The organism is Agrobacterium sp. DKPNP3 (assembly GCF_052686535.1).
This window is the reverse complement of sequence record NZ_JBQYSN010000023.1, coordinates 1-56,512: the sequence shown is the minus strand read 5'-3', so window position 1 is coordinate 56,512 and position 56,512 is coordinate 1. Positions and strand designations below refer to the sequence as shown.

Below are 56,512 nucleotides of genomic sequence, written 5' to 3'. Positions count from 1 at the left end.
GCGAGGCGGCCAATCGCAATGGCGATGGCGAGCGCAAGCGTGATGGTGGTCGGCCGGACCGTGGCAACAACCGCAACAACGACCGTCACGATCGTGGCGAGCGTAAGGATCGTCCGGAGCGCAATGACCGTGGCGGAAAGCCTCAGGGTCAGCAGCGTTTCGAAGCCAAGCCGCCGCGCAAGGAAAAGCCGCTCGATCCGGACTCACCTTTTGCAAAGCTCGCTGCTCTCAAGGAGCAGCTGAAGAAGTAAGCCCATGGGTAGCAACGAACAGCCACTGGAAAGCGCGCGTCAGCGTCTCGACAAGTGGCTGTTCTTTGCCCGCATGGCGAAATCTCGGTCACTGGCCCAGAACTACATCCAGTCTGGGCATGTGAAGGTCAACGGCTCCCCCATTCGCCAGCCGAGCCACATGCTGAAGGCCGGCGACAGGTTGGAAATCAGCTTCGAGCGGATGGACAGGGTGCTGATCGTCAAAGCCGGCGGAACGCGCCGCGGCCCTTACGAAGAAGCAAGGCTCCTCTACGATGACCAGACACCGGCGCGGCCGCCTTCCGACAGGCTGACGCCGCTTGAACAGGCGATGCGCCTGCCGGGCAGCGGACGCCCCACCAAAAAGGAGCGCCGTGCGCTCGACAGGTTTCTGTCGGACAGTGACGGCAGCGAAGATTAGAATAAACCTCCAAGCCGCCCCCGTTTTTCAGAATTGTTTATCCTTGCTATCTGCAAGCAAAGGCATTACGTCACTTGCGAAATTGCCCTGTCTGAATTCCGGGCGACGGCTTGTGTTCCGAAGCCCAAAGACCCGGCCTGCATATTCTGGAGTTCATCATGACATATGTCGTGACCGACAATTGCATCCGCTGCAAATACACCGATTGCGTTGAGGTCTGCCCTGTCGACTGCTTTTACGAGGGCGAAAATTTTCTCGCCATCAATCCCGATGAGTGCATCGATTGCGGTGTGTGCGAACCGGAATGTCCTGCCGAGGCTATCAAGCCCGATACGGAGCCGGGTCTCGACAAGTGGCTGAAGCTCAATGCCGAATATGCGGCCATCTGGCCAAATATCACGGTGAAGCGTGATCCGATGCCCGAAGCCAAGGAAATGGACGGTGTCGAAGGCAAGCTGGAGCTCTATTTCTCCGCCGAGCCTGGCAAAGGCGACTGATCCGAGATCGCATCATCCTCTTTCACAAATTCAAAAGCCCTCGTTGTACCTTCACGAGGGCTTTCGTTTATCCGCCGCGGCCGGATTGCAGCGTGGTGGACAGCAGGGTCAGGAGCGCCACGCTTTCCTCCAGGCTTTGCCGCTGACGGCTTTGCAGGATGGCTGCCTGCAACCGGTTCATCTCGCGGGCGATCGCCGCTGGCTGCCATGTGCGCAGCGCTCTTTCGATGACCGGTTTCCGGCGGAAATGGATATGACGCCCGAGGGTCTGCATGACCTGCCCGGCCTGCTGCTTTTTCTCATCCATCTCTGCACGCATCTGATCGAGCAGCTGAAATTGCTTGAGGCACCCCTGCAGCACGAGGAAGATCGGCGTTTTTGAGGAAATGATCTTCTGGGTGGCGTGGAAAAAGGCGTTCCTGTCGCCCTTGAGGATGGCATCCACGGCGTCGTCGGCGGAAACCGTGCTGGCATCGCCGATAATGGCCATCACGTCATCCTCTTCGATCACCTCGGCGCCACGGCAATAGAGGGCAAGCTTGCGGATTTCATTTCGCGACGCGATACGGTCGCCGCCGAGTTGCTCGATCAGCCTCTGTCGGGCAGCGGGTGCGATGCGCAGATGATCTGCGGACAGTTCCTGATCGATCAGCGCATTCAGCGAGCGGGCGTCATCGGCGTAACAGGGGATCGCGGCAATCGAGCGTGCCGGCTCGGCGATCTTGCGCAGGCCGGTACCTTTTTTCACGTCACCTGCTTCGATGATCAGGAAGCTCGATTCCGGTGGCGTCTCCGCCAGGATCTGGAGGGCATCCACGAGCGCCTTTTCGGCTGATGCGCCCTTGACCCAGACGAGTTTTTCGCCGCCGAAAAGACCAATGGCGTTCACCTCATCCAGCAGACGCCCCGGGTCGCCCTGCAGATCGGATGCAGTCAGTTTCAGTGACGCAAAAGCATCGTCGGGATCGATACCCGTCTTTTTGGCGATGACGCCTGCCCGCTCCGAAACAAGACCGCGATCCGGCCCGTAGAGGACGAAAACGCGAAAGCGCTCCGCCGGATTCTCGGCGAAGCGCTCGAATTCATGGGACTTTATCTCCGCCACGGCCGCCGCTCTCAGCGGCCGAGCGTGGCGGCGACATCGGTGCGGATGATCTCGGCCAGCTCGCGGGCCGCACGGTTCTCAGCGTCGCGGATCGCCCTGATCTTGGCGAATTCCTGCTGTGGCAGATCCACCTGCGCGGTGACGCTGCGGCGCGCTGAACGCAGAATTTGACCGTCGGATACGCGCGTCAGCACATATTGACCCGCCATCACGACACGACCGGGGTACGGCCCTTCGTAATTGTTGTTTGTGCGTGTCGTCAGGTCGTAATTCTGCACTTCGGTCGAGCTGGCGCTCGAGCTGACGCCGATCTTGAGGGTGTATTGAGCCGTCGCAGGCTCGCCTGCACCTCCAGCCATCAGGAAGATCAACTGGTTACGGACTTCCTGCCCGGCACGTCCGCCTATCTGCGCAATGCTGACTGCTGCCAGCCTTTCTTTTGTTCCGGAAGCTTCGCCATAAAGGGGGCGTACCTGGCAGCCCGCCAGAAGACCAGCCATCATCACGACGGAAATTGCTGCCGCGACGCGGCTCCATCTCGAAAAAACGTCAGACAACAATGTTCACAATCCTCTGCGGAACCACGATGACTTTCTTGGGCTCGCCGCCGGCAAGAAGAGATTTGACGGCATCCAGAGCAAGGGCAGCCGCGCGGACCGCATCTTGATCCGCATCGCGCGCGATTGTCAATTCGCCGCGCTTCTTGCCATTGACCTGCACGGGCATGACCACGTCGTTTTCTTCCACCAGCGACGGCACGAAGGTCGGCCATGGCGTCTCAGCCACCAGACCCTCGTTGCCCAGTGCCGCCCAGCATTCTTCCGCGAGGTGTGGCGTCATCGGGGCGATGATGCGGATCAGGATTTCAACGGCGTCACGCGCTGCCGCCTTTGCGTCGTTAGACTTGCCGCCCGAAGCAACGTCGGCCAGAGGGCCGGCCAGCGCGTTGACGAGTTCGTAAATGCGCGCAATTGCCTTGTTGAAGGCGAGCTTGTCCAGATCCTCCTGAACCGCCTTCAGCGTCTTGTGAGCGGCCTTTGAGGCAGCCAGACCTTCACCGTCGGTCGCGGGCTTCGGCTCGACCGTCTTCAGCTCGTCGGCAGCTTCACCGATGATGCGCCAGACGCGCTGGACGAAGCGGTTTGCGCCCTCGACGCCCGATTCGGACCAGATGACGTCGCGATCCGGCGGCGAGTCCGACAGCACGAAGAAGCGTGCGGTATCCGCGCCATAGGAGGCGATGATATCGTCGGGATCGACCACGTTCTTCTTCGACTTCGACATCTTCTCGATGGAGCCGATCTTCACCTCTTCGCCGGAGGAAAGCAGGAAGGCGCGGCGCGTGCCGTCCGTTTCCTCAATCCGCAGGTCCGCCGGCGGCACCCATTCTCGCGCCGTGCCTTCACCGCGGCTGTAGGTCTCGTGGACTACCATGCCCTGGGTGAACAGGCCCTTGAAGGGTTCTTTCACATCCACATGACCGGTCTCGCGCATGGCGCGGGTGAAGAAGCGCGAATAGAGCAGGTGCAGGATCGCGTGCTCGATGCCGCCGATATACTGATCCACCGGCAGCCAGTGATTGGCAACCTTCGGATCGGTCGGTGCATCTTCCCAGGGTGCCGTGAAGCGCGTGTAATACCAGCTGGAGTCGACGAAGGTGTCCATCGTGTCGGTTTCGCGACGCGCGTCATGGCCGCATTGCGGGCAGGAGACGTGACGCCAGGTCGGGTGCCGATCCAGCGGGTTGCCTGGCACGTCGAACGTCACGTCGTCGGGCAGCTTCACGGGCAGGTCCTTTTTCGGAACCGGCACGACGCCGCAGACTTCGCAATGAATAACCGGGATCGGGCACCCCCAGTAACGCTGGCGGGAAATGCCCCAGTCGCGCAGGCGGAAGTTGACCTTGCGCTCGGCCTGGGGTGCGTTGCCGAGCGTTTGCGCCGACAGCTTCTGCACGACCGCCTCGAAGGCATCCGTCGTCTTCATGCCATTCAGGAAGCCGGAGTTGATCATGACGCCGTCGTCGGTGTAGGCGGTGTCATCGACCGTGAAGCTTTCCGCATCCGGGCCTTCGGGGGCGACGACCGCCACGACCGGCAGGCCGTATTTGCGCGCAAAGTCGAGGTCGCGCTGGTCGCCGGAGGGGCAACCGAAAATCGCGCCGGTACCATAATCCATCAACACGAAGTTGGCGACATAAACCGGCAGTTCCCACGTCGGATCCAGCGGATGCACGACCTTGACGCCGGTATCGATGCCCTTCTTTTCAGCTGTTTCCAGCGCGGCCAGAGACGTGCCATGGCGGCGGCATTCATCGCAGAATTCGGCGATGGCGGAATTTTTTTCCGACAGTTCTTTCGCCAGCGGGTGGTCGGCGGCAATGGCCAGGAAGGAAGCGCCGAACAGTGTGTCGGGGCGCGTGGTGTAAACCGTGATGTCAGAAAAGCCTTCCGGTGCCGTGTCGGCAACGGTCTGCCAGCGCAGCGACAGGCCTTCGGAACGGCCGATCCAGTTCTTCTGCATCAGGCGCACTTTTTCCGGCCACTGATCCAGCGTGTCCAGCTCATCCAGCAGGTCCTGGCTGAAATCGGTGATGCGGAAGAACCATTGCGTCAGTTCGCGCTGTTCGACCAGCGCGCCGGAGCGCCAGCCGCGGCCATCGATGACCTGCTCATTGGCCAGAACGGTATGATCGACCGGGTCCCAGTTGACCTTTGATTGCTTGCGGTAGACCAGCCCCTTTTCCATGAAGTCGACGAACAGCGCCTGCTGGCGATGATAATATTCCACATCGCATGTGGCGAATTCGCGGGTCCAGTCCAAGGACAGGCCCATGGATTTCAGCTGTCCGCGCATGGTGGCGATGTTCTGGTAGGTCCAGTCCTTGGGATGGACCTTATTCTGCATGGCCGCATTTTCGGCGGGCATGCCGAAAGCGTCCCAGCCCATCGGGTGCAGCACGTTGAAGCCGCGGGCGCGCTTGTAACGGGCGACGACGTCACCCATGGCATAGTTGCGGACATGGCCCATGTGGATGCGACCCGACGGATAGGGAAACATCTCTAGAACGTAATATTTCTCACGCGGATCGCTGTTGTCTGTCACGAAGACCTTGTCTTCGTTCCATTTCTGCTGCCAGCGCGGCTCGGCGTCGCGAGGATTGTAACGTTCGATGGCCATTGTCTAAAATTCCGGGTATCGAGGGGAAAAATGTGCGCTGACCTTCACCATGAAACGACCGGGGCGTCAAGTTTGGCGGGGCGTTCGGTGGTGCAATCTTGGCCAGCGTGCCTCAAATGGTGCTAAAGCCGCTTGGCATCAAGGGATTCGGCGTCTAGTTAGCGGTTCGAACGTTTAAAAAGGTCCTGTGATGGAAATCGAAGCTCGTCTTGAGGATGTCAGGCAGCGTATCGCGCGTGCGGCGGAAAAATCGGGTCGCAGGCCTGGGGATGTCGCCCTGGTCGCCGTCTCCAAAACATTTGATGCAGAAGCGATCCAGCCGGTCATCGATGCGGGTCAGCGTGTCTTCGGCGAAAACCGTGTTCAGGAAGCGCAGGGCAAATGGCCGGCGCTGAAAGAAAAGACGCCCGGCATCGAGCTGCACCTGATCGGGCCGCTGCAATCCAACAAGGCTGCCGACGCCGTGGCGCTCTTCGATGTCGTGCAAAGCGTCGATCGTGAGAAGATAGCGCGTGTGCTTGCTGAAGAATGCGAAAAGCAGGCTCGCAGTCTTCGGTTTTACGTTCAGGTCAACACCGGGCTGGAACCGCAGAAAGCGGGCATCGATCCACGCGAAACCCTTGCCTTCGTGACACTCTGCCGGGATGAACTTAAGCTGCCGATCGAGGGGCTGATGTGTATCCCTCCGGCGGAGGAAAACCCGGGCCCGCATTTTGCGCTCCTCGCAAAGCTTGCAAGGGAATGCGGCCTCAAGAAGCTTTCGATGGGCATGTCCGGCGATTTTGAAACGGCCGTGGAATTCGGTGCTACCAGTGTTCGCGTGGGCTCGGCGATCTTTGGCGCGCGATAAGCTTAAACAAAAAACCCGGCACTGAGCCGGGTTTTTCAAGCATTCGACAACGTCGATCAGTACTGATCGTCCTCGTCTTCATCCTTCTGCGTGGACTTCAGCGACGACAGCTTCTTGAAGACGGCATCGGCGTCGATCTGGTCGTCTTCCTCACGCTGGAAGTTGTAATCGAGACCTTCCGTCGCGGTCGCCGGCTGAAGCGTGTTATCCAGTTCTTCCGCAGTCGGCAGCGGACGGCCGCGGGAGGCGCGCTCGACTTCGAGGTCGAGATCGATCTGGCTGCAGAGGCCGAGGGTGACCGGGTCCATTGGCGTCAGGTTGGCCGAGTTCCAGTGCGTGCGGTCGCGGATCTGCTCGATGGTCGACTTCGTGGTGCCGACGAGACGCGAAATCTGCGCATCCTTCAGTTCCGGGTGGTTGCGAACGAGCCAGAGAATGGCGTTCGGACGATCCTGACGCTTGGAAACCGGCGTATAACGCGGGCCGCGACGCTTGGATTCCGGAACGCGAACCTTCGGCTCGGAAAGCTTCAGCTTATGGTTCGGGTTGCCTTCGGCGCGGGCGATCTCATCGCGGGAAAGCTGTCCGGTGGCGATCGGGTCGAGGCCCTTGATGCCCTGCGCGGCTTCACCGTCGGCAATTGCCTTCACTTCAAGCGGATGCAGTTTGCAGAACGTGGCGATCTGATCGAACGACAGCGCGGTGTTGTCAACCAGCCATACAGCCGTTGCCTTTGGCATGAGCAATTGTTGAGCCATAGATACAGTCCTTCTGTCCGTCCGCGCCGGTGTCGCGGGCGTGGTATCAACCACTGATTTCCGGGATATTGCCGCTCTATAACCGGATTGCATCATAATTGCAATTCTTTGCGAAACAAATGACCTTTGTCTAATTGCCGTGCGCAATTGACCTGCTATGAATTCAACACATGCCTGAGGTGGGAGTCTCGGGCCGCGTCAGAAGCCATACCCGGTTCCAGGAGGAGTTCATGTCTGCCAAAATCTACCCGGTGCTCAAGTCGGCGAAAGCCCGCACGCTCATCGACAATGAGCGTTACCAGAAATGGTACCAGGAGAGCGTCGAGGATCCGGAAAAATTCTGGGACAAGCACGGTCGTCGGATCGACTGGTTCAAGCCCTATACAAAGGTCAAGAACACGTCCTTCAGGGGGCGGGTGCCGATCAAGTGGTTCGAGGATGGCCTGACCAACGTCTCCTACAACTGTATCGACAGGCATCTGAAGACCCATGGCGAGCGCACGGCGATCATCTGGGAAGGCGACAATCCCTATATCGACAAGAAGATCACCTATAACCAGCTTTACGACTATGTCTGCCGTCTGGCGAACGTGCTGAAGAAGCACGGCGTGAAGAAGGGCGACCGCGTCACCATCTATATGCCGATGATCCCCGAAGCGGCTTACGCGATGCTTGCCTGCGCGCGCATCGGCGCCGTGCATTCCGTCGTCTTTGGCGGCTTCTCGCCCGAAGCGCTGGCCGGCCGTATCGTTGACTGCGAATCGACCTTCGTCATCACCTGCGATGAAGGCGTGCGCGGAGGCAAGCCGATCCCGCTCAAGGAAAACACCGACAAGGCGATCGATATCGCCGCCAAGCAATATGTCATCGTCAACAAGGTTCTCGTTGTGCGGCGTACCGGCGGCAAGACCGGCTGGGCGCCTGGCCGCGACATCTGGTACCATCAGGAAATCGCGACCGTGAAGCCGGATTGCCCGCCAGTGAAGATGCGCGCGGAAGACCCGCTGTTCATCCTCTACACGTCGGGTTCCACCGGCAAGCCAAAGGGCGTGCTGCACACCACGGGCGGCTATCTCGTCTATACGTCGATGACGCATGAATATGTCTTCGATTACAAGGACGGTGAGGTCTACTGGTGTACCGCCGATGTCGGCTGGGTCACCGGCCATTCCTATATCGTTTACGGGCCGCTTGCGAACTGCGCGACGACACTGATGTTCGAAGGTGTTCCGAACTTCCCGGATCAGGGCCGCTTCTGGGAAGTCATCGACAAGCACAAGGTCAACATCTTCTATACGGCGCCGACAGCGCTGAGATCGCTGATGGGCGCAGGCGACCAGTTCGTCACGCGTTCCTCGCGCAGCAGCCTGCGGCTGCTCGGCACCGTGGGTGAGCCCATCAATCCGGAAGCATGGGAGTGGTATTACCATGTGGTCGGCGAGGATAAGAGCCCGATCGTCGACACCTGGTGGCAGACGGAAACCGGCGGTATTCTCATCTCGCCGCTGCCGGGCGCGACCGATCTGAAACCCGGCTCGGCGACGCGGCCGTTCTTTGGTGTGCAGCCGCAACTGGTCGATGCCGAAGGCAATGTGCTGGAAGGGCCGGCGGACGGCAATCTCTGCATCATCGACAGCTGGCCGGGCCAGTCGCGCTCCGTCTATGGCGATCATCAGCGCTTCATCGACACCTACTTCTCCACCTATAAGGGCAAATATTTCACCGGTGACGGCTGCCGGCGCGATGAGGACGGTTATTACTGGATCACCGGCCGCGTGGATGACGTTCTGAACGTTTCCGGTCATCGCCTCGGTACGGCCGAGGTGGAATCGGCGCTGGTGTCGCATCATCAGGTTTCGGAAGCGGCGGTTGTCGGTTATCCGCATCCGATCAAGGGGCAGGGCATTTATTGTTACGTCACGCTGATGGCGGGCCAGAACGGCGACTATGCCTTGCGTGAAGAGCTGGTAAAGCACGTGCGCAACGAGATCGGGCCGGTTGCGACGCCCGACAAGATCCAGTTCGCGCCCGGCCTGCCGAAGACCCGTTCCGGCAAGATCATGCGGCGTATCCTGCGCAAGATCGCCGAAGATGATTTCGGGGCGCTCGGAGATACGTCGACGCTCGCCGATCCGGCCGTTGTCGATGACCTCATCGCCAACCGACAGAACCGCACAGCGTGATTTTGAGAAAAGGCTGCTTCGGCAGCCTTTTTTGATCGGCTTTCGACAAACAAAAACACCCGGAGGCGGAACTTCCGGGTGTCTTTAACGTATGCGGTTGGGATTACTGACCGCGGATCTTCTTCAGGTCCGCCAGAACGGCGTCAACGACGTCGGCGCCGATTTCAGCCTTATGCTTTTCATAGACGACCATGGATTTTTCGCGGATACGCGCCTGCTCTTCGGGAGACAGCGTGTTCACTTCGAGGCCGGCAGCCTTGATCTTCTCCAGCGACTTCTGGTTCAGTTCGCGGATGACCTTGCGCTCTTCGTCACGACCGACAACTGCGCATTCACGCAGGGCTGCCTGTTCTTCCGGCGTGTAGCTGTCGAAGATCGGCTTGGAGAAGAGGAAGAGGAACGGCGTGTAAGCGTGGTTCGTCTCGGTGACGTATTTCTGCACTTCGTAGAACTTCGACGTGTCGATCGTCACATAGGGGTTTTCCTGGGCATCGATCGCGTTGGTCTCAAGCGCCGAGAAGACTTCGCCGAAAGCCATCGGAGTTGCGTTTGCACCGAGGTTCTGGAAGGTGTCGAGGAAGATGTTGTTCTGCATCACGCGGACCTTGAGGCCCGAGAAATCTTCCCACTTGTTCACGGCATGCTTGGAGTTCGACAGGTTGCGGAAACCGTTTTCCCAGTAAGCCAGGTTGACGAGGCCCTGCTCTTCCAGCTTCTTGTTCATCATGTCGCCGAACGCGCCGTCCATGACAGCGTCTGCTTCCTTGGCGTTGGAGAACAGGAACGGCAGGTCGAAGACGCCGAGGGCCGGAATAAGACCGACGAGCGGCGAAGAGGACGTTACGACGGCTTCCTGAACGCCGGAGCGCAGTGCCTGGGTTGCCTGAAGGTCTCCACCGAGTGCGCCGCCCCAGAACGCTGTCAGCTTCAGCTTGCCGCCCGACTTGTCGTCGAGGCAGGCCTGCATCGCCTTGATGCCGTTGCCAACCGGATGGTCCTGATTGATGCCGTTCGAAACGCGGATGTTGCGGCTGTTGAATTCGGCCATTGCCGGCGCTGCGGCGCCCACCGCGAAAGCGATTGCCGTGGTGGTCAGAAGAAGCTTTCTCATAATATCCTCCCTTGGATTGTGGTCGAGAAAAAGTTTCGATTAACGAAGGTACTGCAGAGGCACGAGGACGATGTCCGGGAAAATCACGAGCAGCGCCAGCACGATGGTTTCGGCAACGAGGAACGGCCAGACACCGATCGTCACCTTGCCGAGCGGGATTCGGCCAACGCCGCTGACGACGTTGAGCACCACGCCAACCGGCGGGGTAATCAGGCCGATGGCGTTGTTGATGATGAAGAGGACACCGAAATAGACCGGGTCGATACCCGCCTGCTTCACGATCGGCATCAGAACTGGCGTCAGGATCAGGATGGTCGGCGTCAGGTCGAGCGCGGTGCCGACGACGAAGACCAGCACCATGATGACGGCCATCAGCAGCATCGGACGGTCGATCAGCGGTTCGATGTAACCGGCGACTTCATTCGGAATATTCGCGGCGGTAATGAGCCACGCGGAAACGAGTGCCGCGCAGACGAGGAACATGATGATCGAGGTGCTCTTGGCGGCGCGCAGGAGCACGTGGAATAGGTCCGCCGGCTTCAATTCGCGGTAGATCACCATCCCGACGAAAAGCGCATAGGCGGCGGCAACCACGGCGGCTTCCGTCGGCGTCATGATGCCGGCCTTGATGCCGCCGAGGATGATGACGGGCATGCCGAGAGCCCAGCCGGCGCGAGCCGTGGCTGTCACGCGTTCCTTCGCCGTGGTTTTCGGCAGCGGCTTGACGTCATCCTTGCGTACAACGATCAGCCAGGCGATGATAAGCGATGCGCCCATCAGGATGCCGGGAACGATACCAGCGAGGAAGAGCTGGGTGATAGAGACGTTGGCGGCGACACCGAAAACGATGAAGGCCATGGATGGCGGGATGACCGGGGCGATGATACCGCCAGCGGCAATCAGACCGCCGGAGCGCGGAATGTTGTAGCCGGCCTTCGCCATCATCGGGATGAGGATTGCAGCAAGGGCTGCGGTATCGGCTGCCGCCGAACCGGAGATGCTGGCCATGATGATGGCGGCGACAATGGCCACGATGCCGAGGCCGCCTCTGATATGGCCGACCAGCGCGATCGCAAAGTCGATGATGCGGCGGGAGAGACCACCGGAATTCATCAGTTCGCCGGCCAGAATGAAGAAGGGAATGGCAAGCAGGGTGAAGGTGTCTGCGCCCGAGATCATGTTCTGCGCGATGATCGCGGTGTTGAACATGCCCATGTACCACATGAGCACGACGCCGCAGAACATTAGCGAGAAAGCGACGGGAACGCCAATCGCCATGGCTCCGAGCAGAGAGCCGACAAAAACGAAAAGTGTCATGGTGTCAGCGCTCCGAAAGCTGTTCGATCGTCAGGTTCTCGCCCGCAAACTGGGCGATTTCGTCTTCCGTGACGCGGCCGGTCAATTGCCTGTAGAGACGCTCCAGCGCGATGACGAACATGAGACCACCCGTGAACATGCCAATACCATAGACCCAGATCATGGAGAGTTTGGTGACCGGTGCGTGCATGCTGGCGTTGATGCCGGATTGTTTCCAGGTGCCCCAGAAGAAGATGGCGGAACAGGCCAGGATGATGATGTTGGAGATGATCATGCAGACGATGCGGGCGCGGCGCGACAGAAACATCACGAGCGTTTCGATGCCCATATGGCTGTTCTCGCGGAAGGTCAGCACGGCGCCAAGGAAGGTCAGCCATACGAAGAAGTAGCGGGACAGCTCTTCCGAGACGTTGATGCCGGAATTCATCGTGTAACGCATGACGACGTTGACGAAGACCATGATCGACATGCCAGCGAGCAGCGCGACGAGAATGATTTCGAGAATCCGGTAAAAGAGATTGATGGTCTTTTGCATTTTCCCCTCCCGAAGAAATGTTTAGAGCAATCCTCGTTTTGCGAGGTTGCGCATCAGGGCCGCGGTGCCGAACGTCCATTCCGGGCATTCGTCCGTCGTCGTGACCCAGTTTATCAGCTTGCCGAGCTTGGGTGTGGAAATCTCGACCCGGTCGCCTTTGGAATGTGTGAAGCCGAGGCCGGGGCCGTGACGGTCCTTGACCGGCGCGAACATTGTGCCGAGGAAAAAGACCGCCCCGTCAGGATATTGATGATTGCGGTTCAAGAGCTGCGAGGCAAGGTTTTCCGGCGTGCGGCTGATTGCTTCCATGGGGCTGACGCCGGTCATGGTGAAGCCGTCTTCGCCCTCGACCAGAAGCGAGATCTGCGACTTCTTCACATCCTCAATGGTAAAGTTGCCGTCGAACAGGCGGATGAAGGGACCGATCGCGCAGGATGCATTATTGTCCTTCGCCTTGCTGAGCAGCAGGGCGGAACGGCCTTCGAAATCGCGCAGGTTGACGTCGTTGCCGAGCGTCGCACCAACGATACGGCCGTCGGAGGTGATGGCCAGCACCACTTCCGGCTCGGGATTGTTCCATTGCGATTTCGGGTGAACGCCGATCAGCGCGCCACAGCCAACCGAGGCCATGGCCTGCGCCTTGGAGAAGATTTCCGCATCCGGGCCGATGCCGACTTCCAGATATTGCGACCAGAGGCCCATTTCCTGGAGCAGTTTCTTCACTTCGGCCGCTTTTTCGGAGCCGGCTTCCAGGCCCTTGAGGTTGTTGCCGAGAACCGGGGCCAGCCGGCCGCGAATTTCCTGCGCGCGCAGCGGATCGCCCTTGGCCTGCTCTTCGATCACCCGTTCCAGCATGCTGTCGGCGAAGGTGACGCCGGCGGCCTTGACGGCCTGAATGTCGTTGGGTGCAAGGAGTTCGCCGGCGGAACCGTCCAGAAACGCGTCCAGTGCGCCAAGCGCAACAAAAGCGGCGGTGTCGGCAAGTTGCGTCACCAGATCCGTCTTCTCCAGAAGCTCCGACATGGTGGGGGCAAGCGAGGTAAGGTCATAAAGCACGCCACCCTTGAGCAGCACAGGGCACGGGCCGTCCTCGCTCTTCGACCAGACGCGGCCGACGAGCAGCGCGTTTTCGAAATCGTCAGGCAAAATTGTGGTAGCGTCGATAGACCTTGTGCCGGCCATGTAGTCCTCCCCTTCACACCCGACAGGCCGCCTCCTGCGGTCTTATTGTCTGGATGTCTGACAACCTAATCTCTTTCTTCTTAGTATGACTTTTACAGCGAGTCTAGCGGTCCGTTAGACAAAAATTCGCCTTGATTGACACCGGCCATACAACACATGCGGTGAAGCTGTCCTATAACTTCGGCGTCAACGACGCCCAAAATTCAAAATATATCGAGATCGATGTTCAGGCGCCGGGCAGCGCCTAAAATGTGCTGACGCATCGCATCCCGCGCCACCGCAACGTCCCGGGACGCGATCGCCTCCCGTAGCACCACGTGCTCGTTGATGGTGATTTCGAGAATTTCGCCGTAAACAGCGCGCGAAAACGCCGTGTTGATGGCGGAACTGATGCGCTGGGCGATGAAGCCCAGAAAAATCAGGAAATATTCGTTGCCGGTCGCTTCGGCCATGGTGCGGTGGAAATCGAGATCGGCTTCGACACCGTCCTTCGACCACTCGACGGCATTGCGCATGCCATAAATCGCCTTGTCAAACCTTTCGAGATGTTCGGGTTTGTGATGCAACGCGGCGAGGCCGGCAGCATCGATTTCCAGCGACATACGAAGCTGCATCAGGTCGCGAAAGTTTTCGGGATCGTTGAGGGTGGATTGCTCGATCCGGATCGACAATCGCTGTCGAGGGTCGGTCACAAAAGCTCCGACGCCCTGCCTTGTCTCAACGAAGCCTTCATTGCGTAGTTGCGCGATCGCCTCGCGAATGACCGAGCGGCTGACACCAAAGGTCTTGGCGAGAACGTGTTCGGTCGGCAGCCTGTCGCCCGGCCCGAGTTTCGAATCGTTGATTTCGCGCGCCATCTCCGCGGCAATCCGGCCCGGCAAATGGTCGTTGCGATGTATCTGATTGAACTCCAGCGTCATGATTGCTCCCGTTCGACCGAAACGATGATTGCCCGTTCACGCGGCAGGCGACTTCCTCCTTCGCCGTCCACGCTATCTCAAGGGGCGGTGTTCTCCGCCCCGTCGTCTGTCGATTAGCTATCCGGTCGCAGGGTTATCTGGCAACCGGGATTCATGCGTAGATCCGGATCAAAGGCGTTTTTCAGACCCATGATCATCCGCCGCTGCACGTCGGACAGCCGGCTTTCGAAATCGGAGCGCTTCAGGCGGCCGATGCCGTGTTCGGCACTGATGCTGCCGACATAACGGTCGAGCACCTCGTTCACCAATGTCTTCGACTTGTAGATAAAGGCCTCGCGCTCGTCCGGCGTCGAACCGTTGGGCGGCAATACGTTGAGGTGCACGTTGCCATCGCCGACATGGCCGTAGGAAACCGCCAGGCACGCCGGCAGCTTTTCCGCGAGTTCCGCTTCTGCCTCTGCGACAAATGCGGCCAGTTTTGACAACGGCACGGAAATATCGGTGCGCATGTGGCTGCCGCGCAGCGCCTGTCCTTCATTCATCCCTTCCCGGAACAGCCAGAGCGATTGCGCCTGCGCGCGGGAAGAGGCGATGACGCCATCCAGCACCAGCCCGTCTTCCATGACGCCTTCGAGGAAGCGCCCCATCAGGTCGGCCGTGTCTACCAGGCCGGAGCCTGAAATTTCCATCAGTACATAGGCCGGGTAATCGCCGGCGATCGGCATTTTGAGGTCGGGAATTGCCTCGATCGCCAGCGTGAAGGCGATCGGGGGCATGAATTCGAAGGCGGACATCAGGTCGCAGCATTCGCGGCGGGCGCGGCGGTAAAGCTTGATGGCTTCATCGAGCGAATTCAGGCCGAGCAGCGCCGTTTCGACATGTTCTGGATTGGGATAGAGTTTAACCGCAACGGCAGTAATGATGCCAAGCGTTCCTTCCGCGCCGATCAAAAGCTGCTTCAGGTCGATGCCACGATTATCCTTGCGCAGGGTCGAGAGGCCGTTCCAGATGGTGCCATCCGGCAGGACCACTTCGAGGCCAAGCACCAGTTCGCGGGTCATGCCATAACGCAGCACATTGATGCCGCCGGCATTGGTGGAAACATTGCCGCCAATGCGGCAGCTGCCCTGCGCACCGAGCGAAAGGGGAAAGAACATGCCCTTGTCCTGCACCGCATCCTTGAACTCCGAGAGGATGCAGCCGGCTTCGACCACGGCAGAAAAATCGTCGCTGTCGATGGTGCGGATGGCATTCATGCGCTCAAGGCTCAGTACGACCTGATGGTCGGGCGCATCGGGAATGCTACCAAGTACCAGACCGGTATTGCCGCCCTGGGGAATGATGGCGAGGCCGAGTTCCGCGCAGACGCGGACGGTGTCGGATACTTCCTGCGTGGAGCGCGGGCGGATGACCGCAACCGCCGAACTGGTAACGTCGCCGTGCCAGTCCCGACAATATCGCAGCATGTCTTCCTGCGATGTCAGCAGCAGAGCTTCACCCAGCCTATCCTTCAGCGACACCCGCAACTTTTCGATATCGTGTTCGCCCCCGATCGTCATTCCACCCTCTCCGTTCAATCCGCCCTGACAATTGGCGAGAGCCGTACCATTGTGTTTGATGGTGCCCTTGCTTTTGCCGGTTTGCGAAAAAATACTATTTTCAACCGGAGCATATAAGGTTATCAGACAACCTTACAAGCTAATTTATCGGTCTGTCGGCCGGTGAGGTATTTTTCGGTCTCGGGAGAACGACCGGGGCAAAGAGGAGGAAGACATGCATATCGCAATCATCGGCGCCGCAGGGATGGTTGGCCGCAAGCTGACACAGCGCCTCGTGAAAGACGGAGCGCTCGGCGGCAAACCGATCGAGAAATTCACGCTCATCGACGTGTTCCAGCCTGAGGCGCCGGCTGGTTTTTCCGGGGCGGTTGACGCGCGCGCGGCCGATTTGTCGGCGCCGGGAGAAGCTGAACAGCTGGTCGAAGCCCGCCCGGACGTCATCTTCCACCTTGCCGCCATCGTATCAGGTGAAGCCGAGCTTGATTTCGACAAGGGCTACCGCATCAATCTCGACGGCACGCGTTATCTCTTCGATGCCATCCGCCTTGCCCATGGCAAGGATGGTTACAAGCCGCGCGTGGTCTTTACCTCCTCGATTGCCGTCTTCGGTGCGCCGCTTCCTTATCCGATCCCGGATGAATTCCACACCACGCCGCTCACCAGCTACGGCACACAGAAGGCGATCTGCGAGCTGCTGCTGTCCGACTACAGCCGTCGCGGTTTCTTCGACGGGATCGGCATCCGCCTGCCGACCATCTGCATTCGCCCCGGCAAGCCCAATGCGGCCGCCTCCGGCTTCTTCTCCAACATTCTTCGCGAGCCGCTGGTTGGTCAGGAAGCAGTTCTGCCAGTGCCGGAAAGCATTCGCCACTGGCACGCTTCGCCCCGTTCCGCCGTTGGTTTCCTTATCCATGGTGCGACTATCGACGTGGAAAAGGTCGGTCCGCGCCGTAACCTGTCGATGCCGGGCCTCAGTGCTACCGTTGGCGAACAGATCGAAGCACTGCGCAAGGTCGCTGGCGAAACGGCCGTCGCCCTCATTCGTCGCGAGCCGAACGAGATGATCATGCGCATGTGCGAGGGTTGGGCCCCCGGTTTCGAAGCCAAGCGCGCCCGCGAACTGGGCTTTACGGCCGAAAGCTCCTTCGAAGAAATCATTCAGGTTCACATCGAAGACGAGCTGGGAGGTTCCCTGAAATGAGTGTCAGCGGGGAGGAGAAGAAGCGCTCAATCGCCTTTATCGGCACCGGCCTGATGGGGGGGCCGATGGCGCGGCGTTTGCTCAGCGCCGGCTTTTTGGTGACGGTCTGGAACCGTAGCGCCGATAAGGCCGAAGCCCTTGTCGCTGACGGTGCGGTTGCCGCCGCATCTCCGGCAGAGGCCGCGAAGAACGCCGATATCGTCATCACCATGCTAAGCGACGGCGCTGCCGTCGGCGAGGTGCTGTTTGAAGCGGGGGTGGCCGAGGCGCTGACCAAGGGTGCCGTCGTGATCGATAGCAGTTCGATTGCGCCGCCGATCGCGCGGGAGCATTCGTCGCGTCTCCAGGCGCTCGGCATTCATCACGTCGACGCACCGGTTTCGGGTGGTGTGCCGGGCGCGACGGCGGGGACGCTCGCCATCATGGCCGGTGGGGACGAGGCGTTGATCTCAGGTCTTGCGGATGTCTTCGCCCCGATGGGCCGGCTCACCTATGTCGGTCCGTCGGGCGCCGGCCAGCTCTGCAAGCTCGCCAACCAGCAGATCGTCGCCATCACGATTGGCGCAGTTGCCGAGGCGATGATGCTGGTGGAAGCCGGCGGAGCATCGCGTGAAGGTTTCCGCAACGCCATTCGTGGTGGGTTTGCCGAAAGCCGGATTCTTGAACTCCATGGCGAGCGCATGGTGAAGCGCAATTTCGTGCCGGGTGGTCCGTCCAAATTCCAGCTCAAGGACCTGAACGGCGTTCTGGCAACGGCGAAGGATCTGTCGCTCAACCTTCCGCTCACCCAGCAGGTCACGCGGGAATTCGATGACTTCGTTGGCGACGGCGGGGCCGATATCGATCATAGCGGTATCCTTCTCTATCTCGAAAAACTCAACAACCGCGAACGGGGCTGAAGCGATCTCATGAGCGATAAGACACCCATGCGCCGGCTGCGATCGCAGGACTGGTTCGACAACCCTGATCACCTCGACATGACGGCGCTCTATCTGGAGCGCTTCATGAATTATGGCGTAACGCCGGAAGAGCTTCGCTCCGGCAAGCCCGTCATCGGTATCGCCCAGAGCGGCAGCGACCTCACGCCCTGCAACCGGGTGCATGTGGAACTGGTCAAGCGGGTGCGCGATGGCATCCGCGATGCGGGCGGCATTCCGATCGAGTTTCCGACACATCCGATGTTTGAAAACTGCAAGCGCCCAACGGCCGCCCTCGATCGCAATCTGGCCTATTTAAGCCTGGTTGAAGTGCTTTATGGCTATCCGCTTGACGGCGTCGTTCTGACCACCGGTTGCGACAAGACTACGCCTTCAGCGCTGATGGCGGCAAGCACAGTCGATATTCCGGCCATCGTTCTATCTGGTGGTCCGATGCTCGACGGCTATCATGATGGCGATCTTGTGGGTTCCGGCACCGTCATCTGGCGCATGCGCCGCAAGTATGGCGCCGGCGAAATCACCCGCGAGGAGTTTTTGCAGGCGGCGCTCGAATCGGCGCCCTCGGTAGGGCATTGCAACACCATGGGCACGGCCTCCACCATGAACGCCCTTGCGGAAGCGCTCGGGATGTCGCTCACCGGCTGCGGCGCCATTCCTGCCGCCTACCGCGAGCGAGGGCAGATGGCCTATCGGACCGGCCGTCGTGCCGTTGAACTAGTTGTCGAGAACATCAAGCCCTCTGACATCATGACGCGCGAAGCCTTCTTGAATGCGATCCGCGTCAATTCGGCCATTGGCGGTTCCACCAATGCGCAGCCGCATCTGGCGGCCATGGCAAAACATGCGGGCGTCGAGCTCCGCGAAGAGGACTGGCAGGTCCACGGCTACGATATCCCGTTGCTGGCGAACGTTCAGCCAGCCGGCAAATGGCTGGGGGAGAAATATCATCGCGCCGGCGGCACACCTGCCATCATGTGGGAGCTTCTGAAGGCTGGTAAACTCGACGGCAACTGTCCGACGGTGACCGGCAAAACCGTGGCGGAGAATCTGGAAGGCCGTGAATCGACCGACCGCGATGTGATCCTGCCCTACGACCAGCCGCTGAAGGAGCGCGCCGGTTTCCTCGTGCTCAAGGGCAATCTCTTCGACTTCGCCATCATGAAAACCAGCGTGATCTCGGCGGAGTTTCGCCAGCGTTATCTCAGCGAGCCGGGCCGCGAAGGCATTTTCGAAGGCAAATGTGTGGTCTTCGATGGTTCGGAAGACTATCACGCGCGCATCAACGATCCGTCGCTTGACATCGATGAGCGCACGATTCTCGTCATTCGCGGCGCAGGGCCGCTTGGATGGCCGGGATCGGCCGAAGTCGTCAACATGCAGCCGCCGGATGCCCTGTTGCGAAAAGGAATTACCAGCCTGCCCACGATCGGCGACGGCCGGCAGTCTGGAACGGCGGACAGCCCGTCCATCCTCAACGCATCGCCGGAAAGTGCGGCCGGCGGTGGGCTGGCATGGCTGCGCACCGGTGACGTGATCCGCATTGACTTCAACAAGGGTGAGTGCAACGCGCTGGTGCCGGATGAGGAGCTCAACGCCCGCAAGGCCGATGGCATTCCCGTCGTGCCTGCGGATGCGACGCCCTGGCAACGCATCTATCGCCGATCCGTCACGCAGCTTTCGGATGGGGCGGTGTTGGAAGGCGCTGCGGATTTCCGCCGGATTGCCGAGAAAATGCCCCGGCACAATCACTGACGACGATGACAAGTCCCCGGCCAAGACCGGGGATTTCTTTTCGAGGTGGTTTCGCGATTTGTTTTGACCTCCTAATGTACCGGCGAATCCACACGACATTCGCGCACTGGGGCAGGGCATGACAGATATTTCGATGATTGAGGCAGCGCGTCAGCGCATTGGCAACGAGGCGGTGCGGACCCCGCTGCTCACATCACCCTTTCTGGACGAAATTGCAGGACGAAAGCTTTTCGTGAAGGCGGAATGCCTGCAAAGGACCGGATCTTTCAAGTTTCGTGGTGGCTGGTCGGCGGTGTCAGGCCTGCCGGCCGAGAAGCGCGCCAGGGGCGTGATCGCCTTTTCCTCCGGCAACCATGCGCAGGGCGTGGCGCTTGCGGCGAAACTGCACGGCGTTCCCGCCGTCATCATCATGCCGTCGGATGCGCCGAAGATCAAAATCGACAATACGCGCGCTTATGGCGCGGAGGTGGTGCTCTATGACCGGGCGCATGAAGACCGTGACGCCATTGGCGACCGCTTGTCGAGCGAGCGCGGGTTGACGCTGATAAGGCCTTATGACGAGCCGCTGGTGATTGCAGGGCAGGGGACTGTCGGGCTTGAAATTGCTGAACAGGGCGGCGAACTCGGCATCGATGCCGCCGAGGTTCTGGTTCCGTGCGGCGGCGGCGGCTTGACCTCGGGCATCTCTCTTGCGCTTGCCGTGAATGCCGCGAAGTACAAGGTGAGAACGGCAGAACCGGAGCGATTTGATGACGTGGCCCGTTCGCTGGCCGCAGGCAATATTGAGCGGAATGCAACGACATCCGGTTCGATCTGCGATGCGATCGTTACGCCGCAACCCGGTAACATCACCTTTCCCATCATGGTAGGGCATTGCGGCAAGGGCTTGGCCGTCACCGAGGAGGAGGCGCTGCGGGCAATGGTTCTTGCCTTCAACCGACTGAAGATCGTCGTTGAACCGGGTGGCGCGGTTGCACTTGCTGCGGCGCTGTTTCATGGCGATGAGCTGGAAAGCGAGACGGTGATTGCCGTTGCCTCAGGCGGTAACGTCGATCCGGGGATCATGGCTGACGCCCTCTCCCGCTTCGGCTGATTGACGGCGCGATCAGGTTTCAAGCCGTCTTGCGACTTCCGCGGCGATTGCCATCGAAGCGGTCAGGCCGGGGCTCTCGATCCCGAACAGATTGACCAGGCCGGGCATGCCATGGGTTTCCGCTCCGTCGATGCGAAAGTCCATGGCGGGATCGTCCGGCCCGGAAATCTTCGGCCTTATGCCCGCATAGGCAGGCGCAAGAGCATCCTGCGGCAAGCCTGGCCAATAACGCTTTATCGCATCGCCGAAACCCTCCATGCGACGGGCATCGACGGCGTAGTCTATGGCGTCGACCCATTCCACATCAGGCCCGAACCGGGCCTGCCCGGCAAGGTCCAGCGTCAGGTGCACGCCAAGCCCGTGTGCGTGAGGCGCGGGATAGATCAACCGCGAAAAAGGCGATTTGCCTGCCAGCGAAAAATAGCTGCCTTTGGCAAAACGCGCCTGCGGGATCGCCTCCGCCGGCAGTCCCTTTATCGCCCTTGCCATCATGGGCGCAACAAGCCCGGCGGAATTGACGAGCAGCCGGCATGTGAGGCTGGCGGGCTCCCTGCCACCCACGAAAACGCGATAATGACCGCCCCTCGCTTCCGCTCTCTCGAACGGCGCGTTGAGAGCAAGGGCCGCCCCATGGTCTTCCGCCTCACCGAGCAGCGCCAGCATATAGCCGTGGCTGTCAATGATACCGGTGGAAGGGGACAGCAGTGCGGAGACGCAGGCAAGGGCTGGTTCGAGTGCACGGGCGTGTGTTGCCTCGATCAGTCGCAGATCGTCGCAGCCATTGGCTCTTCCTTTCTCGCGCAGCGCGGTAAGCAGCGGCGTTTCGTCATCGGTTGTAGCGACGATGAGCTTACCGCAACGGCGATGCGCGACGCCGTGCGTTCGGCAGAAATCATAAAGCCGTTCTTTTCCCTCGACACAGAGTTTCGCTTTGAGGCTGCCGGGTGGGTAATAAAGACCTGCGTGGATGACCTCACTGTTGCGCGATGAGGTTGCCGAGCCAAATTCATTCGCGCTTTCGAGAATGATGACCGAACGACCACGCATCGACAGTTCACGGGCGATTGCAAGGCCAATGACCCCCGCTCCGATGATGATGGCGTCGATGTCAGTCATATCGTCCTGCCAAGCAAATTGCGTTTGAACAAACGTCCTGCCGCCGCGTTAATATTTGACGTTGGGTAGATTGATGCTTGTTGGGAGGCAAGTGGCGACCCCTATTTTTCCCGACAGGCGCTTCTTATAGAATTCTATCTCTCCTTAAACGGCGGGGAAGAGAGATATTGTTGATCCAAGATGAGCGATGCCCGCTTCAGACGGGCAAGCAGGAAGGGAGTGTACAATGTCTTATTCCAAGGCAGGAAAAGTAAAAGACTTTGTCTCGCAGCCCCAGTCGCCGCGTAGCTGGAGAGATTCGGTTCATGCGGCCCTCGTTGGCGTCTGCATGGCCTTCGTCGCCGCCGTCATTCTTGGTCTCGTTCCCTGATCCTTCCGATTTTGCCATCAGGGCTGAAAAACCGGTCGCTCCTCCGACCGGCTTTTTTTATATCATCGGGACTTTAGATAATCCTCCGCCAGTTCCACCCAGAAAGCGGTTCCGAGCGGCAGGATTTCGTCGTTGAAATCGAACTTCGGGTGGTGCAAGGGCGGATCGTTTTCGGTGCGCGCGGTGCCGAGGAAGAAATAGCAGCCGGGCCGCTTTTCCAGCATATAGGCGAAGTCTTCCGCGCCCATCGACGGGCGCTTCATCTCTGCCACGTTTTCGGCACCCGCGAACCGGCGGGCGAGGTCGGCGACATAATCAGTTTCCGCCTTGTGATTGACGGTGGCGTTATAGCCGCGCTCGTAATCGACGGTGACGCTCATGCCATAGCTGGCCGCCTGGCCCTCGGCGATCGCACGAATACGCTTTTCCAGCTCGTCACGCACGTCCGGATCGAAAGAGCGGATGGTCAGCAGCATTTCCGACGTTTCGGGAATGACGTTGCTGGCAGCACCAGCATGGAATGCACCCACGGTGACCACCGCCGATGATTGCGGATGGATGTTGCGGGATACCACCGTCTGCAGCGCCATGATGATGCTCGCGCCGGCAACGATTGGATCGGCCGTGTCCTGTGGTTCGGCACCGTGGCCGCCATAACCCCTGACGGTGATCTTGCATTCATCGACGGCCGCAAGGATCGGGCCGTCGCGCAGCACGAACTGGCCGAAGGGCAGGCCTGGATCATTATGCAACGCGAACACTGCATCGCAGGGGAAGCGCTCGAACAGGCCGTCCTCGATCATGATGCGGGCGCCACCGAAGTTTTCTTCCGCCGGCTGGAAGATGAGGTGCAGCGTTCCGTCGAAATTCTTTCTTTCGGCGATGATCTTCGCCGCACCCAGCAGCATGGCCGTGTGCCCATCGTGACCGCAGGCGTGCATTACGCCCTCATTGATGCTTGCATAGTCCGCGCCCGTCTCTTCGTGGATCGGCAGCGCATCGATATCGGCGCGTATGCCAAGCCTGCGTTGGCTGTCACCGTTTCGCAGCGTCGCAACAATGCCGGTGCCGGCAAGACCGCGTGTTACCTCATAGCCCATTGTTTCCAACTGTTCGGCGATGAAATCCGAAGTCCTGAATTCCGAAAGGCCGATTTCCGGATTGCGGTGAAGGTGGCGGCGAATGGCAACCACGTCGGGCATGTGATTGGCGAAGGAAGCAATGTTTGCGGTCTGTCTGGTCATCTGCAAGTTCCTGGCTACGCCGTCCTTTTTCAGTGCGTTTCTCCTTGGACATATCAGGATGTGAAAGGATTCTAAAGTGCCCTTCGCCATAGCCAAAGCCCTTAGATTCAGCGCTTGCATCCCGCCGCGACCGGTGGCATGGAACTATTGATGGTCTGGGGCATTAGCTTCCCTCGGATGTAGCGCGCGCCCCTTGGCGTGCGTTGCCGTTCAGGTCATCAGCGGGGGAATATCGGACTTTGCGCGAACAATCTTCGCTGTATGAGCGTGCGCGACTTCCAGAGGGAACGGCAGGGCCGGGCCACTCGATCCAGTTAATCTTGCGCCCCACACCCTTCTCTGCTGAAGCCATCCGCGCCCTGTCCCGGCCTTTAAATGGTTTCGCCCGGTTCACCGAAGGTTCAGGATAGGTCATAAATATAGCGTGGCCCGTTTCGTGTGTGTTCCCACCACGGACGAAATGCCGGTCAAGTCGAACAAATATCCCTTAAGTTCAGAATACGAGCCCGATGTCATTTCATATCACCCCGACCGCCGCCGCCCGTGATTCCGAGACGAAGCAGATCGATCATAACGATTCGATCCGCGCGTCCTACATGACGATCGAGGAACTGCATGATGCCGGTGCCGCGCTGTCGCGCGATGGCGCAGACAGCCTTCCCGGTTTCATGGCGTTCGATTTCTTCGAGCGACATCGCGAAAACGAGAAGGAAATCCTGCGGGTCTACCGGACTACGGCCGTCGACGCGGAGAATGGGGCGACCATTACGCCGGCGGCGGAGTGGCTGCTGGACAACCACTACGTCATCGAAGAAGCGATCCAGGAAGTGCGCCGCGATTTTCCGCGCAAATTCTATCGTCAGCTGCCGACAATGACAGTGGGCGGGGTGACGATTCCGCGGGTCATGGCGCTCGGCTGGCTCTATGTCGCCCATACCCACAGCACGGTGTCGCGCGAAAACATGACGGCTCTGGTTGATGGCTACCAGACCTCGAAGACGCTTCAGATCGGCGAGTTGTGGGCGCTGCCCTCCATCATCCGGTTCGTCCTCATCGAAAATCTTCGCCGTATCTCGATCCGCGTCGAACGTTCGCGCCGCATGCGCCAGAAGGCGAATGAGGTGGTGGATGAGATCATCCGGCTGAACGATGCCGAAGCTTCGGCGGCACTTCTGAAACAGGTCGATTCGCTGGTCGATGATCCGACTTTCGCGACGCAGTTCCTCTATCGTCTCCGCAACGGTTCGCAGACCTCTGGCTTCGCTGTCGCGTGGCTCGAAGAGCGTCTGCATGCCGCTGGCACCGATGCTGAAAACGTCATGATGTCGGAACATAACCGTCTGGCATCCGGCAATGTGACGATGGGCAATATCGTCAAGAGCTTGCGCGAAATCGACGATACAGAGTGGTCGGTCTGGTTCGAGGAAGTCAGCCATATCGACAAGGTCCTGCGCGAGGAGACCGACTACGAGGTTCTCGATTTCGGTTCGCGCAACACCTACCGCAACACCATCGAGCTTCTGGCCCGCCGCTCCCCCAAGAGCGAAGTCGAGGTGGCGCGCGCTGCCGTTGAGATGGCGCGGGCGGATACGCCCGCAGGCGCCGACGACAACCATCGCGTCAACGTCGGTTCTGTGCTCGTCGGCCAACGCCGCTTCGAGCTTGAAAAGGCTTTGGCCTATCGGCCGCTGGTGTCGCAGCACATCGTCCGCGCCATGCGCAAGTTCAACTGGCTGGCAATCGCGGCGCCTGTGCTGCTGATTACCGCCCTTGCCATGCTTGCCGTCGGCTGGTTCCTGGCCAATGCCGGAATGCCCTGGTATGTCGTCACCGCTTTCCTGCTGATGTTTGCCCTGCCGGCATCGGAAGGTGCGACCGGCCTTTTCAACACGCTCGTCACCTTCTTCGTCAAACCCTTCCGCCTGGTCGGGTACGAGTTCAAGAGCGGCATTCCCGAGGATGCCCGCACACTCGTCGCCGTGCCGTGCATGCTGACCAGCCGCGATAGTGTCGATGAGATGATGCGCAATATCGAGGTGCATTATCTCGCCAATCCGCATGGGGAGATTTACTTCTCGCTGGTGAGCGACTGGCGCGATGCTCAGTACGAGCAGTCAGACGACGATATCGAGATCCTCGACTATGCCAAGCGCGAGCTTGCGACGCTGAACAGCCGCTATGCCTTTGACGGCAAGACCCGTTTTTACCTGCTGCACCGTCGCCGCATCTACAATCCGGCGGAAGGCTGCTGGATGGGTTGGGAGCGCAAGCGCGGCAAGCTGCACGAGCTGAACATGCTGTTGCGCGGCGACAAGGACACGACGTTCCTCAGCGGCGCGAACATCGTGCCGGAAGGTGTCAAATATGTCATGACGCTGGACGCCGATACGCGCCTGATGCGCGATGCGGTGACGAAGCTTGTGGGCAAGATGCACCACCCGATCAACCGCCCGAAGATCGATCCGGTATCGGGCCGTGTCGTCGAAGGTTACGGCCTGCTGCAGCCGCGCGTCACGCCGTCGCTTACAACAGGCAAGGACGCGTCCGTCTTTCAGCGTGTCTTCTCGATCAACCGTGGTATCGATCCTTACGTCTTCACGGTTTCCGACGTTTACCAGGATCTCACCTCGGAAGGCACCTTCACCGGCAAGGGTCTTTACGATGTGGATGCGTTCGAAGCGGCTCTGAAGGGCCGTATCGAAGAAAACGCGATCCTCAGCCACGACCTGCTCGAAGGCTCCTTTGCACGTTGCGCGCTGGTGACCGATGTGGAGTTGGTCGAGGACTTCCCGACCCGCTACGAAGTCGAAGTGTCGCGCCAGCATCGCTGGGCGCGTGGCGACTGGCAGCTTCTGCCCTTTATTCTGGACAGCGCCCGTGGCGTGACTGCGATCGGTCGGTGGAAGATGGTCGACAATCTGCGTCGCTCTCTCACGCCGATTGCCTGGTTCTTCGCGTCGATCCTCGGCTGGTATTTCATGGACCCGCTGGGTGCGCTGATCTGGCAGATCCTGCTGATCTTCTCGTTGTTCGTAGCACCGACGCTCTCGCTGCTCTCCGGCCTCGTGCCGCGTTCGACCGATATCGTTCCGCAGGCGCATTTCCACACCATCTGGTCGGAAATCAGGGCGACCAATGCACAGGTTGCGCTGCGTATCGTCTTCATTGCCGATGCGGCCTGCATGATGACGGACGCTATTGCCCGTTCGCTTTACCGTCTGCTTGTCAGCCATAAGCTGATGCTGGAGTGGCGCACGGCCGCCAGCATGCAGTCCAGCGCGCAGGGAAGCATCATCGACTACTATCGCCAGATGTGGCATGCGCCTGTGGTCGCGATGCTCGGCCTGCTGTTTGCAGCGCTGCCGGGCGACAATGCCTTCCTGATCGGTATTCCCTTCACAGTCCTGTGGGTCCTGTCACCGGCCGTCGCCTGGTATGTCAGCCAGTCGGCTGAAACCGAGGACCGGCTGTTCGTTTCCGAGCACGTCTCCTTTGAGTTGCGCAAGATTGCCCGCCGCACATGGCGCTATTACGAGACTTTCGTAACGCCGCAGGAAAACCATCTGCCGCCTGACAATTTCCAGGAAACGCCGGAGCCGATCGTCGCTTCGCGCACCTCGCCCACCAATATCGGCGTGTATCTTCTGTCCGTCATTTCGGCGCGCCAGTTCGGCTGGATCAGCTTTGCCGATACGCTGGAGCGGATCGAAAACACGATCCAGACCGTCGAGAAGATGGAAAAATATCGTGGCCATCTCTACAACTGGTATCATACCGACACGTTGCAGACGCTTGGACCGCGCTATGTTTCGGCGGTGGATAGCGGCAACCTTGCCGGCCACCTGATTGCGGTGTCGTCCGCCTGCCGTGACTGGGCGGAAGCGCCTTCCGCGCATCTGCAGGGCAATCTGGATGGCATTGGCGATGTTGCCGGCATCCTGCGCGAAACGCTGAACGCCCTGCCCGACAACCGCAAGACCCTGCGTCCGCTGCACCGGCGTCTCGAAGAACGTATCATCGGCTTTTCCAATGCGCTGGCTTCCGTCAAGCGGGAGCATGAATTCGCCTCGATCCGCGTCATCAATCTCGCCGTGCTGGCGCGCGACATCCAGAAGCTCGCCACCAATGTGGACCACGAGGTAAATTCGACGCAAAGTGCAGAAGTGACGCGCTGGGCGCAATTGCTGGTGGAATGCTGTGAGGCGCATATTTCCGACAGCGCCATCGACCTCACGAACATGGAGCCGCTGCGCCAGCGTCTTGCGTCGCTACGCGACCGCAGCCGCGATCTCGCCTTCTCGATGGATTTCACCTTCCTTTACCGGAAGGATCGCCGACTTCTGTCGATTGGCTACCGCGTCGAAAGCAAGGAGCTGGATGAGGCCTGCTACGACCTTCTGGCGTCGGAATGCCGCCTGACCAGCTTGTTCGCCATTGCCAAGGGCGACCTGCCGACAGAGCACTGGTATCGTCTCGGCCGTCAGGTCGTGCCGATCGGTGCGCAGGGCGCGCTGGTGTCCTGGTCTGGCTCGATGTTCGAATATCTGATGCCGCCGCTCGTCATGCAGGAGCGTCAGGGCGGCATTCTCAACCAGACCAACAATCTGATCGTCAAGGAACAGATGAACCACGGCCGCCGTCTCGGCACGCCATGGGGCATTTCCGAAGCAGCGTTCAACGCCCGCGATCACAACATGAACTACCAGTACACCAACTTCGGTGTGCCGACCCTTGGCCTGAAGCGTGGGCTTGGCCAAAACGCGGTCATCGCCCCCTATGCCTCGATTCTGGCCAGCCAGTACGATCCTGATGGCGCGCTGGAAAACCTCGAAAAGCTGCGCAAGCTTGGCGCACTTGGCCAGTACGGTTTCCACGATGCGGTGGATTTCACGCCGACACGCGTTCCGGACGGTAAGGTCTGCGCGGTGGTTTACAATTATTACGCCCACCACCACGGCATGTCGATTGCGGCTGTCGCCAACGTTGCCTTCGATGGAATACTGCGCGAACTCTTCCACTCCGATCCGGTGATCGAGGCGGCCGAGTTGCTGCTGCAGGAAAAGGCGCCACGCGAAGTGCCCGTTATGAGCGCCAAATACGAGCCGGAAACCCCCGGCAAGGAACAGGCGGATCTGCTGCGCGCCGAGGTACGCACCATTGCCGACCCCGCCGTGCGTGACCGCGAGGTGGTGTTCCTTTCGAACGGCCATTATTCCACCATGCTCACCGCGACAGGTGCAGGTTACTCGAAATGGAACGGACAGGCGATTTCCCGCTGGAAGGCCGATCCGACAGAAGATCGCTGGGGAACGTTTATCTTCCTGCGCGACGCAACGAACGGACAATGGTGGAGTGCGACGGCTGAACCACGCGTGGCCGAAGGTGAAAAGACCAAGACCGTCTTCACCGACGACAAGGCCGAGTTTCACAAGACCATCGGCGACCTGCAGAGCGTCGTCGAATGCATCGTCGCAACCGAACATGATGCCGAGGGGCGCCGGATCACCCTGCTGAACGTGGGTTCGGAGGATCGCTACATTGAAGTGACCTCCTACATGGAGCCGGTCATCGCGTCTGAAGACGATGACAATGCCCATCCGCTCTTCTCGCGGATGTTCGTCCAGACGGAAATTGGACGTCGCGGCGATGTCATTCGCGCCTGGCGTAACCGTCGCAGCCCGAACGAACCGGGTACCGTGATCGCGCATCTCGCCGCCGATAATGCCGGCCCTTCGCGGCCGACTGAATTCGAGACCGACCGTGCCAAATTCATTGGCCGCGGACGCTCGTTGCGTGAAGCGGCGGCATTCGATGCCGGCGCGACGCTCTCCAGCACGGACGGGTTCACGCTCGATCCCATTCTCTCGCTCCGTCGCACCGTACGCGTTCCGGCTGGCAAGAAGGTGAGCGTGATCTTCTGGACGATCGCCGCTCCGAGCCGTGAGGAAGTCGATAAGGCGATTGACCGTTATCGTCATCCGGATGCCTTCGCCCATGAACTCGTTCATGCCTGGACGCGCACGCAGGTGCAGATGCGCCATGTGGGCGTCACCTCGCAGCAGGCGGCCGCCTTCCAGCATCTCGGCCGTTATCTGACCTATCCCGACATGCACCTGCGGGCGGATTCGGAAACGCTGAAGACGGGCTTGGCCTCGCAGCGCGCGCTGTGGCCACTTGCCATCTCCGGCGATTTCCCGATCTTCAGCCTGCGCATCAATGACGACATGGATATGGATATTGCCCGTGAGGCGCTGAGTGCTCACGAGTATCTGCGGTCGCGTGGCGTGATCTTCGATCTCGTTATCGTCAATGAGCGGGCTGCATCCTACGCACAGGACATGCAGCACGCTCTGGATCATATTTCTGAGGCGCAGCGCCGCATCAATCCTGCCGATGGCGGTCGCCCGCACGTCTTCTCGGTCCGCCGCGACCTGATGGACGAAGAGACGTGGAACGCGCTTCTTGCCGCGTCCCGCGTCGTGCTGCACGTTCGCAACGGCAAGATCGTTGACCAGATCAACCGCGCCGTGTCGCTGTTTGCGGCGCATCGCGGTCCTGACGGCACCGGCGATGCTGCGCAGGCTCGTCTCCCTATGCCGGCCTTCCCGGTTGCGGAGCCGGTCGAAGATGCTGACGATCTCGATTTCTGGAACGGTTTTGGCGGCTTTTCCAGAGACGGGCGGGAATATGTCGTGCGCCTGCACGGTGGCCAGTCCACGCCGCACCCATGGATCAATGTCATCTCGAACGAGAACTTCGGTTTCCATATTTCGGCCGAAGGCGCCGGTTTCAGCTGGAGCCGCAATTCCCGCGATTATCAGCTGACGCCATGGAGCAACGATCCGGTCATCAACCGGCCCGGTGAGGCTTTCTACGTCGCTGACATGGAGACGGGAAAGCTCTATACGCCCTGCGCCGCGCTCTCGCGCGATCCGGAAGCGCTGTTCGAAACCCGTCATGGCCTCGGTTACTCGGTGTTAACTGGCACGGCCGATACGCTGGAGGTGGAACTGACCCAAACGGTTGACCGGGAAAAGCCGGTCAAGTTCTCGCAGGTCATCGTTCGCAACAAGGGCTCGAAAAGCCGCCGCCTGAAAGTGTATGCCTACGTGGAATGGGTGCTGGGAACCAACGGTCAGAAATCCGCGCCGTTCATCCTCAGCAGGCACGACGCCGGCAGCAATGCGATCTTTGCATCGAACCCCTACAGCATCGATTATAGCGATCGCACGGCGTTCCTCACGCTTGACAGCGAGGCGAGCGGTTTCACGACCAGCCGCCGGGAATTCATCGGCCGCTTCGGCTCCGCACAGGCTCCGCAGGGCATCGTGTCGGGAGCGGCGCTGAGCGGTAGCACCGAAGTCGACGGTGACCCCTGTGCAGCGTTGATGCAGGAGATCCACCTGAAGCCCGGCGAAGAACGGCATATGACCTTCATTCTCGGCGATGCCGATACTGCAGGGGAAGCCGAAGCGCTGGTGAAGGACGTTCGCCAGGCGGACTTCCAGGCGGTGCTCGAAGAGAACAAGGCGTTCTGGACGGGCTTTACCGGGCAGTTGCACGTGTCCACACCGGACGCCGGCTTCAACCACATGGTCAATAGCTGGCTGCCATATCAGGCGCTCGCCTGCCGTATCCTCGCCCGCACGGCCTTCTATCAGTCGAGCGGCGCCTTTGGCTTCCGCGATCAGTTGCAGGACACGCTGGCGTTCCTGCTGTACCAGCCGGATCTCGCCCGCAAGCAGATCCTGCGTGCGGCCGGCCGGCAGTTCCCGGAGGGTGACGTCCAGCATTGGTGGCTGCCGCTAACGGGGGCGGGCGTTCGTACGACGATTTCTGACGACGTTGTCTGGCTCGCCTATGCGATCAACCAGTATGTTTCCGCGACCGGCGATGTTGCCATCCTCGATGAAAGCATTCCCTTCCTGAAAGGGCCTGCGCTGATGCCTGGCCAGCACGATGCCTTCTTCCAGCCGGAAATCAGCGACAAATCCACGACGCTGTACGAACATGCTGCGCTTGCGCTTGATCTCGCCATTCACCGGACGGGGCAAAACGGTCTGCCGCTGATCCTTGGCGGTGACTGGAACGACGGGATGAACCGGGTGGGCGTCGGTGGCAAGGGCACCAGTGTCTGGCTTGGCTGGTTCCTGGTCGGGGCATTGCGTGATTTCATCGAGATTGCGGAAAAGCGCGGGGATACCCACCGTGTCGGGAAATGGGCATCGCATCGGGAAAAGCTGCGCAATGCGCTGGAAACAGCGGGTTGGGATGGCAGCTATTATCGCCGCGGCTATTTTGATGACGGCACGCCGCTTGGCTCAGCCAGCAGCGAAGAATGCCGGATCGATTCCCTCGGCCAGAGTTGGAGCGTTTTGTCCGGCGAAGGCGAAGAGGGGCGATCCCGCCAGGCGATGGACGCCGTCATGGAGCATCTTGTCGATGAAGAGACCGGCATTATCCGCCTCTTCACGCCAGCCTTCTCACGTGCACCGCATGATCCCGGTTATATCAAGGGATATCCGCCGGGCGTGCGCGAAAACGGCGGGCAATATACCCATGCAGCCACCTGGGTGGTGCTTGCGCTCGCCAAACAGGGCAGGGCGCAGGAGGCCTGGAACTGCTTCAAGCTTCTGAACCCGGTCAATCACGCGCTCGATGCGGCCTCATCGGAAACCTATCGGGTCGAGCCCTATGTGGTGACCGCGGATGTTTATGGCGAGGGCGCTTATGCGGGCCGTGGCGGTTGGAGTTGGTATACGGGCTCGGCCGGTTGGCTCTATCGCGCAGCGGTCGAGGGTATTCTCGGCATTACCCGCACCGACGGCAACCTGCATGTCACGCCGTCTCTGCCAGCCGACTGGGATGGCTTCTCGATAAAGGTCACGCTTGACGGTAAGTCGAGAAATATTGCCGTTACACGGAAGACTGGCTCGGAGGACATTACCGTGTCCGTCGACGGGAAAGATCTGGCGGCCGGTGACAGGTTGATACCGTTCGACTGATGCGACAAGCGCATGTCCGCGGTTAATGCTGGGCCTCTGCGGGATGCAGGGGCCCTTTTTTTGTGGTGCCCTCCCGGTCAGCTTCAGGGCGTGGCCGGATAACAGGCCAGCGCGGCCTCCTTTGACTTTAGAGCTGGAAGGCCCCCCTAAGCAGGACGTGAGCCAAGATCAGTGAGCTGCATGGCGAGGTCACGATATTCACGCTCTCCTTTCACAAGCAGGGTCCTCGCGAGTGCGTCCTCGCCTCACCCGTTTTGCGGGCGAAGCGGACCTGCGTGAGCCGTCTTGCAAAGCCGTCTTGACGTCCGCGTCCGCGGGGTGGTGACATCTTCAAAAGATCGAAAGAAAGCGATCGTTGTCCTTCAAACACGTCATTCACAGAAGCCGAGTGCTCACATTTTCGCCAATTCTTTGCCTAGCATTGTCGTGTTGGCAGGCGCGCGCTGGGCATCCTTGTTGAGACTGCACACTTTATCTCGCTGCCGTTTTGTCCGCTTTTTGGAAACTTGCTTCCCATTGGCCAGACCGATTTTTGGCTATCGTATTTGATGACCGGTGCTCTTTGACCGAGGGCGGCGATGCGACTGGTAGATAAAGCGGGAATAAAAAAGGGCGGACATCGCTGTCCGCCCCCGCTTTCGCCCTGGTCCAATCCTCAGGAGGCTATCGCCTTCGGTCGGTTTTGCTGGGCTTCGTCTTCCGTCAGCAGGCCACTGGTGCGCAGCAGCGATGTGAAACGTCCACCGCGCTGGCTGAGTTCGTCGAAGGTACCCTTTTCGATGACCCGGCCCTGATCGAGGAACAGCACGAGATCGGCATCACGCACCGTGGAAAGCCGGTGAGCGATGATGAATGTCGTGCGGTTCTTTCTCAGCGCGTCGACAGCGGCTTTCACGCGGGCTTCGGTTTCAACGTCCAGCGCGCTGGTTGCTTCGTCCAGAACAAGGATAGGCGCATTCTTGAGGATGGCGCGGGCGATGGCGATACGCTGGCGCTCGCCGCCCGACAGGCGATTGCCGCGCTCGCCGACCTGCGTCAGGTAGCCGTTGATGCGGCTGTCGATGAAGTCCGTCGCTGCTGCCGCTGCTGCCGCCTCCACCACTTCCGCATCGGTGGCGGTCTCCCGGCCGAGGCGAATGTTTTCACGGATCGAGCGGTTCAGCAGGCCGGCATCCTGGAAGACGGTCGCGATGGAATTGCGCAGTGAGTTTTTCGTCACCGTTGAAATATCGGTACCGTCGATCAGGATCTGGCCGGAATCCGGATCATAGACGCGCTGCAACAGGTTGATGAGCGTGGTCTTACCTGCACCGGTCGGCCCAACGATCGCAATCGTTTCGCCGGCCTTCGCGGTAAACGACACGTCGTGGACGCCCTGCTTGGTATTGGCGAAACCGAAATTGACGTTGCGGAACTCGACCGTACCGGAGACATTCGACAATTCGCGGGCGTCGCCGGGTTCTTCCCGTTCCTTGACGGAATCCTCCAGCACAAAGAAATCCTCGAGCTTGGCGCGGGCTTCGAAAATCTGCGTGACGAACTGGCGCATCTGGTCGAGACGGCCGATCAGCAGATTGGCGAAACCGATGAAGGCGATCACGTCACCGACGCGGATTTCGCCATTCTTTACCAGCACCGTGCCGATGACGAGGATGATCATCATCGAAACAGTGGAGGCCGTGCGGTTCAGCGCACTGGCGAAGGCCCACCAGTCGAGCACCGGATATTGAGCGCTCAGCAGCTTTTCCGTGAAGGATTTCAGAGCCTTCGTTTCCGCCTCAATGCGGTTGTAGCTGTGCAGGACCGAAACGTTGCTGATGGAATCGCTGACATGGGCAAAAACGCTGTGATAGTGTTCTTCCACGGAGGCCTGGCCGTCCTTGGTGCGGCTCATCACCCACTTGCCGATGAACCAGTAGACGATGCCGAGGCCGATCAGCACGAAGCTGAGGCGCAGGTCCATGGACATGGCGGTCGGCACGAGTAGAACCAGCGCAACGAAGGTCGCAAGGTGCGTGCGCATGAATTCGAGCCAGAGGCCGAAGAGCGTTTCGCTTGCGCGCAGCAGGGTATGCAGCGCATTGGACGTGCCACGCTGATGATGCCACGAAAGCGGCATCGAAATGATGCGGCCGAAGGCTTCCGTCAGGAGCGACGCCCGCCTGCCATGGGCAAGCCTGTCCGCCTCGCGGGCGACCGCGACATAGGCCACGGTGTTGAAGACGCCAAAACCCGCCCAGAGGATAAGGATGGACGTGACGTTGGAGCCGGAAGAGATGGCGTCGATGATACGGCCGAACAGAACGGGTTCGGCGATGGTGATCGCTGCAAGAATGACGTTGGCGATGACGACAACAGCCACACGCCATTTATGAACGGTCAGATAGCGCAGTGCGCGCGTGTAAACCTGAAACAGGGTCAAATTTTCAATCCAGTCTGAGCGTCTTTACAAGCGGTTTGGTGTTCGGACCAGAACAAAGCTACTTTAGTAATGTTGCATGGTCCGGCGAATTTTGTGTAATTATCGCTCTTTCAGTCTGAATGGCGGCTTAACAGATCACGCTCGCTGTTGTTCGCCGCCTGCAGCCGAAGCTTTCAACACGGTGCCGTCACAAGATTTCGCATTATCGTTTTAGGGATTGCTAACAACGGTATGTTCAATTTTTGCCGACCGGCGCCCGAGTAACATGACGTCATCGCGGGACTACGTCCTCCGTGTCATCCCATCAAGCCTAGTCCGGACTCTGTGTCTTTATGCAAGATATTCTTCACTTCATCTCTGCGTGTTACCAGGCAGGAAGCGCCGACCGCGTCCGCTCCGAATTTTCGTCGCTCATTCGAGACTATGGCTTCGACTATTTTCTGGTCAGCAAACGGATGACGGGCGAGCTCGCCTCGACCGGTCAGGTTCTTGCGCAGCATTTGCCGGAGGGCTGGCTGGAGGTTTACAGGGCCAAGAAGTACAATCTCGTCGATCCCGTCCGCAAGGTAATCGGCATGGTCCACAAGCCGTTCCAGTGGAAGGACGCGCTGGATGGGCTGCCGCGTGCAATGCATCGCAAAAGGGCAAGCGTTTTCCTGCACGATGCCAGCCGTTACGGCCTGCAGGGAGGTTATGCTTTCCCGGTGCATGGGCGTGCGGGATTCATCGGTGCGGTGTTCATTGGCGGAGAAGATCGGCAATTGTCTTCCCTGCAGGTGGAGCTACTCGATTCCGCCACGCGTGCCGTCTTCTGGCGGCTGCTCGATCTTTCCGGGCAAGGCGAAGGTTTCAGCAACGCACCGGAGGTTTCGGCGCTGGAACTGACGCGACGCGAAATGGAAGTGCTGGCACTGATGGCTGATGGCATGACCTCGACGGAGATCGGCCGTCAGTTGTCGATCTCCAATCATACGGTCGACTGGTATATAAACGGAATCCAGCGACGCTTCAGCGCCAAGAACAGGCAGCACACGGTGGCACTTGCTTTTCGCCATGGTCTGCTGAGTTAACGCAAACAGAACAATTCTCGCCGGAATTGCCCTTTCCAAGACGGGGTTTTGCTGCTTAATTCCGCAGTGCAGCAGAATATTGTTTTGGCGTGTGGGGAGACCGTCTTGAAGATATCGAAAATACTTGTTGCCAACCGTTCCGAAATTGCCATCCGCGTTTTCCGGGCTGCCAATGAGCTTGGAATTAAAACCGTTGCGATCTGGGCGGAAGAGGACAAGCTTTCCTTGCACCGCTTCAAGGCGGATGAATCCTATCAGGTTGGCCGCGGCCCGCATCTCGCCAAGGATATGGGGCCAATCGAGAGCTATCTTTCGATCGAGGAGGTTATCCGTGTCGCCAAGCTCTCGGGAGCCGATGCGATCCATCCCGGCTACGGCCTTCTGTCGGAAAGCCCTGAGTTCGTGGAGGCCTGCAACAAGGCCGGCATCACCTTCATCGGACCGACGGCGGACACCATGCGCCAGCTCGGCAACAAGGTGGCTGCGCGCAATCTGGCGATTTCGGTCGATGTTCCCGTCGTTCCCGCAACCGATCCGCTGCCTGATGATATGACGGAAGTGGAGCGCATGGCCGAGGAAATCGGCTATCCCGTGATGCTGAAAGCCTCATGGGGCGGTGGCGGTCGCGGCATGCGCGCCATCCGCAGACGAGAAGACCTTGCCCGCGAGGTGACGGAAGCCAAGCGCGAAGCAAAGGCCGCCTTTGGCAAGGACGAGGTCTATCTGGAAAAGCTGGTCGAGCGCGCGCGCCACGTGGAAAGCCAGATTCTTGGCGATACACATGGCAATGTGGTGCATCTGTTTGAACGCGACTGTTCCATTCAGCGCCGTAACCAAAAGGTCGTCGAACGTGCGCCCGCGCCTTATCTTACCGAAGCGCAGCGGCAGGAACTTGCGTCCTACTCCCTGAAGATTGCGGGTGCCACCAACTATATCGGCGCTGGCACAGTCGAATATCTGATGGATGCCGATACCGGCAAGTTCTACTTCATCGAGGTGAACCCACGCATCCAGGTGGAGCACACGGTCACCGAAGTCGTCACCGGCATCGATATCGTCAAGGCGCAGATTCACATTCTTGAAGGTGCCGCCATCGGCACGGCGGAATCGGGCGTTCCGCGCCAGGAGGACATCCGCCTCAACGGCCATGCGCTGCAGTGCCGTATCACGACGGAAGACCCCGAACACAACTTCATTCCCGATTACGGCCGTATCACCGCCTATCGTTCCGCCTCGGGCTTCGGCATACGTCTGGACGGCGGCACTTCCTACACGGGCGCCGTCATCACCCGCTATTATGATCCGCTGCTGGTGAAAGTGACGGCCTGGGCGCCGCAGCCGGATGAAGCGATCAGCCGCATGGACCGCGCGCTGCGCGAGTTCCGCATCCGCGGCGTGGCGACCAACCTTACCTTCCTGGAAGCCATCATCGGTCACGACAGCTTCCGCAACAACACCTATACGACGCGTTTCATCGACTCGACGCCGGAGCTATTCGCGCAGGTGAAGCGTCAGGACCGCGCCACCAAGCTTCTCACCTATCTGGCCGATGTGACCGTCAATGGTCACCCGGAAACCAAGGGTCGCGCCAGACCGCCCGAAAAGGCCGCAAAGCCTATCGTGCCTTACATCGATGCGCCGACGCCAGATGGCACAAAGCAGCTGCTGGACAAGCTCGGCCCGAAGGGCTTTGCGGAGTGGATGCGCAATGAAAAGCGCGTTCTGATCACCGATACGACCATGCGTGATGGCCATCAGTCGCTTCTCGCCACCCGCGTTCGCACCCATGATATTGCCCGCGTCGCCAGCGTTTACGCCAAGGCCCTGCCGCAGCTTTTGTCGCTGGAGTGCTGGGGCGGTGCGACCTTCGACGTTTCCATGCGCTTCCTGACGGAAGATCCCTGGGAGCGTCTCGCACTCATTCGCGAAGGCGCGCCGAACCTGCTGCTGCAAATGTTGCTGCGGGGCGCGAATGGCGTCGGTTACAAAAATTACCCCGACAATGTCGTAAAATACTTCGTCCGGCAGGCCGCCAAGGGCGGGGTCGATCTCTTCCGCGTGTTCGACTGCCTGAACTGGGTGGAGAATATGCGGGTTTCAATGGATGCCATCGCCGAAGAGAACAAGCTCTGCGAGGCGACTATCTGCTACACGGGCGATATACTGAACTCGGCCCGCCCGAAATATGACCTGAAATATTACACCAGTCTTGCCAAGGAGCTGGAGCAGGCCGGCGCCCATATCATCGCCGTCAAGGATATGGCTGGCCTGTTGAAGCCGGCTGCTGCGAAGGTCCTGTTCAAGGCGCTGCGCGAAGAAACGGGCCTGCCCATCCATTTCCACACCCACGATACGTCGGGTATTTCGGCGGCGACGGTTCTTGCCGCCGTGGATGCCGGTGTCGACGCCGTCGATGCGGCCATGGACGCCTTCTCCGGCAATACGTCGCAGCCATGCCTTGGCTCGATCGTGGAGGCGCTCGCAGGATCTGAACGCGATACCGGCCTCGATCCCGAATGGATCCGCCGCATTTCCTTCTATTGGGAGGCCGTGCGCAATCAATATGCCGCCTTCGAGAGCGATCTCAAGGGACCGGCCTCGGAAGTCTATCTGCATGAAATGCCGGGCGGCCAGTTCACCAACCTCAAGGAACAGGCGCGTTCGCTGGGCCTCGAAAGCCGGTGGCACGAAGTGGCGCAAGCCTATGCCGATGCGAACAGGATGTTTGGTGATATCGTCAAGGTGACGCCGTCCTCCAAGGTCGTCGGTGACATGGCGCTGATGATGGTGAGCCAGGACCTGACGGTCGCGGATGTCGAAAACCCCGACCGTGAAGTGTCCTTCCCGGACTCTGTCGTGTCGATGCTGAAGGGCGATCTCGGACAGTCGCCCGGCGGATGGCCGGCGGCCCTGCAGAAAAAGGCGTTGAAGGGTGACGAGCCCTATACGGTTCGTCCCGGCTCGCTTTTGCCCGACGCCGACCTGGATGCGGAGCGCAAGGCAATCGAGACGAAACTGGAGCGCAAGGTCGATGACTTCGAGTTCGCATCATACCTAATGTATCCGAAGGTCTTTACCGACTTCGCTCTGGCAGCAGAAACCTACGGCCCTGTTTCCGTTCTGCCTACTCATGCCTATTTCTACGGCATGGAGGATGGTGAAGAGCTGTTTGCCGATATTGAACGCGGCAAGACGCTTGTTATCGTCAATCAAGCCTCGTCCGGCACGGATGACAAGGGCATGGTCACGGTGTTTTTCGAGATCAACGGCCAGCCGCGCCGCATCAAGGTGCCGGATCGCGCCCATGGCGCTTCCGGCTCTGCCGCGCGCCGCAAGGCCGAACCGGGAAGCGCGTCTCATGTTGGCGCGCCAATGCCGGGTGTCATCAGCAGGGTCTTCGTCAACCAGGGTCAGGAGGTCAAGGCCGGCGACGTGCTGCTTTCTATCGAGGCCATGAAGATGGAAACCGCGCTGCATGCCGAACGCGACGGCAAGATCGCCGAAGTCTTGGTACGACCAGGCGACCAGATCGACGCGAAGGACTTGTTGATCGCTTACGCCGAATAACGGCGTAACTCCTCCCGGCAACAGACTCGTAGACGCCCGCCTTCTCGGCGGGCGTTTTTTTATTGCGCTACGGCAGAAACTTGTTTATGCATGTTCTTACACGTTTGTTCCCGTTTATGCATGAGTCTTCATGAGCGACCATTTTGTCAGTGAGCGGCAGGCGCTTATCCTCGAGCAGTTGCGGCAAAGCGGCCGCGTTCTCGCGCAGGATCTGGCGCAAAACTTCGGCGTTTCCGAAGATACCGTGCGCCGCGATCTGCGCGAAATGGCAGCGCGCGGGGAATGCCTTCGGGTTTACGGTGGAGCCTTGCTCTCGGATAACAAGACGGTTCCGTTGAAGACACGGATTGCCGAGGATGAGGACCGGAAGGCGCTGTTGGCGCGGTCAGTGCTGCCGCTGCTTGAGCCGGGGAAGGTCGTCTTCATCGATGCGGGTTCCACCAATCTTGCCATTGCCCGCGCGATCCCGGCCGGTCTCAACCTGACCGTGGTGACGAATACCCCGGCCATCGCTGCCGAACTGACGGGGCGTGCCGATATTGATCTCGTGCTGATTGGCGGCAAGGTCGATGCGGCCGTTGGTGCTGCAATCGACGCCATGGCATTGCGGCAGCTGGAGTTGATGCGGCCGGATCTGTGTGTTCTCGGTGTCTGCGGCGCTGCTGCCGAGACCGGGCTTTCGGCGGATGTTTTCGAGGACGCGGTGTTCAAGCGGCTTGCCTGCAGCGCCAGCCAGCGGATCGTCGCCGCGATTACCACGGAAAAGCTCGGCTATAAGGCGGCTTTTCACGTGCATGATTTTTCCCCGCCTCTTAGCCTCGTGCTCGAACAGGATGCCGACCGCGCCATGGTCGAGGCGCTGCGTGCAAAAGGCGTCGAGGTTGATTGCGGCTCGAGTGACGCTGTGCGATTTCCACTGGTCAAGTCTAAAGGATAGTGCCGATGAATGGCCCTACGACATTTTCGCCGACGGCCAAGCGCTCGTCTTATTTGACAAGGCACAGGCTGGGCGTTTCCCTGCTGTTCCTGATGAACGGCTTCATGATGGGATCATGGGCGCCCAAAATTCCGGAATTCGCGGCGCGGCTTTCGTTGAGCGAAAGCGCGCTCGGCCTCATCATTCTCGTCTTCGGCATCGGCTCGCTTGTCTTCATGCCGATTGCCGGCTCCCAGATCGCCCGTTTTGGCTCAAGGACGGTAAGCCTCGTCACGGCTGCGATCTTCCTGCCGACGTTGCTCTTCATCTCCTGGGCAGGCACGGTCTGGGCCGGCGTGATCGCGGTGTTCCTGTTCGGTGGACTGACCGGGGCTATGGATGTCGCGATGAATGCCAACGCCGTGGCGGTGGAGCGGGATATGCGGCGGGCGATCATGTCGTCCTGTCACGCCTTCTGGAGCCTGGGAGGCCTGATCGGCGCGGGTCTTGGTGGTTACCTCATCACGGCCATCGGTGTGCAGGGACATGCCATTGCGCTTACACTCATCGCGCTTGTGCTTCTGGTCATCGCCTGGCCGCGGGTCCTCGCGGACCGGCCACATCCAGAGGAGGAGCGTCCGAAAGGCGGACTGCCGCTGACGCCGTTGCCCTGGATCATCGGCTTGATGGCCTTGTTCTCGATGATCCCGGAAGGGGCGATTCTTGACTGGGGTGCACTTTATCTGCGCAATGAACTCGGTGCTTCCGTCTCGCAATCCGGTTTTGCTTTTGCGGCCTTTTCCATGACGATGGCGGCGATGCGCTTTGCTGGCGACCTCGTGCGCGATCGCTTTGGCGCCGTCACGACGCTGCGCTTCTGTTCGGCCATGTCGATCCTCGGACTCCTGATTGCCGGTGTTGCGGAAAATTCCACCATCGCCATTATCGGCTTTGCGATTGCAGGCATCGGCATCTCCAACATGGTGCCCATTGCCTTTTCGGCGGCCGGCAACATGCCGGGGTTGGCACCGGGGATTGGTCTTTCGGTCGTCACGACAATGGGTTATTCGGGCATTCTGGTGGCGCCGTCGGCAATCGGCTTCATTGCCGAGCATACCGGCCTCGCCAGTGTTTTCCTGTTCCTGCCGCTTCTGCATGTCGTGGTTCTCCTGCTTTCGCGGCTTGCCCGCCATGCAGATGGTGCGGGCAAGGAATAGGCGTCTCGAATTTTGCCATGATTGCGGTAAAGTAGAAGCTCCCGTGCGTTGGGTGTTGACAAGCAGGCTTGCCTGTTTCACCTCAAATGCCATACCTTGCCGCAAGCTCCAGAGACCGCCATGACGTCACCTGCCGATTACGATCCAAAGCCCCGCCGCGCATCCGTCGCCGTCGACGTCGGCGGTGTCATCGTTGGTGGCGGGGCCCCCGTCGTCGTGCAGTCGATGACCAACACCGACACGGCGGACATCGACGCCACCGTCAGCCAAGTGGCGGCGCTCTTCCGGGCTGGTTCGGAAATCGTGCGCATCACCGTCGATCGCGACGAGAGTGCGGCCGCCGTGCCGAAAATCCGTGAGCGGTTGCTGCGCCTTGGGCTTGATGTGCCGCTTGTGGGCGATTTCCATTATATCGGCCACAAGCTTCTGGCCGATCATCCGGCCTGTGCAGAGGCACTGGCCAAATACCGCATCAATCCCGGCAATGTCGGTTTCAAGGACAAGAAGGATAAGCAGTTCGGCGAAATCGTCGAAATGGCGATCCGTTATGACAAGCCCGTTCGCATCGGCGTGAACTGGGGGTCGCTCGATCAGGAGCTGCTGACGACGCTGATGGACAGGAACAAGGAGCAGGGTTTTCCGCTCTCCGCCCGTCAGGTCACGCGGGAAGCCATCGTTCAGTCGGCACTGATTTCCGCCGAGCTTGCCGAAGAGATCGGCCTGCCGCGCAATCGCATCATCCTGTCGGCTAAAGTCAGTCAGGTTCAGGACCTGATCGCCGTCTATTCGATGCTGTCGGAACGATCCAACCACGCCCTGCATCTGGGCTTGACCGAGGCGGGCATGGGTTCGAAGGGCATCGTCGCCTCCTCCGCCGCCATGGGTTATGTGCTGCAGCATGGCATTGGCGACACGATCCGCGTATCGCTCACGCCCGAGCCGAATGGCGACCGTACCCGTGAGGTGCAGGTGGCTCAGGAATTGCTGCAGGTGATGGGTTTCCGTCAGTTCATTCCAGTCGTTGCGGCATGTCCCGGCTGTGGACGGACCACGTCCACTGTCTTCCAGGAGCTCGCCCAGAACATTCAGAATGACATTCGTAAAAACATGCCGATCTGGCGTGAGAAATATCCCGGTGTCGAGGCGCTCAACGTCGCCGTCATGGGCTGCATCGTCAATGGCCCCGGCGAAAGCAAACACGCCGATATCGGCATTTCGCTGCCCGGCACCGGTGAGAGCCCAGCGGCACCTGTTTTCATCGATGGCGAAAAGGCGCTCACTCTGCGCGGCCCCAACATCGCCGCTGATTTTGAGGCGCTGGTGATCGATTACATCGAAAAGCGTTTTGGCCGGAAAGACGCGGCGGAATAATGCGTAAGCTGCAATGGCCCGAAATCCACTGTCATACCTCCTGAACCTCTCGGAGCATCCAGAAACATGATCAAAAAAATCGCGATCGTCGCCCTTTGTGGCACTTATCTTTCCGCCTGCACCACGACCGATCCCTATACGGGCGAGCAGAAGATGTCGAACACGGCAGGTGGCGCCGGCATCGGCGCCGTTGTTGGTGCTCTCGGTGGTCTTGCTGTCGGCGGTTCGCCGGTCGGTCGCCGCAATGCTGCGCTTATCGGCGCTGGTATCGGTGCGCTCGCAGGTGGTGCGATCGGCAACTACATGGACGGCCAGGAAGCCGAGCTTCGCGCCCAGCTGCAGGGAACCGGCGTTTCGGTGACGCGCCGTGGCGACAGCATCGTTCTCAACATGCCATCGAACATCACCTTCGCGACGGATCAGGATCAGGTCATTCCGCCCTTCTACCCAACGCTCGATTCCGTCGCCATCGTGCTGAACAAGTTCAACCGCACGCTGATCGACATCAACGGCCACACCGATTCCACCGGTAGCCTGCCGCACAACCAGGCGCTTTCGGAGCGTCGCGCGGCGTCAGTCGCAAATTATCTCGGCGCACGCGGAGTCGACCAGCGACGTATCTCGACCCTAGGCTTCGGTCCGTCACAACCGATTGCCTCGAATGCAACGCCCGACGGCCGCGCGCAGAACCGCCGCGTTGAAGTACTGATTTCGCCGCTAAAGCAATAGCTTAAAGCCGTCACCCCGGACTGTTCCGGGGTGACGTGCAATCAAGTCATTGATCGCTGAAAACTCCTTCTCTGGCGCAAACGCGTATTCGCTGGATGCCGGATCTCGTCCGTCATGACCGAGCAACGTCGCGAAAACCTTGTCAGCTTTTCCGTTCAGCGATGAACTTTGCGGCCGCGGTGAGAATCGCGGCCTTTTCGCCATAGGGGGCCAGGAGTTCGCTCGCTTCGCCCACCTGCTCCTGCAACTTGCGGCGCGCCCATTCTTCGCCGCGCAGGGCCACAAGCGTGCCCTTGCCACGGGCAGCGTCCTTGCCAGTTGCCTTGCCCATGGTGGCGGCGTCGGCAGTCAGGTCCAGCAGGTCATCGGCCAGCTGGAACGCCAAGCCGAGCTTTTCACCGAAGAGGCGCAGTCTTTGCCGTTCGGATAGGTCACTGCCAGCAATCAGCGCGCCAGCCTCGCAGGCAAAGCGCAGCAGGGCGCCCGTTTTCATAGCCTGCAATGTAACGACTCCGGGCTCGTCGGGCGGGTTCTTTTCGGCCGCGAGATCAAGCGCCTGCCCACCTGCCATGCCGCCGATCCCGGCCGCCCGGGCAAGCGAAAGCACAAGCGCGACTTTGCGATCGGGTGAAAGCGGATTTTCGTCCGAGGCGATGATGTCGAAGGCAAGTGTCAACAGGCTGTCACCCGCGAGGATGGCAGTCGCCTCATCAAATTTGCGATGCACGGTCGGCTGGCCGCGGCGCAGGTCATCATCGTCCATGGCTGGCAGGTCATCATGAACAAGCGAGTAGCAATGAAGGCATTCCAACGCGGCGCCGACGTGAAGTGCGGCCTCGGCATCTCCGCCCAGAAGCGCGGCGCTTTCGATGACCAGGAATGGCCGCAGGCGTTTGCCGCCGTTCAGCACGCCATGGCGTATGGCGGCAAGCAGCTTCTCCGGGCGCGTTATCTCGTCCGCGCGGGCTTCGCCGGAAAGCAGTTGCCCGAGCAGGGCCTCGGTCCTCGCCGCATTTTCACGCAGCCGCATTTCGAAATCGATCATCTGAGCGTCCATGCCGCGCTCTTTGGCATGCCGGGCGAGGGCAAGCAACCTTTTCGTGATTCCATGGGAGCAACCTTCCGGCGGACTCGCCTTGAAGGCTGCAATGGACTATGAAGGGCTTCAATTGGTGCGGGGCTTTGACGAATATTGAGCAGTACGCCTGAAAGCGACGCAGATTACGCCGTCTCGGCGCAAGACCGGAGCAGTCCGAAGGTGGATTTTCGCACGTTGGCCAAGCGCATCATCCTGACCTTGCTGGCATTGCTGATCCTGCCGTATCTGCTGATCCCGGTTTATGCGCTGCCATTCATCCGGCCGGTGTCCACGCTGATGCTTGCCGATCTCGCGACTTTTCAAGGTTATGACAGGCGCTGGGTGCCACTCGAGGATATTTCGCCGCGCCTTGTTCAGTCGGTGATGATGTCTGAAGACGGGCAATTCTGTTTCCATGGCGGCGTCGACTGGAACCAGATGCAATCCGTTGTGACCGATGCGCTGGACGGGGCCTCCACCCGTGGTGCCAGCACCATTCCAATGCAGACTGCCAAGAACCTGTTTTTATGGAATGGACGCTCTTTCCTGCGCAAGGGGCTGGAGCTGCCGTTGGCGATCGCGGCTGACTTCGTCTGGTCGAAAAAGCGGATGATGGAAATTTATCTGAACGTCGCGGAGTGGGGGCCGGGCATTTACGGCATCGAGGCCGCAGCCCAGCACCATTTCAAAGTGCCGGCCGCAAAGCTCAGTTCCAAGCAGGCAGCACTGCTCGCGGTCTCCCTGCCCAATCCGATCGATCGTGTTGCAAGCAAGCCCGGGCGCGGACTGCAAAGGCTCGCCGGTCTTATCGAGCGTCGTGCCCGCGCCTCCGGCAGCTATGTCGGCTGCGTGCTGGATTAAATCGCTCGCGCCGCGTCAGCCTTTCTTGAAAATATAATCCGTTTCCTGACGCAGGGTTTCGCCCGGGCGCAGAATGGCGTTCGGAAAATCCGGATGATTGACGGCGTCAGGCCATATCTGCGTTTCCAGGCAGAAGCCGGCAAACGGGCCATAACGGCGGCCATCAAGGCCAGGAACCGGAACGTCTAGCTTGAAGGCGGAATAGAACTGCACGCCGGGCTCAGTGGTGTGAACCTCAAGGGCGATGTCGGAGGCTGGAGAATAGGCGCGGGCGACCTTGGACTTGGCGCGACGCTCGGGGGAAAGACAGAAATTGTGATCGTAGAGCACCTGTTCGCCGTTTTCCTCGCGTCGCATTGGCGTCGGCTGGCGCAGGTCGAACACCGTCCCGTCCACGGGGCGTATTTCGCCGGTTGGGATCTGCTGCTCGTTTGTCGGAAGATAAAAGTCGGCGGCAATGCTGATCTCGTGGCCGAGGGCCGTATCCGCACCATCCAGATTGAAATAGGAATGCTGGCAGACATTGGCGATCGTGGGTTTGTCGGTCACCGTTTCGTAAACGACCGACAGCACCCCACCATCGAGGATCGTATAGGTGGCCGTAACCGTGCAGTTGCCGGGGTAACCAGCGCGGCCATCGGGGTCGATGATCTGCAGGACCACGTGGCTTTCGCCATGTTCCATCAGCATCCAGTTGCGCTTGCCCATGCCGTCGCTGCCGCCATGCAGGTGGCTTACGCCTTTTTCGTTCAGTTCCAGTTGATAGTCGTGGCCATCGATTGAGAACTTCCCGTTGCCGATGCGATTGGCATTTCGGCCGGGGGTGGCGCCGAAATAGGAGGAATATTTGTAATCCTCGAATTTGTCGAAGCCGAGAACGAGTGGCGGCTGATGACCCTCGAGGCGCAGATCCTGAATGACGGCGCCCCAGGTAATGACCTTCGCCGTAAGGCCACCCTTGGAGATGGTTACCCGTTCGACCTTCTCACCGGTTGCCGTGAAACCGAAATCTTCCCGTGCCGCGCCGTCGCTCATCTCGTCATTCTCCCTGGTGTCGCGAATTGCCGGGCGGACGTTGCGTCATTTTCCGGCAATTCGCAATCCCGCAGTTCAGGCGGCCATCTGTCCGATAGCGTCGAGATCGTAGGGTGTTGTCTGGTAAATTTCGTTGATCCAGTTCCCGAAAAACAGGTGGGCATGGCTGCGCCAACGGTTGAGCGGTGCAAGTTCCGGGTCGTTGTGCGGGAAATAATCGTGCGGCAGCTTGATCGGCACGCCGGCATGCACGTCGCGGAAATACTCGTCCGAAAGCGATGTCGAATCATATTCGACATGATTGAACATGTAGAGACGATTGCCCGCCTTCTCATGCACCAGGCAAACACCCATTTCCTCCGATTCCATCAGAATTTCGAGATCGGGATGCTTTTCGATATCGGCGCGGCGAACCTCGGTCCAGCGCGAGACCGGAACCTGGAAGTCATCTGAAAAGCCGTTGAGATAGATCGAGGAGGGGCAGAGATTGCGGTGGCGATAGACCCCGAAAGCTTTTTCCTTCAGCTCGTATTTCGGAACCCCGTGGAAGTGATAGATGGCGGCCATCGCGCCCCAGCAGACGTTGAGCGTCGAATGGACATTGGTGCGGGTCCACTCGAAGATCTTCTGCATTTCATTCCAGTAGGTAACGTCCTCATAGTCGAGGAGCTCGATGGGAGCGCCGGTGATGATGAAACCGTCGAACTTGCGGTGACGCACCTCTTCCCACGTCTCGTAGAAGGAGAGGAGATGTTCTTCCGGCGTGTTCTTGGCGCGATGACCGCCGATGCGGACGAGCGAGAGTTCCACCTGAAGCGGCGAGGCGCCGACAAGGCGCGCCATCTGGATTTCCGTCTTGATCTTGTTCGGCATGAGGTTGAGAAGCCCGATCTGGAGCGGACGGATATCCTGCCGGATGGCCGCCGTTTCGGTCATGACCCGCACACCCTCATGAACGAGGGTCTCAAAGGCGGGAAGCGTATCGGGAATCTTGATTGGCATGTCGAACTCTCTTTTCCGGATGACGTAAAGAACGTTGCGAAAACAAAAAAACCGGCAGCGGAAATCGCGACCGGTCCCAGGAAATTGCCCTTTTCCTCGACCCTTTAGCGACTTCTTTAAAGTGGCTGCAAGCCGGTCGGCAAATCACCACTGAGGCGTTTCATAATCCCGAAGCTGGCGAAAATCAATATAGGCGGTTTTATAAGGCTTTCGCCTTTCCATTTTCGGCCGAGGTGCGGTAAGGCAGGGCATGGATAATGCGCGTTTTACCATTCTGCTTGGCGGCGATGTGACGGTTACCGATCGCCTGAAAGAGGCCGTCGCGAATAGCCGCGTGATCGCTGCCGACGGCGGTATGCGCCATGCCGCGCCGCTTGGTTTAACACCCGAACTGTGGGTGGGCGATTTCGATTCCGCCAATCAGGCGCTGCTCGACACCTGGCCCGATGTCAAACGGCAGCCGTATCCGGCCGCAAAAGCCGTGACGGATGGGGAGATTGCCGTTTCGGAGGCGCTTTCCCGCGGCGCTCGGTCGCTGGTGCTCGTTGGCGCATTGGGCGGCCCACGCAGCGACCATGCACTTCAGCACCTTCTTTATGCGGTGGCGCTCGCCGAGCGTGGTCTTGAAGTGACACTGACATCCGGCGAAGAAGAGGCACGCCCCTTGCTCCCCGGTTCGATGGATATCGATCTGCCGCCCGCTTCGCTGTTCTCTGTTGCCGGCTTTACGGCCCTTGAGGGGCTCGATATCGGCAATGTGCGCTATCCGCTGGACGATTTTGCGCTTGCTTTCGGCTCTTCCCGCACTATTTCCAATGTCGCGAATGGCGGGCTCGTGCATTTCTCGCTGAAAAGCGGAAAAGCCATCGTGCTTGCCCGCCCCTATGATCTGACCGGAGCCTGATGCCTTGGCACCCCCAATTCTGAAACTCGATGACATCAAGCTGACCTTCGGCGTGACCCCGCTGCTCGACGGCGCCAATCTTCAGGTAGAGCCGGGCGACCGCATCTGCCTTGTCGGACGCAATGGCTCGGGCAAGTCCACGCTGATGAAGATTGCCGCGGGTCTCGTCGAGGCGCAGTCGGGCGAGGTGTTCCGGCATCCGGCCGCGACGATCCGTTATCTCGAACAGGCCCCGGACTTTGCCGGTTACGATACGGTTCAGGCCTATGCCGAAGCGGGGCTCGGGCCCGGCGACGATCCCTATCGCGTCACCTATCTTCTCGAACATCTTGGCCTCACCGGACAGGAAAATCCGGAGAGCCTTTCCGGCGGCGAGGCCCGCCGGGCGGCCCTGGCCCGCGTCATGGCGCCGGAACCCGATATTCTGATGCTGGACGAGCCAACCAACCATCTGGACCTGCCGACCATCGAATGGTTGGAAAGCGAGTTGCAGCAGACACGCAGTGCGCTGGTGCTGATTTCGCACGACCGTCGCTTTCTCGAAAAGGTCTCGACTTCCACCGTCTGGCTCGATCGCGGCCAGTCGCGCCGCCTCAACCGTGGCTTTGCCCATTTCGAGGAATGGCGCGACAAGGTGTTGGAAGAAGAAGAGCTGGAGCAGCACAAGCTCGGCAAGGCCATCGAGCGCGAAGAACACTGGATGCGCTACGGTGTGACCGCAAGGCGAAAGCGCAACATGCGTCGCGTCGGCGAGCTTCAGGCAATGCGCGCGGAATATCGCGGCCATAAGGGGCCGCAGGGCTCCGTCCAGGCAACCGTGACGGAGGGTCGAGAGTCCGGCAAGCTCGTCATCGAGGCCGACAGCATCACCAAGGCCTATGGCGAGCGCGTCATCGTCGCGCCGTTTTCGCTGCGTGTCCATCGCGGTGACTGCATCGGTTTCGTGGGCCCCAACGGTGCCGGCAAGACGACGCTCCTGAAGATGCTCACGGGCCAGCTCGAGCCGGATAGCGGCACGGTGAAGCTCGGCACCAATCTGGAGATCGCGACGCTCGACCAGAAGCGCGAGGATCTCAACCCGAACGATACGCTCGCGCATTATCTGACCGATGGCCGCGGGGAAAACCTGCTCGTTAACGGCGAGTTGAAGCATGTGACGGGGTACATGAAAGATTTCCTGTTCCAGCCGGAACAGGCCCGCACGCCCATTCGCAACCTGTCCGGTGGCGAACGCGCGCGCCTCATTCTCGCGCGTATTCTGGCGCGGCCGACCAACCTTCTGATCCTCGACGAGCCCACCAACGATCTCGATATCGAAACGCTCGACCTCCTGCAGGAAATCGTTGCCGGCTTCTCCGGCACGGTCATCCTCGTCAGCCACGACCGCGATTTTCTCGACCGCACCGTGACCTCCACGATCGCGCCTGTTAATCCCGACCAGCCTGACGGGCGCTGGATCGAATATGCCGGCGGCTATTCTGACATGATGGCGCAGCGCAAGGGTGCTGCGGACGAAAAGCGCAAGGCGGAGAAGCAGGAAAAGGCGAAAGCGTCATCTTCCGCCTCGGCATCGCAGGAGCCTGCAAAGACGAAGGGTAAACTCTCCTTCAAGCAGAAATTCGCGCTCGAAAATCTGCCGAAGGAGATTGAGAAGACCCAGGAAGAGATCGCAAAACGGGAACAGCGTATGGCTGACCCGGAACTCTTTGCCAAGGACCAGACGACCTTCAACAAACTGGCGCAGGAAATGGAAAAGCTGCGTGACAAGCTGGAGGCCATGGAAGAGGAATGGCTGGAGCTTGAGATGCTGCGCGAGGAGCTGGAGGGCTGATGCAGCGTAACTGGTCCATCCGCGCTTTGACACACAGGCGGAATTGACGTTCTATGCCCGCTCTTCATGGAGGAGGTCTGAAATGCGCATGATTTTCGTCAACCTGCCGGTCAAGAGCATCGAAGTATCGAGAAACTTCTTCACGGCACTCGGTTTCAGCTTCAATCCGGAATATTCCGACGACCGCACGCTCTGCATGATCGTAGAAGAGAACATCTTCGTGATGCTTCTTCAGGAAGAGCGTTTTCGCGATTTCATCAACGGTGAGATTGCCGACGCCAAAAGCAGCACCGAGGTGTTAACCTGTCTTTCCGCCGGCAGCCGCGAGGAAATCGACCGGATGATCGCAACGGCCCTCGCGTCTGGTGGCAACGGCTGGAAGCCGGTTCAGGACCACGGCTTCATGTATGCCGGCAGCTTCCAGGATCCCGACGGGCATGTCTGGGAACTCGTGCATATGACGCAGCAGGGCTGAGACGAGCCATCTTGCCAAGATAAGGCGAGGGGACTACACCATCATCTTGATCTAACGGGGTGTCTTGTGCGCTTTTGTGCAGAAGGCTGAGAGGCTTGCCAACCCGAAGAACCTGATCCGGTTCATACCGGCGGAGGGATTAGACGGCTTTTGGACAGGCGGCTATTTCCCTTTTTGTTTGAGGAGATGCCCGTGCGCCGTCGTTTTTTTCCGAATTCTGTCATCGTCGCTTTGCTGCTTCTGCTCGGTTTTGCTGAGGCGCAGGACAAACAAGAGCTCACTGTTTATACCTATGAAAGCTTTGTTTCGGAGTGGGGTCCAGGCCCTAAAGTGAAGGAAGCTTTTGAGACGGTCTGCAACTGCACGGTCAATTTCGTCGGTGTGGCGGATGGTGTCGCGCTGCTCAACCGGTTAAAGCTCGAAGGCACTGGGTCCAAAGCCGATGTCGTGGTTGGTCTCGACACAAATCTCATCGCGGAAGCCAAACAGACCGGGCTTTTTGATGTCAGCGGAATTGACGCCTCGGCTGCCAAGGTGCCGGGCGGTTACAAGGACGATGTCTTTGTGCCTTATGACTATGGTCACTTCGCCGTCATCTACGACACGCAGACCGTCAAGATACCGCCGGCAAGCCTGAAAGAGCTGGTGGAAGGGGATCCTTCGCAAAAAATCGTCATTCAGGACCCCCGCACCTCCACGCCGGGGCTTGGGCTGCTGCTGTGGGTAAAGTCCGTCTATGGCGACAAGGCCCCTGAAGCCTGGGCGAAGCTTAAAAAGCGCATTTTGACCGTCACGCCGGGCTGGTCAGAATCCTATGGCCTATTCACCAAGGGTGAGGTGCCGATGGTGCTGTCCTACACGACCTCTCCTGCCTATCACATGGTTGCTGAAAAAACTGATCGGTACCAAGCCGCGCCGTTCTCTGAAGGTCACTACATCCAGATAGAGGTTTCCGGCCTTCTCAAAAATGCGCCGCACAAGGAGCTGGCAAAGCAGTTCCTTGCGTTCACGCTCACGCCGGGCTTTCAGGATGCCATTCCCGAAAACAACTGGATGATGCCGGCCGCGGCCACCTCCAAGCCGCTGCCGGAGGCGTTTTCAAAGCTTGTGGTGCCGCAGAAGACATTTCTGATGGATCCGGAAGAGGTGGCGAAGAACCGCAAAGTGTGGATCGACGAATGGCTTGCCGCCATGAGCATGAACTGAGCAAGAGGCACGCTTCCGCATGATGTTGCGTCGGGATTATCGACGGTCGATCATCCTCGGAACGGCGGCTTTTGCCGCCGTTTTCCTGTTCATGGCGCTCGCTGTCGCAGCCCTTTTTACCTTCGATGCGGGAGGATCGGCCGCCGGGGTGATGGATCCCTATACGCTGCGTATCCTGCGTTTCACACTATATCAGGCAACGCTCTCTACGGTTTTTTCCATTGTCTTGGGGCTGCCGGTAGCGCTGGCGCTTGGCCGACGCCGGGCCTTTCCCGGGCGGATCTGGGTGATCAGGCTGATGGCGGTGCCGATGGGGCTGCCTGTCATCGTCGGCGCCTTCGGCATTATCACCATCTGGGGCAGGCAGGGGTTGTTGAACACCGTCCTGACGTCCGCCGGCCTTGACGAGCCGTTCAGCATTTACGGTCTTTCCGGCATCCTCATCGCCCATGTGTTCTTTAATCTTCCGCTTTCGATCCGGCTGATGCTGGCGACGCTGGAGCGGATTCCGGGCGAATATTGGCGCATGGCGGCAAGTCTCGGCATGGGGCCGGTTTCGACTTTCCGTTTTATCGAATGGCCAGCGGTCGCTCGGGTCATGCCCGGCATCGCCGGCCTCGTTTTCATGTTGTGCGCGACCAGCTTCACGCTCGTGCTGCTGCTGGGCGGCGGACCGGCCGCCACCACACTTGAGGTGGCGATCTATCAGGCCCTGCGGTTCGATTTCGATCCGCAGCGGGCGATCGCGCTGTCTGTCTTGCAAATTGCGCTCACCGCCATTCTCCTTGGCCTTCTTGCGCTCCTTCCTTCCGCTGAGGCCGAGATTCCGTCGCTTGGCCGGCCCCTTCGCCGGTTCGACGGCCGGGGCATTGGTGTCCATCTATGGGATGGTGGGGCTATCACTCTTGCCGTTCTCTTCATTAGCCTGCCGCTTATCGCCATCGCCGTCTCGGGACTGAGTTCCGACCTGCCGCGCCTTCTGTCCGCGCCAATTTTCCGGCGGGCGGCGATGACCAGCCTTGCAATCGCCATGCTTTCGGCGACGTTCGTCATCGTCTGCTGCGTGGCGATCATCGGCGCGCGTCAGGCGATAGGCTTGAGGCGGCGGGTGTGGCGGCCCCTGCGCGCCCTGTCGGCCATGTTTGGTGCCGGGTCTTCGCTCGTGCTGCTGGTGCCACCGGTCGTGTTGGGCAGCGGGTGGTTTTTGCTGTTGCGCGGTATTGGCGATGCCACCTTTCAGGCGCCCTTTCTCGTGGCGCTCATCAACGTGCTGATGGCTTTGCCGCTTGCCATGCGGGTGCTGGAGCCAGCCTTTGCCAGTCATTTCCTGCGCACTGGTCGGCTTTCTGCCAGTCTTGGCCTTGAGGGCGTGAGGCGATTAAGGATTGCCGATCTGCCGGTCCTGTGGCGACCGCTCGCCATGGCGTTCTCCTTCGCCATGGCTCTGTCGCTGGGTGATCTCGGCGCGGTCGCGCTGTTCGGTTCGGAGGATTTTGTAACATTGCCCTGGCTGGTCTATAGCAGCATGGGCAGCTACCGGACAAACGACGCGGCCGGTTATGCCTTCCTTCTCGGGGTCGTCTGCCTGCTGCTGGCCGCGGGCGGCGTCTCACGACAATCCCAATCCGCAAGGGCCAACATATGACGGAGAAAGATTTCGCAGTGAAGCTGGAGGAGGTCAGGCTGCGACTCGGAACGCAGGATTTCCGGCTGGACTGCACCTTCCCGCAAGGGCAAATCATTGCGGTCGTCGGCGCATCGGGTTCAGGCAAATCGACGCTTCTCAATCTCGTCGCCGGTTTCGAGGAACCCGATTCCGGTCGCGTGATGATCGATGGGCGTGATGCAACAGGCCTTGATCCTTCCGAACGACCGGTCTCATCGATCTTTCAGGACAACAATCTCTTCGCCCATCTCGATATCTTCACCAATGTTGCTTTGGGTGTGAGCCCTGGATTGCGACTGCGACCGGAAGACCGGCAACGGATCGAGGTGGCACTGGCAAGGGTCGGTTTCACCGGGTTCGACAAACGCCTGCCGGGCACGCTTTCCGGCGGAGAGAGGCAGAGAGCGGCGCTGGCGCGCGCACTGGTGAGGAAAAAGCCGGTCATGCTGCTTGATGAGCCTTTTGCGGCCCTCGATCCGGGCCTGCGGGCCGGCATGACGTCGCTCCTGCTCGACTTGCATCATGAAACAAAAAACACAGTGATTATTGTCACGCACCATCCCGAAGACATCAAAAAGCTGGCGCAGAAGGTGGTTTTTCTTGATCAAGGCCGCGTTGTCTATACGGGGTCGACCCAAGATTTCTTTGTCACACAAAATGTGAAGGCGGTTGACAGTTTCCTGAACGGGTGACCGCCTTATTTTCGACGCGTGCCGCTGGCAATCGCTTCGGGTGACTTCAATGACGCGAATTTGCACTTGCCAGTTTCTAGTTGTTGCCCGAGAAAAGATGGGAAGTATTGGGTTCTTCAGGAATATTCCGCACTGGATGGATCGTTTTTACCGTTTTGGCATTCATCGCCCTTTGGGGCGAATCTGTTATTCTGGTCTGCAATTAACGGATGATCAGGAACGTTAGGGGCAGGCAGAGAGAATGAGAAATAGCATGACTGCACAGGGGGGGCTCATTTCCCGGTCAGGACGTCGCCGTTCCGGGAGAATGGTTGCTGCCTGTTCCGCGTTGGCGGCGTCCGCGGTGTTGCTATCATCCTGCCAGTCCCTGTTCAGTCCTGCCTACCAATCCACCTTGCGTCCTTCGGACAATCCGCAGACCGTGGAACAGGTTCAGAAGAACGATCCTCGTGCCCAGATGGGCGCGCGTGAGCATCCGCGCATCGTGGCGAGCTACGGTGGCGAATATCGCGATGCGAAGACGGAGCGGCTTGTCGCCCGCATTGCGGGGGCGCTGACGGCCGTCTCGGAGAATCCGCAGCAGTCTTACCGCATTACCATCTTGAACTCGCCAGCCATCAACGCTTTTGCGCTGCCGGGTGGGTATCTCTACGTGACGCGCGGGCTTCTTGCGCTTGCCAACGATGCATCTGAAGTGGCAGCCGTGCTTTCGCATGAAATGGGCCACGTCACCGCCAATCATGGCATCGAACGCCAACGCCGCGAAGAGGCGGAGGTCATTGCCAGCCGCGTCGTCGCCGAGGTGCTTTCGAGCGATCTCGCCGGCAAGCAGGCTCTGGCGCGCGGTAAGCTGCGGCTCGCGGCGTTTTCCCGTCAGCAGGAATTGCAGGCGGACGTCATCGGCGTGCGCATGCTTGGCGAGGCGGGTTACGACCCCTTTGCTTCGCCTCGGTTCCTGGATTCCATGGCGGCCTATGCGCGGTTTTCCTCGGCCGACCCTGAAAACGATCAGAGCCTCGATTTCCTTTCCAGCCACCCCAACACGCCGCAGCGCATCGAGCTTGCACGCCGCCATGCGCGCGCCTTCGGCCAGGAAGGCCAGGTCGGGGATCGTGGCCGCGACTGGTTCCTCGATGGCATAGACGGCCTGCTCTACGGCGACAGTCCGCAGGAAGGTTATGTCCGCGGCCAGACATTCCTGCACGGCACGCTCGGCATTCGTTTCGATGTGCCGGAAGGTTTCGTCATCGACAACAAAGTCGAGGCCGTGCTGGCGACGGGTCCGGGTGACGTGGCAATCCGCTTTGACGGCGTGGCGGACCCGAAGCAGACGAGCCTTGGCAACTACCTGACCAGCGGCTGGGTTGCCGGCCTGCTGCCCGAGACCGTCAGGGAAACGCAGATCAATGGCCTCGAGGCGGCAACGGCCCGCGCAAGTGCCGATAAATGGGATTTTGACGTAACCGTCATTCGCGTCGGCGACCAGATATTCCGGTTCCTGACGGCGGTGCCGAAGGGTAATACGCAGCTCGACTCCATCGCCAACACCTTGCGCACCAGTTTTCGCAAGATGACGCCTCAGGAGATCGCGTCGCTCAAGCCGCTGAGGGTGCGGGTGGTGACGGTGAAGCCCGGCGAAACCGTGGCCACGATGGCAGCCCGGATGATGGGCACAGAGCGCAAGCTCGACATGTTCCGGATGATCAATGCGATGAGCGCAACCGCCACGCTCCAGCCCGGACAGCGTGTCAAGATCATCTCCGAATAAACGAAACCCCGGATCGCTCCGGGGTTTTTGCCATCAGCGAGCTGGGATGATTATTGCCATTCGCGCACATCGACGAAATGACCGGCGATCGCCGCCGCAGCGGCCATGGCCGGC

At 59.8% G+C, this 56,512-nt stretch carries 41 protein-coding genes and 2 riboswitches; of the genes, 25 read left to right on the top strand and 16 right to left on the bottom strand.

The genetic code is table 11. The annotated features are described in order from the left end of the window. The 3 genes from ACUTJJ_RS09225 to fdxA form a co-directional block, all read left to right on the top strand. Positions 1-251 (top strand): hypothetical protein (locus ACUTJJ_RS09225; RefSeq protein WP_445541944.1); only part of this gene is annotated, 251 nt, incomplete at its 5' end. Positions 252-255: 4 nt separating this feature from the next. Further along, the gene (locus ACUTJJ_RS09220; RefSeq protein WP_445541943.1) at positions 256-672 is read left to right on the top strand and encodes an RNA-binding S4 domain-containing protein; all 417 of its coding nucleotides are present in this window, start codon (positions 256-258) and stop codon (positions 670-672) included. 158 nt (positions 673-830) lie between these two features. After that, positions 831-1,169, top strand: coding sequence for a ferredoxin FdxA (fdxA, locus tag ACUTJJ_RS09215; RefSeq protein WP_063951609.1), 339 nt, complete (start codon positions 831-833; stop codon positions 1,167-1,169). A 67-nt stretch (positions 1,170-1,236) separates the two neighbouring features. Here fdxA and holA read toward each other — a convergent pair whose 3' ends face one another. From holA to leuS, 3 genes are read right to left on the bottom strand one after another with little or no spacing between them, the layout of a single operon-like run. Then, positions 1,237-2,274 carry a DNA polymerase III subunit delta gene (holA, locus tag ACUTJJ_RS09210; RefSeq protein WP_144578296.1) on the bottom strand — a complete coding sequence of 346 codons (1,038 nt, stop codon included), beginning with the start codon at positions 2,272-2,274 and terminating at the stop codon, positions 1,237-1,239. Between the two features lie 11 nt (positions 2,275-2,285). Beyond that, positions 2,286-2,831: an LPS assembly lipoprotein LptE gene (gene lptE, locus ACUTJJ_RS09205; RefSeq protein WP_445541942.1), complete on the bottom strand. Its 546-nt coding sequence runs from the start codon at positions 2,829-2,831 to the stop codon at positions 2,286-2,288. Then, complete coding sequence (gene leuS, locus ACUTJJ_RS09200; RefSeq protein WP_445541941.1) at positions 2,824-5,454, bottom strand: leucine--tRNA ligase; 2,631 nt, start codon at positions 5,452-5,454, stop codon at positions 2,824-2,826. Before leuS ends, lptE begins: the two co-directional genes overlap by 8 nt. 190 nt (positions 5,455-5,644) lie before the next feature. Between leuS and ACUTJJ_RS09195 the strand changes: the two genes are divergently transcribed. Beyond that, positions 5,645-6,304, top strand: a complete 660-nt coding sequence (locus ACUTJJ_RS09195) for a YggS family pyridoxal phosphate-dependent enzyme (RefSeq protein ID WP_445541940.1) — start codon at positions 5,645-5,647, stop codon at positions 6,302-6,304. A 56-nt stretch (positions 6,305-6,360) separates the two neighbouring features. Here ACUTJJ_RS09195 and ACUTJJ_RS09190 read toward each other — a convergent pair whose 3' ends face one another. Further along, positions 6,361-7,062, bottom strand: coding sequence for a DUF1013 domain-containing protein (locus tag ACUTJJ_RS09190; RefSeq protein WP_063951485.1), 702 nt, complete (start codon positions 7,060-7,062; stop codon positions 6,361-6,363). A 230-nt stretch (positions 7,063-7,292) separates the two neighbouring features. On the opposite strand from ACUTJJ_RS09190, the gene acs reads away from it, so the two are divergent. Then, the gene (gene acs / locus ACUTJJ_RS09185; RefSeq protein WP_063951484.1) at positions 7,293-9,245 is read left to right on the top strand and encodes an acetate--CoA ligase; all 1,953 of its coding nucleotides are present in this window, start codon (positions 7,293-7,295) and stop codon (positions 9,243-9,245) included. A gap of 103 nt (positions 9,246-9,348) precedes the next feature. Here the strand turns inward: acs and ACUTJJ_RS09180 are convergent, their stop codons facing one another. From ACUTJJ_RS09180 to ACUTJJ_RS09155, 6 genes are all read right to left on the bottom strand, one after another. Then, the gene (locus ACUTJJ_RS09180; RefSeq protein WP_296069733.1) at positions 9,349-10,356 is read right to left on the bottom strand and encodes a TRAP transporter substrate-binding protein; all 1,008 of its coding nucleotides are present in this window, start codon (positions 10,354-10,356) and stop codon (positions 9,349-9,351) included. A 39-nt stretch (positions 10,357-10,395) separates the two neighbouring features. After that, positions 10,396-11,673, bottom strand: coding sequence for a TRAP transporter large permease (locus ACUTJJ_RS09175; RefSeq protein ID WP_445541939.1), 1,278 nt, complete (start codon positions 11,671-11,673; stop codon positions 10,396-10,398). Between the two features lie 4 nt (positions 11,674-11,677). Beyond that, on the bottom strand, positions 11,678-12,208 hold the full coding sequence (locus tag ACUTJJ_RS09170) for a TRAP transporter small permease (protein ID WP_063951481.1): 531 nt from the start codon (positions 12,206-12,208) through the stop codon (positions 11,678-11,680). 21 nt (positions 12,209-12,229) lie between these two features. Continuing rightward, the gene (locus ACUTJJ_RS09165) at positions 12,230-13,390 is read right to left on the bottom strand and encodes a fumarylacetoacetate hydrolase family protein (RefSeq protein WP_445541938.1); all 1,161 of its coding nucleotides are present in this window, start codon (positions 13,388-13,390) and stop codon (positions 12,230-12,232) included. Positions 13,391-13,593: 203 nt separating this feature from the next. Then, the gene (locus tag ACUTJJ_RS09160) at positions 13,594-14,310 is read right to left on the bottom strand and encodes a FadR/GntR family transcriptional regulator (RefSeq protein ID WP_144578289.1); all 717 of its coding nucleotides are present in this window, start codon (positions 14,308-14,310) and stop codon (positions 13,594-13,596) included. A 113-nt stretch (positions 14,311-14,423) separates the two neighbouring features. After that, entirely contained in the window at positions 14,424-15,869 is a 1,446-nt protein-coding gene (locus tag ACUTJJ_RS09155; protein ID WP_445541937.1) for an FAD-binding oxidoreductase, read from the bottom strand. A gap of 214 nt (positions 15,870-16,083) precedes the next feature. On the opposite strand from ACUTJJ_RS09155, the gene denD reads away from it, so the two are divergent. The 4 genes from denD to ACUTJJ_RS09135 all read left to right on the top strand — a co-directional run bounded on the left by denD (position 16,084) and on the right by ACUTJJ_RS09135 (position 20,853). After that, entirely contained in the window at positions 16,084-17,070 is a 987-nt protein-coding gene (gene denD, locus ACUTJJ_RS09150; RefSeq protein WP_445541936.1) for a D-erythronate dehydrogenase, read from the top strand. After that, a complete protein-coding gene (locus ACUTJJ_RS09145) occupies positions 17,067-17,969 on the top strand; it encodes an NAD(P)-dependent oxidoreductase (RefSeq protein WP_063951476.1) in 903 nt (300 codons plus the stop codon). The genes denD and ACUTJJ_RS09145 overlap by 4 nt, the downstream gene beginning before the upstream one ends. 9 nt (positions 17,970-17,978) lie before the next feature. Further along, positions 17,979-19,760: an IlvD/Edd family dehydratase gene (locus ACUTJJ_RS09140; RefSeq protein ID WP_144578285.1), complete on the top strand. Its 1,782-nt coding sequence runs from the start codon at positions 17,979-17,981 to the stop codon at positions 19,758-19,760. A gap of 118 nt (positions 19,761-19,878) precedes the next feature. Then, the gene (locus ACUTJJ_RS09135) at positions 19,879-20,853 is read left to right on the top strand and encodes a threonine ammonia-lyase (RefSeq protein ID WP_445541935.1); all 975 of its coding nucleotides are present in this window, start codon (positions 19,879-19,881) and stop codon (positions 20,851-20,853) included. 12 nt (positions 20,854-20,865) lie between these two features. On the opposite strand, the gene ACUTJJ_RS09130 is transcribed toward ACUTJJ_RS09135, so the two are convergent. Further along, positions 20,866-21,969 (bottom strand): NAD(P)/FAD-dependent oxidoreductase, encoded by a 1,104-nt coding sequence (locus ACUTJJ_RS09130; RefSeq protein ID WP_445541934.1) that lies wholly within the window; start codon positions 21,967-21,969, stop codon positions 20,866-20,868. Positions 21,970-22,195: 226 nt separating this feature from the next. On the opposite strand from ACUTJJ_RS09130, the gene ACUTJJ_RS09125 reads away from it, so the two are divergent. Then, positions 22,196-22,339, top strand: coding sequence for a hypothetical protein (locus ACUTJJ_RS09125; RefSeq protein WP_077225180.1), 144 nt, complete (start codon positions 22,196-22,198; stop codon positions 22,337-22,339). A gap of 62 nt (positions 22,340-22,401) precedes the next feature. Here the strand turns inward: ACUTJJ_RS09125 and ACUTJJ_RS09120 are convergent, their stop codons facing one another. Next, a complete protein-coding gene (locus ACUTJJ_RS09120; RefSeq protein ID WP_445541933.1) occupies positions 22,402-23,583 on the bottom strand; it encodes a M20 aminoacylase family protein in 1,182 nt (393 codons plus the stop codon). Positions 23,584-24,092: 509 nt separating this feature from the next. On the opposite strand from ACUTJJ_RS09120, the gene ACUTJJ_RS09115 reads away from it, so the two are divergent. Then, positions 24,093-32,588 (top strand): GH36-type glycosyl hydrolase domain-containing protein, encoded by an 8,496-nt coding sequence (locus tag ACUTJJ_RS09115; protein ID WP_445541932.1) that lies wholly within the window; start codon positions 24,093-24,095, stop codon positions 32,586-32,588. 655 nt (positions 32,589-33,243) lie between these two features. On the opposite strand, the gene ACUTJJ_RS09110 is transcribed toward ACUTJJ_RS09115, so the two are convergent. Continuing rightward, a complete protein-coding gene (locus tag ACUTJJ_RS09110) occupies positions 33,244-35,010 on the bottom strand; it encodes a glucan ABC transporter ATP-binding protein/ permease (RefSeq protein WP_209086715.1) in 1,767 nt (588 codons plus the stop codon). 332 nt (positions 35,011-35,342) lie between these two features. On the opposite strand from ACUTJJ_RS09110, the gene ACUTJJ_RS09105 reads away from it, so the two are divergent. The 6 genes from ACUTJJ_RS09105 to ACUTJJ_RS09080 all read left to right on the top strand — a co-directional run bounded on the left by ACUTJJ_RS09105 (position 35,343) and on the right by ACUTJJ_RS09080 (position 43,880). Beyond that, positions 35,343-36,080 (top strand): helix-turn-helix transcriptional regulator, encoded by a 738-nt coding sequence (locus ACUTJJ_RS09105; protein WP_063951470.1) that lies wholly within the window; start codon positions 35,343-35,345, stop codon positions 36,078-36,080. 105 nt (positions 36,081-36,185) lie between these two features. Further along, positions 36,186-39,647 (top strand): pyruvate carboxylase, encoded by a 3,462-nt coding sequence (gene pyc / locus ACUTJJ_RS09100; protein WP_445541931.1) that lies wholly within the window; start codon positions 36,186-36,188, stop codon positions 39,645-39,647. A gap of 130 nt (positions 39,648-39,777) precedes the next feature. Then, positions 39,778-40,584 carry a DeoR/GlpR family DNA-binding transcription regulator gene (locus ACUTJJ_RS09095; protein WP_445541930.1) on the top strand — a complete coding sequence of 269 codons (807 nt, stop codon included), beginning with the start codon at positions 39,778-39,780 and terminating at the stop codon, positions 40,582-40,584. Positions 40,585-40,589: 5 nt separating this feature from the next. Next, on the top strand, positions 40,590-41,780 hold the full coding sequence (locus ACUTJJ_RS09090) for an MFS transporter (RefSeq protein ID WP_063951467.1): 1,191 nt from the start codon (positions 40,590-40,592) through the stop codon (positions 41,778-41,780). Positions 41,781-41,900: 120 nt separating this feature from the next. After that, entirely contained in the window at positions 41,901-43,151 is a 1,251-nt protein-coding gene (gene ispG, locus ACUTJJ_RS09085; RefSeq protein ID WP_445541929.1) for a flavodoxin-dependent (E)-4-hydroxy-3-methylbut-2-enyl-diphosphate synthase, read from the top strand. A gap of 66 nt (positions 43,152-43,217) precedes the next feature. Further along, positions 43,218-43,880, top strand: a complete 663-nt coding sequence (locus ACUTJJ_RS09080; RefSeq protein WP_063951465.1) for an OmpA family protein — start codon at positions 43,218-43,220, stop codon at positions 43,878-43,880. Between the two features lie 142 nt (positions 43,881-44,022). On the opposite strand, the gene ACUTJJ_RS09075 is transcribed toward ACUTJJ_RS09080, so the two are convergent. Next, on the bottom strand, positions 44,023-44,937 hold the full coding sequence (locus tag ACUTJJ_RS09075; protein WP_144578266.1) for a polyprenyl synthetase family protein: 915 nt from the start codon (positions 44,935-44,937) through the stop codon (positions 44,023-44,025). Between the two features lie 135 nt (positions 44,938-45,072). On the opposite strand from ACUTJJ_RS09075, the gene mtgA reads away from it, so the two are divergent. Continuing rightward, positions 45,073-45,819, top strand: a complete 747-nt coding sequence (gene mtgA, locus ACUTJJ_RS09070; protein WP_445541928.1) for a monofunctional biosynthetic peptidoglycan transglycosylase — start codon at positions 45,073-45,075, stop codon at positions 45,817-45,819. 15 nt (positions 45,820-45,834) lie between these two features. On the opposite strand, the gene ACUTJJ_RS09065 is transcribed toward mtgA, so the two are convergent. Next, positions 45,835-46,854: an aldose epimerase family protein gene (locus ACUTJJ_RS09065; RefSeq protein WP_063951464.1), complete on the bottom strand. Its 1,020-nt coding sequence runs from the start codon at positions 46,852-46,854 to the stop codon at positions 45,835-45,837. A 75-nt stretch (positions 46,855-46,929) separates the two neighbouring features. Continuing rightward, positions 46,930-47,856, bottom strand: coding sequence for a homoserine O-acetyltransferase MetA (gene metA / locus ACUTJJ_RS09060; protein ID WP_063951463.1), 927 nt, complete (start codon positions 47,854-47,856; stop codon positions 46,930-46,932). Between the two features lie 84 nt (positions 47,857-47,940). Further along, positions 47,941-48,017, bottom strand: a riboswitch (SAM riboswitch). Between the two features lie 89 nt (positions 48,018-48,106). Here metA and ACUTJJ_RS09055 point away from each other — a divergent pair. From ACUTJJ_RS09055 to ACUTJJ_RS09025, 7 genes are all read left to right on the top strand, one after another. After that, positions 48,107-48,760, top strand: coding sequence for a thiamine diphosphokinase (locus ACUTJJ_RS09055; protein ID WP_445541927.1), 654 nt, complete (start codon positions 48,107-48,109; stop codon positions 48,758-48,760). Positions 48,761-48,764: 4 nt separating this feature from the next. Continuing rightward, a complete protein-coding gene (locus tag ACUTJJ_RS09050; protein ID WP_445541926.1) occupies positions 48,765-50,591 on the top strand; it encodes an ABC-F family ATP-binding cassette domain-containing protein in 1,827 nt (608 codons plus the stop codon). 82 nt (positions 50,592-50,673) lie between these two features. Further along, on the top strand, positions 50,674-51,066 hold the full coding sequence (locus ACUTJJ_RS09045) for a VOC family protein (protein ID WP_063951460.1): 393 nt from the start codon (positions 50,674-50,676) through the stop codon (positions 51,064-51,066). Positions 51,067-51,111: 45 nt separating this feature from the next. Beyond that, a riboswitch (TPP riboswitch) is annotated at positions 51,112-51,222 on the top strand. Positions 51,223-51,258: 36 nt separating this feature from the next. Beyond that, a complete protein-coding gene (gene thiB, locus ACUTJJ_RS09040) occupies positions 51,259-52,272 on the top strand; it encodes a thiamine ABC transporter substrate binding subunit (protein WP_445541925.1) in 1,014 nt (337 codons plus the stop codon). A 19-nt stretch (positions 52,273-52,291) separates the two neighbouring features. Then, positions 52,292-53,917 carry a thiamine/thiamine pyrophosphate ABC transporter permease ThiP gene (gene thiP, locus ACUTJJ_RS09035; protein WP_445541924.1) on the top strand — a complete coding sequence of 542 codons (1,626 nt, stop codon included), beginning with the start codon at positions 52,292-52,294 and terminating at the stop codon, positions 53,915-53,917. Next, the gene (locus ACUTJJ_RS09030; RefSeq protein WP_445541923.1) at positions 53,914-54,630 is read left to right on the top strand and encodes a thiamine ABC transporter ATP-binding protein; all 717 of its coding nucleotides are present in this window, start codon (positions 53,914-53,916) and stop codon (positions 54,628-54,630) included. Before thiP ends, ACUTJJ_RS09030 begins: the two co-directional genes overlap by 4 nt. A 307-nt stretch (positions 54,631-54,937) precedes the next feature. Next, positions 54,938-56,398 (top strand): M48 family metalloprotease, encoded by a 1,461-nt coding sequence (locus ACUTJJ_RS09025; protein WP_296069910.1) that lies wholly within the window; start codon positions 54,938-54,940, stop codon positions 56,396-56,398. Positions 56,399-56,512 lie beyond the last annotated feature (114 nt).

What these genes read in the sequence shown, in the direction of transcription:
- ACUTJJ_RS09095 (WP_445541930.1), top strand. Translation starts at nt 39,778, where the DNA reads ATGAGCGACCATTTTGTCAGTGAGCGGCAGGCGCTTATCCTCGAGCAG.
- ACUTJJ_RS09055 (WP_445541927.1), top strand. Translation starts at nt 48,107, where the DNA reads ATGGATAATGCGCGTTTTACCATTCTGCTTGGCGGCGATGTGACGGTT.
- denD (WP_445541936.1), top strand. Translation starts at nt 16,084, where the DNA reads ATGCATATCGCAATCATCGGCGCCGCAGGGATGGTTGGCCGCAAGCTG.
- ACUTJJ_RS09180 (WP_296069733.1), bottom strand. Translation starts at nt 10,356, where the DNA reads ATGAGAAAGCTTCTTCTGACCACCACGGCAATCGCTTTCGCGGTGGGC.
- ACUTJJ_RS09115 (WP_445541932.1), top strand. Translation starts at nt 24,093, where the DNA reads ATGTCATTTCATATCACCCCGACCGCCGCCGCCCGTGATTCCGAGACG.
- ACUTJJ_RS09075 (WP_144578266.1), bottom strand. Translation starts at nt 44,937, where the DNA reads ATGGACGCTCAGATGATCGATTTCGAAATGCGGCTGCGTGAAAATGCG.
- leuS (WP_445541941.1), bottom strand. Translation starts at nt 5,454, where the DNA reads ATGGCCATCGAACGTTACAATCCTCGCGACGCCGAGCCGCGCTGGCAG.
- ACUTJJ_RS09175 (WP_445541939.1), bottom strand. Translation starts at nt 11,673, where the DNA reads ATGACACTTTTCGTTTTTGTCGGCTCTCTGCTCGGAGCCATGGCGATT.
- metA (WP_063951463.1), bottom strand. Translation starts at nt 47,856, where the DNA reads ATGCCAATCAAGATTCCCGATACGCTTCCCGCCTTTGAGACCCTCGTT.
- fdxA (WP_063951609.1), top strand. Translation starts at nt 831, where the DNA reads ATGACATATGTCGTGACCGACAATTGCATCCGCTGCAAATACACCGAT.
- ACUTJJ_RS09030 (WP_445541923.1), top strand. Translation starts at nt 53,914, where the DNA reads ATGACGGAGAAAGATTTCGCAGTGAAGCTGGAGGAGGTCAGGCTGCGA.
- ACUTJJ_RS09170 (WP_063951481.1), bottom strand. Translation starts at nt 12,208, where the DNA reads ATGCAAAAGACCATCAATCTCTTTTACCGGATTCTCGAAATCATTCTC.
- ACUTJJ_RS09160 (WP_144578289.1), bottom strand. Translation starts at nt 14,310, where the DNA reads ATGACGCTGGAGTTCAATCAGATACATCGCAACGACCATTTGCCGGGC.
- ispG (WP_445541929.1), top strand. Translation starts at nt 41,901, where the DNA reads ATGACGTCACCTGCCGATTACGATCCAAAGCCCCGCCGCGCATCCGTC.
- ACUTJJ_RS09125 (WP_077225180.1), top strand. Translation starts at nt 22,196, where the DNA reads ATGTCTTATTCCAAGGCAGGAAAAGTAAAAGACTTTGTCTCGCAGCCC.
- ACUTJJ_RS09045 (WP_063951460.1), top strand. Translation starts at nt 50,674, where the DNA reads ATGCGCATGATTTTCGTCAACCTGCCGGTCAAGAGCATCGAAGTATCG.
- ACUTJJ_RS09025 (WP_296069910.1), top strand. Translation starts at nt 54,938, where the DNA reads ATGGTTGCTGCCTGTTCCGCGTTGGCGGCGTCCGCGGTGTTGCTATCA.
- ACUTJJ_RS09090 (WP_063951467.1), top strand. Translation starts at nt 40,590, where the DNA reads ATGAATGGCCCTACGACATTTTCGCCGACGGCCAAGCGCTCGTCTTAT.
- thiP (WP_445541924.1), top strand. Translation starts at nt 52,292, where the DNA reads ATGATGTTGCGTCGGGATTATCGACGGTCGATCATCCTCGGAACGGCG.
- ACUTJJ_RS09130 (WP_445541934.1), bottom strand. Translation starts at nt 21,969, where the DNA reads ATGACTGACATCGACGCCATCATCATCGGAGCGGGGGTCATTGGCCTT.
- ACUTJJ_RS09105 (WP_063951470.1), top strand. Translation starts at nt 35,343, where the DNA reads ATGCAAGATATTCTTCACTTCATCTCTGCGTGTTACCAGGCAGGAAGC.
- ACUTJJ_RS09140 (WP_144578285.1), top strand. Translation starts at nt 17,979, where the DNA reads ATGAGCGATAAGACACCCATGCGCCGGCTGCGATCGCAGGACTGGTTC.
- ACUTJJ_RS09080 (WP_063951465.1), top strand. Translation starts at nt 43,218, where the DNA reads ATGATCAAAAAAATCGCGATCGTCGCCCTTTGTGGCACTTATCTTTCC.
- acs (WP_063951484.1), top strand. Translation starts at nt 7,293, where the DNA reads ATGTCTGCCAAAATCTACCCGGTGCTCAAGTCGGCGAAAGCCCGCACG.
- ACUTJJ_RS09135 (WP_445541935.1), top strand. Translation starts at nt 19,879, where the DNA reads ATGACAGATATTTCGATGATTGAGGCAGCGCGTCAGCGCATTGGCAAC.
- ACUTJJ_RS09065 (WP_063951464.1), bottom strand. Translation starts at nt 46,854, where the DNA reads ATGAGCGACGGCGCGGCACGGGAAGATTTCGGTTTCACGGCAACCGGT.
- ACUTJJ_RS09190 (WP_063951485.1), bottom strand. Translation starts at nt 7,062, where the DNA reads ATGGCTCAACAATTGCTCATGCCAAAGGCAACGGCTGTATGGCTGGTT.
- ACUTJJ_RS09145 (WP_063951476.1), top strand. Translation starts at nt 17,067, where the DNA reads ATGAGTGTCAGCGGGGAGGAGAAGAAGCGCTCAATCGCCTTTATCGGC.
- ACUTJJ_RS09120 (WP_445541933.1), bottom strand. Translation starts at nt 23,583, where the DNA reads ATGACCAGACAGACCGCAAACATTGCTTCCTTCGCCAATCACATGCCC.
- ACUTJJ_RS09195 (WP_445541940.1), top strand. Translation starts at nt 5,645, where the DNA reads ATGGAAATCGAAGCTCGTCTTGAGGATGTCAGGCAGCGTATCGCGCGT.
- ACUTJJ_RS09165 (WP_445541938.1), bottom strand. Translation starts at nt 13,390, where the DNA reads ATGGCCGGCACAAGGTCTATCGACGCTACCACAATTTTGCCTGACGAT.
- ACUTJJ_RS09155 (WP_445541937.1), bottom strand. Translation starts at nt 15,869, where the DNA reads ATGACGATCGGGGGCGAACACGATATCGAAAAGTTGCGGGTGTCGCTG.
- ACUTJJ_RS09220 (WP_445541943.1), top strand. Translation starts at nt 256, where the DNA reads ATGGGTAGCAACGAACAGCCACTGGAAAGCGCGCGTCAGCGTCTCGAC.